Here is a 54,903-nt window from a genome sequence, read left to right as displayed (position 1 = left end):
GCGGCGGCGATCCTGGCGGTGGCGGACGCCAATGCCCAGGCGATCCAGAAGGTGGGCAACGCGATCCGCACCGAAGGCGGCATGGACGCGGTCAACCTGAAGGTGGCCGAGGAATACGTTGCCGCGTTCGGCAACCTGGCCAAGCAGGGCAATACGCTGATCGTGCCCGGGAATATGAGCGAGATGAGCAGCATGATTGCGTCAGCGCTGCAAATCGTGAAGGGACAGAAGGCCGGCGCCTGAACATGCAGGCGCGGGCGGGCGGCGTTACTCCTTGGCGCCGCCCTTCATGATGCGCGCCTTCTCGCGCTGCCAGTCGCGCTGCTTTTCGGTCTCGCGCTTGTCGAACTGCTTCTTGCCCTTGGCCAGGCCGATCTCGCATTTCACGCGTCCGCGCGTGTAGTGCAGGTTCAGCGGCACCAGCGTGTAGCCGCGCTGCTCGACCTTGCCGATCAGCTTCTTGATCTCGTCGGCCTTGAGCAGCAGCTTGCGCGTGCGCACCGGATCGGGCTTGACGTGGGTGGAGGCGCTCTGCAGCGGGCTGATATGGGCGCCGATCAGGAACATCTCGGCGTCGCGCACGACCACGTATCCTTCCTTGATCTGTACGCGGTTCGCGCGGATCGCCTTGACTTCCCAGCCTTCCAGCACGATCCCGGCCTCATATCGCTCTTCGATGAAGTAGTCGAAAAAGGCCTTCTTGTTGTCTGCGATGGTCATGCGTGCGGGTAGGGGAGCAATGGGTGAATGCAGGCCGGATCGCTGCAGTGCCGCATGGCGAAGTGCCGCCAGCGACCAGCGTCGGCTAAAATCGGGATTCTAGCAAACCAGCCCCGGCACCGGCTGATGTCCTGGCGCGATAGGCGCGGCATGGCCGGGAGCCAGATTTCCCAATACATGGCAGACGTCCATAAATCCGTGCTGCTCGGCTATTCCGCCGCGCAGATGTACGACCTGGTCACGCGCGTGGAGGACTATCCCAAGTTCCTGCCATGGTGCGGCGGCGTGGAGGTGTTCGAGCAGACTGAAACCACGCTCGATGCCAAGATCCATATCCATTTCAAGGGCATCCAGCAGTTCTTCCACACCCGCAATACGCAGGAGCGCCCGACCCGCATCGACATGACCTTCGCCGACGGCCCCTTCAAGACCTTCAACGGTGCGTGGCGCTTTACGCCGCTGCGCGAGGATGCCTGCAAGATCGAATTCCACCTGCATTATGAGTTTTCGAGCCTGCTGCTGGAAAAGCTCATCGGCCCGGTGTTCAGCATGATCGCGAATACCTTCGTCGATGCCTTCGTCAAGCGCGCCGAGGTGGTATATGGCGCCAGCTGAAGGTGCGGGCACGGTGCATGTCGCGGTGTGCTACGCGCGGCCCGATGCGGTATTCCTGAAGGAGATCGACGTGCCCGCGGGTACCACGATCGCAGCGGCCATCGTCGGCTCGGGGCTGCAGCAGGCGTGTCCCGAAGTGGATCCGTCGACCATGCGAGTGGGCATCTTCGGCAAGCTCAAGACGCCCGATACCGTGGTGCGCGAGGGCGACCGGGTGGAGGTGTACCGGCCGCTGACGGCCGACCCCAAGCAGGCGCGGCGCAAGCGCGTGCAGAAGCTACGCGAGGGCGGGGCGCGGGAAGGCCAGAAATGGCTGCGCGGCAATGGCTGAGCCGGGAGGCTTGCGCCGCTGACAGCAAAACGGGGCGTGACGCCCCGTTTTTGCTTCCGTTCAGCGGCAGTTCTTCTCGAGGCTGGCGCTGGTCTTGACCAGTTCGGCCTGGCGCTGATCGCTGTTCAGGTGCTGCAGCGAGCCGTCCGGACCCGCTACCGCCGCGCGCATCCCTTGCTGCAGGCCGGTGGCGTAGTTGCGCAGCTGGGCGCAGCGGGCCTCGCGTTCGGCGGCCTCGGTTTCCTTGCGCGCCTCTTCCGCCGCGGCTTTCAGGCGGGATTCGCGGCGCTTCTGGAAGGCCTCTTCGGCCGTCGGCGGCGGGGCGGCCTCCTTGGGCTTGCTTCCGGCCTTGGCCGGCGCTGGCGCGGCTGCGGGGGCATTGGCGCTTTCCGCGCTGGCCGCCGCTACCGGCTGGTACTCGCCGGCGAGGCGGCCGGGGGCGCGCAGCACCCTGGCGGCCGCGCCGGACGGCGGCACGTCGCTGTAGACCATGCGGCCGTTGGCATCGCGCCATTGCCAGTAGGCATGGGCGTTGGCAGAGGCGCTAACGGTGACGGCGGCGGCAAGCAGGCACAGCACGGACGATCGTTTCATGGCGAGGCGTCTCAAAGTGGCTGGTAAGGAACGGGTGCGGCTGGAAGGTTGCTGGGCCGCCGGCTGCGCGCGAGGCAATGCCGCGGCAGGCCTGCCGCGGGCGATGGCTTGGCGCCGAGGCATGGCGCCGGTTTGACCCTGGTACTTCCGTTCTGATGTGGCGCGTGTGACCCCCGCGCCATCGTCCGCTAGTCTACGCAGACTTGTCGTTGGCGTGCAAGCGCACCGACCACGCCACGCCGACCATCAGCAACACGATGGCGGCGATTTCCAGCGGCCGCGGCCAGCGGTGGTCGAAGACAAAGCCGTACGCCAGCGCGAACAGCGTCTCGAACACGATCATCTGGCCTGACAGTGTCAGCGGCAGGCGCCGGCTGGCGATATTCCACAGGTTGTTGCCGATCAGTGACGCGCCTAGCGCCACCCCGGCGTTGACCATCCAGAACCACCGCCAGTCGCGGCCGCTGTCGCCGGAAGTAAGGGCGTCGCCCGCCACCAGCCAGCCGATCACGGCCAGCACGGCAGATACCGCGCCGGTCGACAGCCCGTACAGCGCCGACCATTCATTGCCGCTGTAGTGCGGGTTGCGCTGCAGGTAGCGCGCGTTGTCGACCGCGTAGAGCGTCCAGCAGACCAGTGCGCCGGCGGCGCAGCAGACGCCGGCAATCTTCTGCCAGACCGGACGCACGGCGTCGCCAGCCGCGGCGGCATGTGCGCCCTGGCCGCCGCCGAACAGGTCGATGTTGATGCAGGCGATGCCCGCGGCCACCATTAGCAGCGGCCACAGCAGCCGCGACAGGGGCACCGCGCCGTGGTCGCGCCGGCCCATGATGGTGACCGTGATCGGCAGGATGCCGATGATCAGCGAGGTCGGTCCTACCCCGGCAAGCTGCACGCCGAAGGCCAGCAGCACGTAGTAGAGCAGGTTGCCGGTAAAGGCCTGGCGCAGCAGCGCGACGCAGTCGGCGCGGGTCAGCTTGCGGGCGATGCGCTTCATCAGCGGCAGGGTGGCAACCAGCGCCACCAGGCCATACGCCAGGTAGCGCCCGATCGCCAGCTCCCACGGCGAGAACACCGGCAGCAGCTTGGGCGCGATAAAGACCATGCCCCAGAACGCGCCCGCCAGCAGCCCGCACAATACGCCGATTCCCATGCTTTTCAACGCCCGGTTAAAAGGACGACGAGCATAGCAGACGCTCGCTGGAAAACCGGTTGCCGTGCATCAGTCAGCGCGCATTCCTGTATAATTCGCTTTTGCGCCTAGAGGATTTGCTATGCGTCTTGTCCAGAAAGCACTCACATTCGATGACGTGCTGCTCGTCCCGGCCTATTCGGCCGTCCTTCCCCGGGATGTTTCCCTCCGCACTCGCCTGTCCCGTTCGATCGAACTGAACATTCCGCTGGTGTCCGCTGCCATGGACACGGTGACGGAGGCCCGCCTGGCGATCTCCATGGCGCAAGCCGGTGGCATCGGTATCGTCCACAAGAACCTGAAGCCCGCCGACCAGGCCCGCGAAGTGTCGCGCGTCAAGCGCTACGAATCGGGCGTGCTGCGTGATCCGATCACCATTTCGCCGGAAATGAAGATCCGCGATGTGATCGCGCTGTCGCAGCAGCATGGCATTTCGGGCTTCCCGGTGCTGGAAGGCAAGACCGTCGTCGGCATCATCACCAACCGCGATCTGCGCTTCGAGGAAGAACTCGACGCCCCGGTGCGCGCCAAGATGACCCCGCGCGAGAAGCTGGTGACCGTGGCCGAAGGCGCGCCGCTGGAAGAAGCCAAGCGCCTGATGAACCGCCACCGCCTGGAGCGCGTGCTGGTGGTCAACCAGGCCTTCGAGCTGCGTGGCCTGATCACGGTGAAGGACATCCAGAAGGCGGTCGAGAACCCGCTGGCGAGCAAGGACGACCATGGCCAGCTGCGCGTAGGCGCCGCAGTCGGCGTGGGTCCGGACAACGACGAACGTGTCGAGTTGCTGGTCAAGGCCGGCGTCGACGTGATTGTGGTGGATACGGCGCACGGTCACAGCCAGGGCGTGCTGGACCGCGTGCGCTGGGTCAAGCAGAACTTCCCGCAAGTGCAGGTGATCGGCGGCAATATTGCCACCGGCGACGCCGCCCGCGCACTGCTCGAGCATGGCGCCGACGGCGTCAAGGTCGGCATCGGCCCCGGCTCGATCTGCACCACCCGTATCGTGGCTGGTGTCGGCGTGCCCCAGATCACCGCTGTGTCCAATGTGGCCGAGGCGCTCAAGGGCACCGGCGTGCCGCTGATCGCTGACGGCGGTATCCGCTACTCGGGTGACGTGGCCAAGGCCCTGGCGGCCGGCGCCCACACCGTGATGATGGGCGGCATGTTCTCCGGTACCGAAGAGGCGCCGGGCGAAGTGTTCCTGTACCAGGGCCGCTCGTTCAAGAGCTACCGCGGCATGGGTTCGGTGGGCGCGATGAAGGACGGCGCGGCTGACCGCTACTTCCAGGAAGACAATACCGCCAACGTCGACAAGCTGGTCCCCGAGGGGATTGAAGGCCGCGTGCCGTACAAGGGCTCGGTGATGGCCATCATCCACCAGCTGACCGGCGGCGTGCGTGCCTCGATGGGCTACTGCGGCAGCAAGTCGATCGCCGACTGGCACGAGAATGCCCAGTTCGTCCAGATCACGGCAGCCGGCATGCGTGAATCGCACGTGCACGACGTGCAGATCACCAAGGAAGCGCCGAACTACCATATCGACTGACGCGCAGCGGTTGCGCCCGCCGTCCGCCGCGGCGGCGGTGCGCTGACCGCGATCATCGGGACGAGGGCGTGCAAGGTCTGGTGCCAGGTGCGCAGCGCCGCCCTGGTCTGACCGGAATCCAACCCGGCCCCGACCATGGCCCCGGCCGCGCGCCACGCCGGCGTTGCCTTGACGCTAGCCGCATCACCGGCGGGGCCCAGACGAGGAGCGCCAATGAAGGTGTTGCTGCGAGCCGTGCTGTTTTTCGATGCCCTGGTGGATTTGCTGCTGGGCGTCCTGCTGTTGATGTCTCCGTTCACCACGCTGTACGCGGCGCTGCAATTGCCGCAACCGCAGCCCGCGCTGTTCGGGCAACTGCTGGGCGTGGCGCTGGTCGGCCTGTCGGTGCTGCTGTGGCAGGCCGCGTTCAACGGCCAGCTGACGGTACCGGTGGCACGCACGGCCGGCTATGTGAACCTGGCCAGCGCGATGCTGATCATTGCCTGGATGGTGTTCCTGGAGCTGCCGCTCGAAGGCGCCGGCAAGATCTGGCTGCCGACCATGGCCGTGGTGCTGCTGTTTTTCGCCGCAGTGCAGATTCCCGCGGCGAAACGCGTGCGCGTGCGCGAGCAGCAGCTGAAGATGGAACGCGCGCTGAAGGAACAGGAAACCAGGAAGGAACCCGGCGTCGCCCCCGCGGCGCGCCCAACGAATACCCCAGAATACCGGCGCGAGCCGGTCATCACGCCGCCGCCGGGCTATGGTCCCGGCACGGAAGTCGTGACCGAGCCCGCACCGGAAGACACGCCATCGGCCCATCATGCACGACAAAATCCTCATTCTTGATTTCGGCTCGCAGGTCACGCAGCTGATCGCCCGCCGCGTCCGCGAGGCGCACGTCTACTGCGAAATCCACCCGAACGACGTCTCCGACGACTTCGTGCGCGAATACGCGCCCAAGGCCGTCATCCTGTCGGGCAGCCACGCCAGCACCTACGAAGACCATCAGCTGCGCGCGCCGCAGGCCGTCTGGGACCTGGGCGTGCCGGTGCTGGGCATCTGCTACGGCATGCAGACCATGGCCGTGCAGCTTGGCGGCAAGGTCGAGTGGAGCGACCAGCGCGAGTTCGGCTATGCCGAGATGCGCGCCCACGGTCATACCGCGCTGCTCAAGGACATCGAGGATTTCCGCACGCCGGAAGGCCACGGCATGCTCAAGGTCTGGATGAGCCACGGCGACAAGGTTACCGGCCTGCCGCCGGGCTTCAAGCTGATGGCATCCACCCCGAGCTGCCCGATCGCCGGCATGGCCGACGAAGCGCGCGGCTACTATGCCGTGCAGTTCCACCCGGAGGTCACGCATACCGTCAAGGGCCGCCAGATGCTCGAGCGCTTCGTGCTCGGGATCGCCGGCTGCAAGGCTGACTGGGTCATGCGCGACCACATCGAAGAAGCCGTCGCCAGGATCCGCGAACAGGTCGGCGACGAAGAGGTGATCCTGGGCCTGTCGGGCGGTGTCGATTCGTCGGTGGCCGCGGCGCTGATCCACCGCGCCATCGGCGACCAGCTCACCTGCGTGTTCGTCGACCATGGCCTGCTGCGCCTGGACGAAGGCAAGATGGTGATGGAGATGTTCGCCGGACGCCTGCACGCCAAGGTCGTGCACATCGACGCGTCCGAGCAGTTCCTCGGCCACCTGGCGGGCGTGACCGACCCCGAGCAGAAGCGCAAGATCATCGGCCGCGAGTTCGTCGAGGTGTTCCAGGCCGAGGCGAAGAAGCTGAGCAAGGCCAAGTGGCTGGCGCAGGGCACGATCTACCCCGACGTGGTGGAATCGGGCGGCACCAAGACCAAGAAGGCCACCACCATCAAGAGCCACCACAACGTCGGCGGCCTGCCCGAAACGCTGGGCCTGAAGCTGCTCGAGCCGCTGCGCGACCTGTTCAAGGATGAAGTGCGCGAGCTGGGCGTCGAATTGGGGCTGCCGCCGGAAATGGTCTACCGCCATCCGTTCCCGGGCCCCGGCCTGGGCGTGCGCATCCTCGGTGAAGTCAAGCGCGACTACGCCGACCTGCTGCGCCGTGCCGATGCCATCTTCATCGAAGAGCTGCGCAAGACCATCGCCACCGAACAGGACGCCGCCGCGGGCCTGTGCGAGCCGGACCAGGTCGGCAAGAGCTGGTATGACCTGACCAGCCAGGCATTCGCCGTGTTCCTGCCGGTCAAGTCGGTGGGCGTGATGGGCGACGGCCGTACCTACGACTATGTCGTCGCGCTGCGCGCCGTGCAGACCACCGACTTCATGACGGCGCATTGGGCGCACCTGCCGTATGCGCTGCTGGGCCGCTGCTCGAACCGGATCATCAACGAAGTGCGCGGCCTGAACCGGGTGGTGTACGACGTGTCGGGCAAGCCGCCGGCGACGATCGAGTGGGAGTGAAACAGCTCTCCTGACCCCTGGACGGTAACGGCGCCAGCAACAACACGCTCGGCATTGTCGCACTACGGCTCCAAGGCCGCGTGGCGCTTATCACATGGTGGATGGCATGTCGCGTCGTGAACCTGGATTGCGGCCCTGTGCGACACGCCCGATCCGGACGTCAGGACGCCAGGACGACCCCTGATCCGCGGGACGTGCCTCATCTCGATTCCCGGCCAACCCTCATGATCGCGCTGGCTGTGTCGACCACGGCCGCCAGGGCAAGCATGGCGATGATCACCGTGCAAGCCTGGGGCAGATGGAACAGGGACAGCTCGAAATACAGCATCTGCCCAAGCCCGCCGGCACCGACAAAGCCAAGGATCGCCGCCGCGCGGATATTCGTTTCCCAGCGGTACAGGGTGTAGGCCAGGAACTGGGGCCATACACAGGGCAGCGTACCGTACACGAAGACCAGCGCGGCAGGGCTGCCCTTTTCCATCAGCGCGCGCGCGGGGGCGCGCGGTGCATTCTCGAGCGCCTCGGCGAACAGGCGACCGAGCACGCCCGTGGTATGCAGTGCCAGGGCGAGGGTGCCGGCAAACGGTCCAAGGCCGACTGCGAGCACGGTCAGGGCGGCCCATACCAGCTCGGGAACAGAGCGCAACAGATTCAGCAGCAAGCGCGACAACGCGCGCAGCGCATCGCCGTAGAGCCCGGAAGCCGGTAGTGCCAGGCTAAAACCCAGCACCGCCGCACACAGCGTGCCCACCGCGGAAACCGCGAGGGTTTCGAGCATGCTGCCAGCGGTTCTGGCCAGAAAGGCCGGGGACAGCTCCGGCGGGAAGAACTCCAGCAGGAAGCGCCCCATCTCGGCCGCGGCATCCGCGGAAAAGAGCTGGCTCAGATCGAGCGACAGGTACGCGAAGCTGCCCGAAGCCGCGGCGGCCACCGCGATCAGGGTGAGCAGGCAGCGTATGCAGAATTGGGCGGCCTTGGCCTTGTGCGCCATGATTCAGTCGATCAGCTTGCGCAGCCGTGCGCTGAGCGCATCCGCCAGCAGGACCAGCAGCAGGAACACTAGCAGGATGGTCGCGGCTTCCCCGCCGTTTAGTAGTTTCATGGCCTGGTCCATCAACTGTCCAAGCCCGCCGGCGCCAACGAAACCCATGACCACGGAAGCCCGGATGGCACATTCCCAACGGTAGACGGTGTACGAGACCAGCTCCTGCGCGGCATGGGGTATCAGCCCATAGAACAGTGCCGCGAGGCGCCCGCTGCCGCTGCCAAACAGGGCATCCACGGCGCGTTTATCGCTGGATTCGAGGATTTCCGCATAGACCTTTGCCAGCATGCCGCCATAGGTGATGGCCAGAGCGAACACGCCCGCCGCCGCCCCCAGGCCGAGGGCACGCACGAAGACCAGCGCCCACACCAGCTCCGGCACCCCGCGCAGCAGCAGCACCAGGGCGCGCACGCCAGCGCGCACCGCCATGCGCGGCTTGCGTCCCTGGCCGGGGCCGATGCGCGACACCGACAGGCTGCCCGTCATGGCCACGGCCAGGGGGGCTGCGACCACAAAGGCGAGCGCAATGCCCGCGGTGGCGATCGCCAGTGTTTCCAGCGTGGCCTTGACCACGAGCCCGAGGAATTCGCCCGAAACCTCGGGAGGGAGGAAGTTACGCACGAAGGCGCCCACCACCTTGAGGTTTCCGGTGTCGAACAGGGCTGACGGGCTGAACCGGGACAGCCGCAACAATGGCCACAGCAGAAGCAGCGCGAGCACCAGGCCGCTTGCGCGCCGCAGCGCCTGAGGATCGCGCGGGTGGGTGGTCATCGGCACGCCGACCTGGCCGGGGTACCGCCAGCGATGGCGGCGCTCGCGCCTGTCGCGATGCTCATCAGGTGCTGGCTGCCTTGCACCGGTGGCGATGTGCTTTCAGAGGCATATAGCTCGCGCAGCAGCGCGTCGGTCACGCGTTCGGCCGGCAAGTCGAAGGCGATCTCGCCCGCCTTCAGGCCGACGATGCGGGGAAACCAGCGCAGCGCCAGATCCACTGCGTGAAGGCTGGCGATCAGGTGCACCGCGCGTGTATCCGCTTCCTTGCGCAGCTCGCGCAGGGTGAGGTCCGCCAGCACCGGGTCCATCGCCGAGACCGGTTCGTCAGCCAGGATCAATTCCGGGCGCTGGTAAAGCACACGGGCGACGCCCACGCGCTGCAGTTGGCCGCCCGAGAGCTGGTCGCACCGGTCGAACAGGCGGTCGGCCAGCTCAAGGCGGGCGAGCTGTTCGCCGGCCCCATCGATGTCGGCCGGATAGACCAGCGACAGCAAGGATTTCCAGCCCGGCCAGATGCCCAGGCGGCCGGCAAGGATGGCGGTGATCACGCGCTGGCGTGGCGGCATCGGCGGCACCTGGTGCACCATGCCGATGCGGCAGCGCAATTGCCGCAGGCGTGCGGCGGACAGCGCCCAGGGGCTTTGCTCCAGCACCTCCACGCGGCCCTCGCTTGGCCGCAGCGACGTCGCCAGCAAGCGCAGCAAAGAGGTCTTGCCGGCTCCCGACGGGCCGATGACGGCGATGGGCTCGCCGCGGCTGGCCGCCAGCGTGACCTGGCTGAGCGCGCGCTGACCGTTGGCGTAACTGACGCTGGCGGCGTCCAGGCGGAAGCTCATCAGGCCTGCATCACTGGATGAGGCCCGCGGCGCGGGCTGCCGCCTCGATGCCGGCGTAGTTTTCGGGCCGGGTGGGAATGTACCTGGCGGTCCGCTGCAATGCCATGATCTCCCGGTGCTCGGGATTGGCCGGGTCAAGTCGCAGGAACGCTTCAGTCAGCTTCTTGCGCAAGGCCGGATCGAGCCCGCCGCGCACGGTCCAGTTGTAGTCGTAGTAGGGCGGTGTGACGGCAAATACCCTGACCTTGGCGGGGTTCACCTTATGCTGTTCCACCAGCTTGTCCCACACCGAGGCGTTGAGCACGCCTGCGTCGGCCTTGCCCGCCTGCACGAAAGCCACCGTCGCATCGTGGGCGCCCGAATAGGCGACTGTCTTGAAGGCCTTGTCCGGGTCGATGCCGGCCTGCAGCAGGAAGTGCCGCGGCATCAGGTGGCCGGAGGTCGAGGACGGCGCGCCGAAGGCGAAGGTGTGGCCCTTGAGGTCGGCCAGCGACTTGATCGCAGGGTTGGCCGTGATGAACTTGCTGGTGAACGCGGCATCTTCCTGGCGCTGGACGATGGGGATGGTGGCTCCCTTCGTGCGGATCTTGCTCTGCACATAGGTAAAGCCGCCCAGCCATGCCATGTCGATCTTGCCGGTGGCCAGCGATTCGACCACCGCAGCATAGTCCGTGACGGGCACGAACTTCACCTTCATGCCGGTTTCCTTCTCCAGGTAGCTGCCGAGCGGCGCGAACTTGCGCTGCAGTTCGGTGGGGGCTTCGTCGGGAATGGCCGAGACCTTCAGGACGTCCTGGGCACTGGCGAGGCCGGGAAAGCCAAGCAGGGTCAGCGCGGCAAGGTGCTTAAGCAATGGCAACACGGGCGGCTCCTTGCGTCATTTCTCCGATCACGGCAGCGTCTGCAAAGCCTTCCCGGCGAAAGATCTCCAGGATCTCGTCGACTGATTCCGGCGCGCATGACACCAGCAAGCCGCCGCTGGTCTGGGGATCGGTCAGCAGTGCCTGCTGGCTTGGCGTGACCGACCTGGACAGGTCCACCTCGGTGCCGTAGCTGACCCAGTTGCGCCCCGATGCGCCGGTCACCAGCCCTTCGGCGGCCATGCGCTCGACACGCGGCAGCAGCGGAATCCGCCCCATCTCCAGCCGGGCGCCGACGCCCGCGCCACGGCACAGCTCCAGCAGATGGCCGAGCAGGCCGAAGCCTGTCACGTCGGTCAGCGCGTGGACCCCCGGCAGTTCGGCCAGCAGTCGGCCGGGCGTGTTGAGCCTGGTGGTGCAGGCAATCAGTTCCTGATAGCCGGCCGCGTCGAGCTTGTCCTTCTTCACCGCGGCGGACAATATGCCCACGCCTAACGGCTTGCCGAGGATCAGCTTGTCGCCCGCCTCGGCGCCGCTGTTCTTCTTGACCCGATCCGGGTGCACCAGACCAAGGACCACCAGCCCGTAGATCGGCTCAAGGGAATCGATGGTGTGGCCGCCAGCGACCGGGATGCCCGCCTCGGCGCAGATCGATTCGCCGCCTTCGAGGATCTTGCCGATGACCTCGGGCGGCAGCTTCTCGATGGGCATGCCAACCAGCGCCAGCGCCATGATCGGGGTTCCGCCCATGGCATATACGTCGGAGATGGCGTTGGTGGCGGCGATACGCCCGAAATCGTACGGATCGTCCACCACCGGCATGAAGAAATCCGTGGTGGCGATCAGGGCCTGGCTGTCATTGAGCTTGTAGACCGCCGCGTCGTCGCAGGTTTCCTTGCCGACCAGCAGGGCTGCCGGAGCAGGAAAGCCGACCGAGTTCCTGAGGATTTCGGAAAGTACACCGGGGGCGATCTTGCACCCGCACCCGCCGCCGTGGGAGAAGGCGGTGAGCTTGATCTTTGCGTTGTCTGGCTGATCCACAGGGGAACTCCGCGTCATTCTGGTTTCAAGGCGTCGGCGACAAGTTTACTCACTTCCAACCGTTCCCGCGCCGGCGCAAACAGCGGTGCGCGAACAGCGCATTGCTGCCGCAGGCGGTTCAGGTACACGGCATCCTGGCTGGCGCGTTCCAGCACCAGCGCCAGTTGCGTGGCATCGCCCAGCGGAAAATAGCCTTCGTAGTCCCGGCCCAGCATGCCGACGTTGCCCGGGATGCGGCTGGCCAGCACCGGCACGCCGCTGGCGATAGCCTCGATGACCACGTTGGCGCCGCCTTCCATGACGCTGGAGATCACCATGGCCTGCGCTTGTCGGATGCGCTGCAAGGTTTCCTCATGGGGCAGGTTCCTGAGCCAGACATAGCGCCGCACGCCGGGCCAGGCTTGTGCTTCCAGCGCCAGGGCCGCCCGCTCATATGCGTCATCCAGCGCGCCACCGATGTGGATCAGGCGCACCCGCGAATCGTCGGGAAGCAGCGAGAGGGCGCGCATGGGCGTCAGCGGGTCTTTTTCCGCCCGCATGTGGCCGACGAGCACGACGTCGAAGTGATCCTGGTCGGGTGCCGCGGGCGCGCATGCCAAGGCAGACTGGTAGATCACCCGGCACTTGGCGCGATGGGTGGCCTCCAGTTCGGCGAGCCCTTCGTCCTGCAGCACCACCAGGTGGGTGGCGAGGTCGAGCGAGCGCCGGGCCGATGCATCGGTGCGGATGTCCCGGTACAGATCGGTGCCGGTCAGCACGACGATCAGCGGACGATCCGGACAAGCCTCGGCGAACCTGGCGATGGACTCTGCCGAGCGTCGGGCGTGCAGGGCGATCAGGCAGTCGGGCAGGGCGCCGCCCCGGCTGGCCGTCGACCACTCGGCGGCCAGCGTGACATCGTAGTCTTCCTGCAGGAACCGGAACCAGCGATTGGCGGTTTGCCAGTTGCCATTGTTGGCTTTGCGCAGCGCCGGGCTGATAATCGCGACGGTGGCCTTGGGAGGACGCATGACGATAGGTTCTGAGGGGGCGGCAGCAAGAAGGATAAACAAGTCCGGGCTGGATGCGGCGTTTGCGGATGCGCACCGGCGCACCTGGGGCGTGCTTCAGGACCTATCGACGTCCCAATGGCAGGTTCCCTATGATGCGGGAATCAATCCGCCCTTGTGGGAGTATGGCCATATTGCCTGGTTCACGGAGCATTGGATACTGCGGGAGCCGCGTGCCGGCCAGGACGGCCGCTGGAGGGCCAGCCTCCCGTCCATGCTGCCGGACGCCGACTGTCTCTTCGATTCCATGCGCGTCGCCCACCGGGATCGTTGGCATCTTGCGCTGCCCCGGCTTCCCGAGATCCGCGACTACGCAGCCGCCGTGCTGGAGCACGCGCGCGCCAGGCTCGCCGCATCTGACGATACCGACGCGGCGCTGTATTTTTTCCGCCTCGCCTTATTCCACGAAGACATGCACGCCGAGGCGCTGACCTACATGCGCCAGACGCTCGACTATCCGCTGCATGCGCCGCGCGACATGCCTGCCATTGCGCCGGGTGCCGGCTCGGCAACCGCAGGCGGCGACACGTTCCTGATGGGGGTGCCCGCCCGGGATGACGGGTTCGTCTTCGACAACGAGAAGTGGGCCCACCCGGTTCACATCGCCCCGTTCCATATCGATCGCGCTTGCGTCAGCAATGCCGCATTTGCGGAATTCGTGGCCGCCGGCGGCTACCGCGACCCTCAATGGTGGTCCGACGACGGACTCGCATGGCTGCAACAAAGCAAGCTGGTGCATCCGGTGCGCTGGCGCCGGACACCCGGCGCCAGCGCACCGGGGCAATGGGCGTTGCGCTGGTTCGGCCAGTGGGTGCCGCTGCCGCCCGAACAGCCGGTGTGCCATGTCAATGCCTACGAGGCGGAAGCCTATTGCCGCTGGGCCGGCAGGCGCCTGCCCACGGAAGCCGAATGGGAGTATGCGGCAATCCATGACCTGATCCGCTGGGGCGGGGCCGTGTGGGAATGGATGGCTGATCCTTTCGCGCCATATCCGGGTTTCTCGCCCGACCCCTACCAGGAATATTCCGCCCCCTGGTTTCACACGCATCGCTCGGTTCGCGGCGGTTCGTTCGTCACCCATGCCCGCATGCAGCATCCCCGCTACCGGAACTTCTACCTGCCGCACCGCAGCGACCTCTTCGTCGGATTCCGCTGCTGCGGTTGAGGGGTAGCGCGCCTGCTTTCCATGGCGGAGGTGCCAGCGCTGGCACTGGCCGCGGCGCGCACGCGGCGCCAATGGGTTTGTTGAAGGAGTGTTGTGGTGCTAGGCTGAAGGCGAACCTTGCCGCCCCCAGGCGGAGACACCGATGGTCGAAGCTTCCGAACTGAAGTCGGGCATGGTCATCATGCTTGAGGGGGAACTTCATAGCGTTGCCAGCGCCGGGTACCACGCCGGCAGTGGCCAGCAGGGAAGCGCAGTTTTCGCCAAGTTCAAGAACCTGAAGACTGGTCACATCAAGGAGTTGCGGTTACGCCCGAGCGACAAGCTCGAAGAAGTCGCGCTCGATCACCAGGAGATGGAATATCTGTACACCGATGGTGGCGCCTTTTATTTCATGAATCCCGTCACCTTCGAGCAGATCAGTTTTCCCGCGGACACCATCGGGGCATATCAAAAATTTCTTCGCCCCAGTATGCGAATCCCGGTGCAGCTTTATGAGGGCGAGCCGGTCACCATCGCATTTCCCCCTGCGGTCGAGTTAACCATCGTGTCCACGCCACCGGGCCTGCACGAGCATGAAACTTCTACCTTCAAGACTGCGACGCTGGACAACGGCATGGAAGTTCTCGTTCCTCAGTTCATCAAGGAAGGGGACACGGTGCGAATCGAGGCTGCTTCGGGAAAATATCTGGAGCGGGTAAGGCGCGGGACGCGAAAATCGTGATTCCCGTGCGCCATCGCTCCCTGCGCGCGCCGCGCCGCTTACAGTCCCGCCGGGGACGGGCCGGCAGCGGCGGCAGTACCGTATCCGGCACCTGTTCTTCACTTTGAGCCTCGTGTCTGCATATTATGCAAGTATGCGAATGTCATGCATGACGCATGACCATCGTGGTCGCTCAGGAGTCGATCATGCACAAGCCACCCAAAGTGGATTTGGGCGGGACGCGGCGAAGCGGATCACCGCATCGGTCGCACACCAATCGCGCCATGCCCAGCGTCCTGGATCCGATCGAACCGGAAGAAGTGTGGGAAGACGTCGAGCGGGCCGTCGAGCAGATCGTCGAACGGGTGGTGGAGCCGGTCGATTTTCCTCGTGGCCACCATCCGGATGAAGACGATGCGCCGGAGGAAGGCCAGAATGAGATCACCCGTGCTGTAGAGAATATTCCCTCGGACAGCCCGGCAGACAGGGCGGACCATAGCGCAGTACGGGAAGAGCACCCGCCGATGCCGCCAAGCATCGATGACATCGTGGACCAGGATCTGCTCCCCGACCGCAAGTACGGTGCGCGGCAGGCCAGGAAGGCGGGCAAGCGATAACCCTCTACGGCGACAACAGGTTTTCGTGGCGCAAGCGCGGGCGGCCGATCTTGACCTAGACTAAAAAAGTGCCCTTCGCGCGCTTGGCGGGCGCTTTGGCGCAATGCAGCTTCACGGTTGGCCGCTTGCGGGCGAATGACAATGGCACGGGCAACACACTGTCATCTGCTGCCTGAATGCATGTGGATTGATATTCACGAAGGGGACATCATGTTGCAAGCCAGTGAAATGCAGCAACGCTTTAGTCATCTGCAGCAAACCATCAGCGACACATCACGGACTTGTCATGCCGATGCGGGAATTCCACAGGACTTGATGAACTGGGTGGATGAACTCGACAAGGAATGCAAATCGGCATCGAAGGTCATGTCGTCCAAGGATGAGGACCGGATCCGGCAGTGGGTCGATGACCTCGAACGGATCGGCGATCGTGCAGACCGCGCTTGCCAGCAGGCCGGCGGTCTCGATGAGAAGGTCAAGGATGCAGTCAGTTCGATGCATTCCGAGCTCGCTGACCTGAAGCGCCAACTGCACTAACAAGCCTGACAGCCCCGGTCCAACCCGCCGGGGCTGATCGCATTGCGCGACAGGTGTCGCGCCCGTTACCCCGGCGGTGGCTCCACCCGCTGCTCCGCCTGGCTTTCCAGCCATTCGCGCCATACGGCGAGCAGCACGGCGAGGATCACAGGCCCGACGAACAGGCCTATCAGGCCAAATGCCGCGAGTCCGCCCAAGACACCGAACATCACCAGCAGGAACGGAACCTTGGTGGCCCCGCTGATGACCAGCGGACGAACGACGTTATCGACCCAGCTCACGGCCGTAGCGCCCCACAGCAGGAGCCCGATCCCGGCCACGGTGTGGCCGGTGATGAGCAGCCATGCGCCAATGGGAACCCAGATCGCAAGCGCCCCAAAGGGAATCAGGGCAAAGATGGCAGTGGCAATGCCCCAGAACACTGGCGCGTTGACGCCTGCCGCCCAGTAGCCGATCCCGGCAAATGACCCCTGGGCGACTGCGGCGAGGAAGAGGCCGAACACCACGGCCCGCGCCGTGTCGCCCATTGCAATGACGTACCCGTGCGCGCGCGGCCCTAGAACCCCTTGCAGGACCAGGCGCAACTGCGCGAGCAATTGCTCGCCGTCGCGAAAGAAGAAGAATGCCGTGAGCAGTGTCAGGCCGATGAGCCCCGCGTTGAGTCCCACCCCGCCGGCCAGCCTTGCAAGGGCGCCGCCCCACCGTTCGATCAGCGCCGCGACCTGGGCACGCAGGGCTGCGCGGTCGCCCAACAGCACTGACAACCATTCCTGCAACCATTCGCCGACCCATGGCACGCGTGCGAGCGAATCCGGCAGTGCGACGCCCGCGTTCAGGATATCCGCCGCCTCGCGGTAGGCGGCGACCATCTCGGCACGCAGGAGGATGGTGAGACCGATGAGCGGCACGCCCAGCAACGCGGCAAGTACCAGCGTGGAGATCAGCGCAGCCCAGGTTCGCTGCCGGCGCAGCACGCGGCGCAGCCACGCGTTGAGCGGCCAGGTGACATAGGTGAGGATTCCGGCCCAGGCAAGCGGCACAAGGAACGGCCGCACTATGACGAAGGAAAGGGCGAGCAGCCCGCCGAGCAGGCACACCAGGAGAGTCCGGCGTACCCATACGGCTGCTTGGAAATCGGTCATGGAAGGGCACGTAGGCACGGCATCCGGGGCGATGCACGTTGCCACTATGCTAACCGCGACGTATCTCGCCGCAAAGGAGGCAATGGCAGCATCGCGCACATGGCCAAGAAATCGGCGCTTGGTGCGGGCTGCCTTTGTATGCTGGAAAGCAGCGTGGAGACGTATCTCTGGATGGCAATGCCATGAACGCGATGAACGACAATGCAGCCCTGGCCGGCCGGATCCTGGAGGTCGCCCTGATGCTCGGCGAACGCAGCGGCTGGGACGCCCTGCATCTGTATGACGTCGCCGACGACATGGGCATCGGCCTGGACGAGATTCACCGGCATTACCAGCAGAAGGACGACCTGGCCGAAGCCTGGTTCGAGCGCGCCGACCTTGCACTGGTGCGCGTGTCCGCGCGCGAAGGCTGGGGCGCGCTGTCCCACCGCGAGCGGCTGGAGCAGGCCATCCTTGCCTGGCTGGGGGCGCTGGCGCCGCACCGGCAACTCACTGCCCAGATGCTGCGCTACAAGCTGCAGCCGGAGCACGTGCATCTGCAGGTGCAGGGCCTGCTGCATATCAGCCGCACCGTGCAATGGCTGCGGGAAGCTGCACGCCTGCCAGAAGCCGGCTGGCGCCGCGAAGTGGGGGAGGTCGTGCTGACCGGCATTTTCCTCTCCACCTTCGGCCGCTGGCTGTGCGACGGTTCACCGGGCGCCGGCCGTACGCGGGCCTGGCTCGATCGGCAACTGCGATGCGCCGAGCGCCTGGTCCGGCGCCGGCCTGGCGACACCGGAGCCCGGCCCGGATGGACACGATCACCCACGCCTTGATGGGTGCGCAGGTTGCGCTGGCCGTCCCCATGGGCGAGGCTTCCGGCCGGCGCCTCGGCACTTGCGAGCGACTGCTGCTTGGCGCCGCCGCCGGAGCCTTTCCGGATATCGATTTCCTGGGCTTCCTGGTCGATCCGCTGCGTTTCCTGGCCCACTGGCATCAGGGACCGACGCATTCACTGCTGCTGCTTCCAGCCTGGGGCGCATTGCTTGCCGGATTGTTCTGCCTGGCGACGCGCCGGCGCCAGGCCTGGCGCGAAGCGCTCGGCGTCAGTTGCCTTGGCGTGGCCAGCCACATCGCGCTGGACCTGATCACCGTCTATGGCACCCGTATCTTCTATCCCGGCTCCGAACGGCGTTTCAGCCTCGGCACCACCTTCCTGGTCGATCCGCTGCTGAGCGGTATCGTCGTGTCCGGCCTGGGCCTGGCACTGTGCCGGCCACCTCGGCGGCGTGCACGGGCAGCGCTGGCGGGCCTGGGGCTGCTGTGCGCCTATGTTGGCGTCCAGGGTGTCCTCAGGCACCGTGCGCTGGAACTCGGCAATGAATCGTTGCATGCCGCCGGCATCCAGGCGCAGGGCGTGGACGCGCTCCCCCAGCCGTTTTCTCCGTTCAACTGGAAACTGATCGCCCGCGCAGAGACGGACTACCATGTCGCGCACGTCAACCTGGCCGGGCATCCTGCCTGGGTGCCGCCATGGCAGGTGCTGGGGCGCCTGCCCGCCATGGCCAGGGCGTATGTGCCGCCCGCGCGCATGGCCTGGACACAGCGGCCGCGGCTGCCGCAGGCGCGCGCGGAGCGGGCGCTCGCATGGCAGCTCTGGGCGCGCCCGGACTTTGCCGATTTCAGGCGATTCGCAGTCTATCCGGCCCTTTCCGCCATCACGGCGATGCGGGCAACACCGCTGCCGCCGGGTGAAGCGGCCGCCTGCGTCTGGTTCACCGACCTGCGCTATGACCTGCCTGCCGTGGAAGACATCTTCCGCTATGGCTATTGCCGGGCCAGTGGGCAGGCGCCATGGCGGCTATACCGGCTTGCCTATTTCAGCCAGGACCAGCGCCAGCGCCTCGACTAGCATGGCGCTACCGGCAACGCCGTCCGGACTGATTGGCATGGCCAGCGAAGGCGCGGTGTCCTTTCGAAACGGCCAGCATCTGGTCCGCTATCCGGCATTTGCAGTCGCATGCAGCCTGCCGGTCGAAGTCCATGAGACCGGGGCGGAACTACTCGATCGTGTTTTTGCGGGCGGGGTCGTTAGCAAGCCCCTGAACGTTCGACGGGGCTATGGCCGGATCTCGGCGTGTTTGCCGCGAGGTCCTCTCTGTCGGGGGACATACACTAATACCATCGTCCTACCCACGTGCCAAAAGGAGCAGGACATGCAGTTTCTCTGGCCGCAGATGCTCTGGCTGCTGCTCTCGCTCCCCTTGCTGGCAGCCGCTTACCTGTACCTGATTGCGCGGCGCAAGAAGATTGCCTTCTTGTATGCCAGCCTTGCGCTGCCGCGTGCCGTGCTGGGCCGCAACCGACTGCGGCGTCACATCCCGCCGCTGCTTTTCCTGCTTGCGCTGGGCGCGGCCCTGCTGGCTTGTGCCCGTCCTACGGCGACCGTCACGCTGCCGTCCGACACCATCACCCTGGTACTGGCCATGGACACCTCCCTCAGCATGGAGGCGACCGACGTCGCGCCCACCCGGATCAGCGCGGCCCAGCAGGCCGCGCGGGATCTGATCGTCGGGCTGCCGGCTAGCGTGCGCCTGGGCATTGTGTCTTTTGCCGCCACGGCGACCGTGGTGCTGCCTCCCACCGACAACCGGCAGTACATGCTCGACGCGATCGATCGCTTCCAGCTCCAGCGAGGCACGGCGACAGGCAGCGGACTGATCCAGGCGCTGGCGGTGTTGTTCCCCGACGATGGCATCGACCTGGAAGCGATCCTCTTCAGTGGCGAGTCGCTCGCACCCGGGCCAGGTGGCAGATCGCTGGCCGAGGCCGCCGCGGCCGACGCCGTCCGCAAGCGCGATCAGGAGCAGCCTGCGGCGCAACCCGGCTCTTACCGGCACGGTGCGGTGATCCTGCTCAGCGATGGCCGCCGCACCACCGGCCCGGACCCTCTGGACGCCGCGCGCATGGCCGCCCAGCGCGGCGTGCGCGTCTATACGGTGGGTTTCGGTACGCCGCAGGATGCGGTTTCGGCGGTGTCTGGCCTGTCTTTCTACATGCAGCTGGACGAACCCACCTTGCGCGCGGTCGCGACGCTCACTGACGGCGAGTACTTCCAGGCTGGCTCGGCCGCGGACCTGACGCAGGTATACCGCCGGCTGAGCGCCCGTTTCGCGCTCGAGCGCAGGGAAATCGAGGTCAGCGCCTTGCTGGCGGCGGCCTCGGCCCTGCTGCTGGTGGCGGCGTGCGGGCTGTCGCTGCTGTGGTTCCGGCGGTGAACTGAAGCGCCGGCGACCTGGTCGCGTTCAGCTGGACAGCGGCCGCTGTCCGGGGGGCGTGGCCGACCCCGGGGGCCTGGTCCTGATTCCGCTTTCGCCGTTGCTGCCGCGCCGTTCCAGGCGCAACGCTCCCTGCCTTGTTGTTGTCTTCGAATGTATCGATTCAAGCCCTGGATACATGGGGATACGTTGGCGCGCTTCGCTCGCCATAGTCGAGATACATGCCTGTCATTCAATGCTGCCTATGCGGAGGATTCGTGTCGGTATGGTGTCTTCATCCACGACCCGGGAGTCGACCGCTGAGGGGAACAGTCTTCCCTCTCTTCTCTCGGCCCATACGTTGTTCATACGTGCCCGGCCCGGGGGAATTCCCACATTTCCAACTTTGGCAGAGGAACAACAGATGAAATCGACTCGCATGCTGGCTGCGGCCATGCTCTTCGTCGGCAGCGGCCTGGCGGTGCAGGCGGCTCACGCCCACACGGCAGGCGTCCATCGCACGGATCTTGTTCGGCACGATCTCAGCGCGCCAGATCGCGAAGGCATCCAGGTCCGGGTTGACTTCGATCCCGGCGCGTTCGCGCCGATGCATTCGCATCCGGGCGAGGAGATCGCGTATGTCCTGCAGGGAACGCTGGAATACCAGCTTGGCAGCAACCCGCCCGTCACGCTCAAGGCTGGGGAGGCCCTCTTCATCCCGGCGGGGACCCTCCACTCGGCGAGGAATGTTGGCAGCGGCACGGCATCGGAGCTGGCAACCTACATAGTGAAGAAGGGTGCGCCGCTGGTGGTGCCCGCCAAATGAGTACGTCCCGTGGCCCGGCAACGAAAACCAGAGAAAGCGGGCACCAGGCGCTCGATGTTCAACGCCAACTCTCCAGGCAATCAATCATGACTACCAACTTCACCCGCCGCTTTGCAATGGCTATCGCTCTGACTACCGCGCCACGCCGTACCGGGCCGCGGGCTGGTCACGCGACAGATTGGGGCCGAGCGCAGCGCGTGCGGCCTCGAGCGCCTTCCAGTCGGCGTCGTCAGGCAATGATGGCACGGTAATCACTTCACCCAGGTCAAGGCCGGCCAGCGCGGCATCGACCAGATCGTCGCCGCTCATCACGATGGCTTGCGGCAGGTTCTCGACCGGCTGGCCCGCGATGTCCCAGAACTCGGTTCGCGTTGCGCCGGGAAGCACGGCCTGCACGCGCACGCCCTTGCCGGCAAGCTCATGCTGCAACGACTGGGTAAAGGCCAGCACGAACGCTTTCGAGCCGCCATAGACGCCGTTCAGGATCTCGGGCGCCACCGCGACGATCGACGCGATATTGATGATGGTGCCTTCGCCGCGTGCCACGAATGCCGGCGCAGCGGCATAAGTCAGGCGAGTCAGGGCCGTGACGTTGAGCTCGATCATCGCCTGCATCTTGTCGACGTCCGACACCAGCAATGGTGCCGCGGCGCCAATGCCGGCGTTGTTGACCAGCGTGGTGATGCTGGCATCGCTGCGCAACAGCGCTTCGATGCGCCGGACATCGGCAGCCTGGCCAAGGTCCGCGGTCACGATCTCGACCGAGCGGCCGGTGTCGTCGCTGATGCGGCGGGCCAACGCTTCGAGCCGGGAGCGATTGCGCGCCACCAGGATCAGGTCGTGGCCGCGGCGCGCGAGGCGATCCGCATAGATCGCGCCGATGCCGGAAGATGCGCCGGTGATAAGGGCGGTTCCGGCGTGGATGTGGGTCGTCATGTCAATGCTCCGGGGTTCAGGGGGGGAAGCCGCCGGACTGGCCGGCTGCGTGAGCTGAAGAGTAGGGGCACAAGCGCATGGCGCCAATGTCGTAGATGCAACGTTTTCTGCCATCGCCGCCCGGAGAGCCCGGATATGTACCGGATTGTGGCGCTTGCCGCGGCAGATACAGTGAGATACACGGAGAATCGCCGGCACCCATACAATGGCGACGGCACAGACTGGTGGTTCACCTGATTTTTCTGAGGGGATAAAGATGGATGCACACGTCGACCATATCCTGGTTGTCGATGACGACCGGGAAATCCGGGAACTGGTATCGACCTACCTGACCAAGAATGGCCTGCGTGTGACCGTGGCGCAGGATGGCAGGCAGATGCGGTCGATCCTGGAGGCCAATGCCGTTGACCTGATCGTGCTGGACGTGATGATGCCGGGCGACGATGGCCTGGTGCTTTGTCGTGAACTGCGAGCCGGCAAGCACAAGACCACGCCGATCCTGATGCTGACCGCGCGCAGCGACGAGACCGACCGCATCCTCGGCCTCGAAATGGGTGCCGACGACTACCTCCCCAAGCCTTTCGCGGCGCGCGAGCTGCTGGCTCGCATCAAGGCGGTGCTGCGCAGGACGCGCATGCTGCCGCCCAACCTGCAGATCACGGAAGCGGGCCAGTTGCTGGCGTTCGGCGACTGGCAGCTGGACACCACGGCGCGGCACCTGATCGACCGCGATGGCATCATCGTGGCGCTGAGTGGCGCGGAGTACCGCTTGTTGCGCGTGTTCGTCGACCATCCGCAGCGCGTGCTCAACCGCGACCAGCTGCTCAGCCTCACGCAAGGCCGCGAGGCGGAGATGTTCGAGCGGTCGGTCGACTTGCTGGTCAGCCGCCTGCGCCAGCATCTCAAGGACGATGCACGCGAGCCCCGCTACATCAAGACCGTGCGCAGCGAGGGCTACGTGTTCTCGATGCCGGTCGAGATCCGGGAGGCCCGGCAGTGAAATTCCGAGCCTTGCCGTGGCCCCGCACGCTGGGCTCGCGCCTGTTCCTGATCCTGCTGGCCGGGCTCGTGGTGGCCCATGGCTTGTCTTTCGGCGTGCTGTTTGCGGAGCGCTACATCAGCGCGCGTCAGGTGATGCTCGGCACGCTGGAAACCGACGTGTCGACGTCGATCGCCATCCTCGACCGTTTACCCGCAGCGGAGCGGCCGCAGTGGCTACGGTACGTGAATCGCGGCAATTACCAGTATGTGTTGGGGCCGGGTCTGCCGGGCATGCCGGAGATGAGCGAGCAGGCCCAGGAGATCGCGGACCGCATTACCGAGGCGAGCGGCGGCCGTTTCCCCGTCAGGGTCGAATCGATCCCGGGGCAAGGCAAACGCCTGCAGGCGCACCTGACCCTCAGCGATGGCAGCCCGCTGACCATCGATGTGCATCCGAAGCCGCCCCAGATCGCGCAATGGCTGCCCTATGTGCTGGTGCTGCAGCTGCTGCTGCTGGTGCTGTGCTGCTGGCTGGCCGTACGGCTGTCGCTGCGCCCGGTGGTGGCGCTGGCCAATGCCGCCGACGCGCTCGACCCGAACGCCGCGAGCGAGCCGCTGGCCGAGTCCGGTCCGACGGAGCTGGTGCGTGCCGCGCGCGCGTTCAACGCCATGCGGGAGCGCATCGCCCGCTTTGTCGAGGAACGCGTGCAGATCCTGGCGGCGATCTCGCACGACCTGCAGACGCCGATCACGCGCATGAAGCTGCGCGCCGAGATGGCGGAGGACTCGGAAGACAAGCGCAAGCTGGTGCACGATCTCACCGAGATCGAGACGCTGGTCAAGGAGGGACTGGCCTATGCGCGCGCCATGCATGACGATGGCGAGAAGGCATCGCGGATCGACGTCGGGTCTTTCATCGAGAGCCTGGTCTACGATTACCAGGACACCGGCAAGGCCGTCACGATCCTGCAGAACATCGGCGGCGCCATCATGACGCGCCCGCATGCCCTGCGCCGCATCCTGACCAACCTGACCGACAACGCCATCAAGTTCGGCGGGGCGGCGGAGCTGAGCGTGCGGCGCGACGGGGGCGCGGTGGTGATCGGCGTGCTCGATCGCGGCCCCGGCATCCCGGCGGAGAAGCTCGAATCCGTGATGCAGCCGTTTGTCCGGCTGGAGGCGTCGCGCAACCGCGAAACCGGCGGCACCGGCCTGGGCCTGGCCATCGCGCAGCAGCTGGCGCTGGCGATCGGGGGTTCGCTGACGCTGCGCAACCGGGAAGGGGGTGGGCTGGAGGCGCAGCTCAGGCTTGGCTGAGGGAACTAGCCTCGCTCGGGCCGCGCGGATTGTCCTGCGAAGCGCCGAGGTCGCTGCCAGCCGCCGCCCGGCGCGCACGCCGCACGCGCTGGTCATCGGGACCGCGCCACAACCATCTGGAGAAGCAAACCATGAACGTCCAATACATCGAGGATCTCGCCGCGGGCCAGAAATACGGTTCAGGGCGGCTGACCGTCGAGCCAGAGCGGATCAAGTCCTTTGCTGCCGAGTTCGACCCGCAGCCTTTCCATCTCGATGAAGCCGCTGCCGGCGACACGCTGTTCCGCGGCCTGGCCGCCAGCGGCTGGCACACGGCGGCGCTGACCATGCGCCTGCTGGTCGACGGCGAGTTCCGGCCGGCGGGCGGCATCATCGGCGCCGGCTTCGAGGAGCTGCGCTGGCCAAGGCCGGTACGGCCCGGCGATACGTTGCACATCGCGAGCGAAATACTGGAGGTGCGGATCTCGAAGTCGCGCCCCGACCAGGGCATCGTGAAAGTGCGCACCACCACCTTCAACCAGGATGAGGAGCCAGTGCAGATCCTCACCGGCAACCTGATCGTGCAACGGCGCCCTGCAGCAGATGTGCAGGCGTAGGCGTGCAGGCGTAGGCGTCCTGAAGGCTTCGGGGGAATGAATTAACGACGTAATGAAAAAGCCCCCGGCATCAGCGTCGTGACGGACCGTCGTTACGGCCGCTAGTGAGAAGCCGAACTCGCTCCGCCGCCAGCGGCCTCATTCTCCCGCAGCCTTTGCAGGGATTTGGTCAACCTGGCGCCATGTCCGCTGTCGGCGGCCAGCAGCAGTGCTTCGATGCAGGATTCGAGACCAGCAAGCCCGGCATCTCCCGGCCTTCCGGCTTTCATCTCCTGAAACTCCTTGCTGATGCGCTTGGCCAGCTTGCGGACAAACTCGGGGTCAAGATCGCCTTGCACCGCAGCATGCCGGATGTGCTCGATCAATCTCGCCAGGCCCTCGGACGTGGTTTCGCTGGCATATGGCATTTCCTGTGTCATTGTCATTGGCGACTCCATGGGGCAAGTCGGATCATTCTAGGTCGCCGATGTTCGGGGGGAGTGCGTCTTTCGCGAATACCGGAGCCAGAATCGCGTCGCTATGCGCAATACGCCAGCTAGAATCTGGAAAGGTTTCCCCTTGGCACGGAATCATGAAACGCGAATCCAGCTCCATGCAGAACGGGTTGCCGGGTGCTCGGGGGGCGGGGCGCCCGGGCGACCTGGCGGATGAGGCGAGCTTGTCCAATGGCAATGAGTTCTACATCAACCGCGAGCTCAGCCAGCTGGAGTTCTTCGGCCGCGTCCTGCAGCAGGCAGCCGATCCCGCCATTCCGCTGCTCGAGCGGCTGCGTGCCCTGTGCACCTTCAGCAGCAACCTGGATGAGTTCTATGAAATTCGCGTAGCGGGCCTGAGGGAGCAGTGCGCGCTTCAGTCGCCGGTTGGCGGCCCGGACGGGCTTACGCCGCAGGTCGTCTATGCCACGGTCAACCAGCGGGTGCGCGAACTGATAGATCAGCAGTATCGCCTGTTCAATGAGGTGTTGATTCCGGCCATGGCGGAGCAGCAGATTTGCTTCCTGCGGCGGCCATCGTGGAATGCCGAGCAGAAGGCATGGATTCGCGAATTCTTCTTCGCCGAGCTGATGCCGGTCCTGACACCCATCGCGCTCGATCCCGCGCATCCGTTCCCACGCGTGCTCAACAAGAGCCTGAACTTTGCGGTTGAGCTCGAGGGCAAGGATGCGTTCGGCCGCAACTCCGGCAATGCAATCGTGCAGGCGCCACGAGCGCTGCCACGTGTCATCGCTCTGCCCGCTGACATTTCGGGGTGCGAGCATGGCTTTGTCTTTCTCTCGTCTATCCTGCATGCCCATGTCGGCGAACTGTTCAGTGGCATGTCGGTACGGGGCTGCTATCAGTTCCGTGTGACCCGGAACAGTGAATTGTTCGTGGACGAGGAGGAGATCAAGAACCTGCGCGAGGCGCTGCAAGGCGAACTGCCGCACCGCCATCTTGGCGACGCGGTCCGGCTGGAAGTCGCGGACAACTGCACGCCGGCAATGACGACCTTCCTGCAGGAACAGTTCGGGCTGGCACCAGGTGAAGTGTTTTCGGTAAACGGGCCGGTCAACCTGGTTCGCCTGATGCAGGTGCCGGATCAGGTCGACAGGCCGGAACTGAAGTACATGCCTTTCCGGCCAGGCTTGCCAAAGATCCTGCTGGAACATTCCGATGTCTTTCGCGCCATGCGCGATGGCGACATCCTGCTGCACCATCCATTCCAGTCATTTGCACCGGTCGTCGATTTCGTCAGGCAGGCGGCACGGGATCCCGATGTCGTGGCAATCAGTCAGACCGTGTATCGAGCCGGACACGACTCGGTCCTGTTGTCGGCACTCATCGAGGCTGCGCGCAACGGCAAGGAGGTCACCGCCGTGGTGGAGTTGCTGGCCCGCTTCGATGAAGAGGCGAACATCGGCTGGGCGGCGCAACTGGAGGCGGTTGGCGCGCATGTCATCTATGGAGTCGTCGGTTTCAAGGCCCATGCAAAGATGGTCATGGTGCTGCGGCGGGAGGGTGGAAAGCTCAGGCGCTATGTCCACCTCGGCACGGGGAACTATCACCACGAGACATCGCGCACTTATACGGATTTTGGGTTGCTGACATGCGATGAATCGTTGACGCAGGACGTGGCACAGGTCTTCAGCCAGCTGACCGGCCGCGGGCAGACGCAGAGCATGACCCATATCTGGCAATCGCCGTTTACGTTGAAGAAGCAGTTGCTGGCGGCGATCCGAGGCGAAGCCGAGCACGCCAGGGCCGGGCGCAAGGGACGGATTATCGCCAAGATGAATGCGCTGCTGGAGCCGGAGCTGATCCAGGCGCTATACGATGCCTCGCGTGAAGGCGTGCGTATCGACCTGATCGTCAGGGGCGCCTGTGCGCTGCGGCCAGGCGTGGCTGGCCTGTCGGAACACATCGCAGTGAAATCGGTCATGGGCCGATTTCTTGAGCACTCGCGCATCTTCTATTTTCACAACGGCGGGGCAGAGAAGGTCATGCTGTCCAGCGGGGAATGGATGGAACGAAGCCTGTCCCGGCGGATCGAGATCTGTTTTCCCATCCTGGATCCCCGGCTGAAGGAACGTGTCATTTCTGAAGGCCTGAAGGCGTACCTTTCCGACCGGCGCGACACATGGGTGATGACGCCTGGCGGTACCTATCAGCGCCAGCTTGCGCGTGACGGCGAGGCAGCGCAGAACATATTGCTGTCCGCACTGACGTGAGTGCATCGGCAATGGGAGCGCAACGTCGCCGCCGCCGACAGAGTCCCCCACCAGATAGGCCGGCTGTTCGGTCAGGATATTGGCGGTGTTGCTCAGTTGCCCGTCGTTGATATCGCCCATGACAACCACTGCCGTGTTGTTCCCCTTCATGGGGTTGGTCAGGATGAAGCGTAGCGCAGCCGCTTCGGCGGTACGGCGGATGGGATCTCGCTTCTGTGACATCGCCAAATTCCAGGCGGTTGTCTATGCTTGGGCATGAGCCAGCCACGATTGCTGCCCGATCCTCAGCGCGGATGCCCCGCTGCGCATGGTGAGTGCGGCGGGCGCGGCACAAGGCAAGGAGGAGCGTGATGGCCCAGGGATTCGACGCGATCATCATCGGCACCGGACAAGCCGGCCCCGCGCTTGCCGCGCGGCTGTCGGGCGCGGGCATGAAAGTGGCAGTCATCGAGCGCGCGCATTTTGGCGGCACCTGCGTGAACACCGGCTGCATTCCTACCAAGACCCTGATCGCAAGCGCGTATGCGGCTCACCTTGCGCGGCGGGCGAGCGACTATGGCGTGACGATTGGCGGGCCGGTCGCTGTCGACATGAGGCAGGTGAAGGCGCGCAAGGATGAAATCCGCGGACGTTCCGCCAGTGGCGTGGAACAGTGGATGCGCGGCCTGGCCAACGGCGTGGTCTACCAGGGGCACGCCCGCTTTGAAAGCGCGCACGGCGTGCGCGTCAATGGCGAATTGCTGCAAGCCGATCGCATCTTTATCAACGTCGGCGGCCGGGCCCTCGTTCCGCCGATGCCCGGGCTCGACACGGTGGCGTACCTGACCAATTCGGGCATGATGGACGTGGACTACCTGCCGGAGCATCTGGTCGTCATTGGCGGCAGCTACATCGGCCTGGAGTTTGCGCAGATGTACCGGCGCTTTGGCGCCAGGGTGACCGTGGTGGAAAAAGGCCCGCGCCTGATCCAGCGCGAAGACGAAGACGTGTCGGAGGCGGTACGGGAGATCCTGGAGCGCGAGGGGGTGGAAATCCGCCTCGATGCCAACTGCCTGACCGCTCGCCGGGGGGCAGAGGGCATCTCCGTCGGGCTCGATTGCGCGACTGGTTCGCGCGATGTGCACGGCTCGCACCTGCTGCTGGCGGTGGGGAGGGTGCCCAACACGGAAGACCTCGGACTGGACAAGGCAGGCGTCGAAACCGACGAGCGCGGCTATATCAAGGTGGATGAGCAGTTGCGCACCAGCGTCCCGGGCATCTGGGCGCTGGGTGACTGCAACGGCCGCGGGGCGTTTACGCATACGTCGTATCACGACCACGAGATCGTCGCCGCCAACCTGCTCGACAATGATCCCCGCACGGTTGCGGACCGCATCACGGCCTATGCCTTGTTTACCGATCCCCCGCTCGGGCGCGCCGGCATGACGGAAACGCAGGCCCGCCAGACCGGACGCAAGGTGCTGGTCGGCAGGCGCCCCATGAGCCGCGTCGGGCGCGCCGTGGAAAAGGGCGAAAGCCAGGGCTTCATGAAGGTGGTGGTCGACGCCGAGACCCGCTTGATCCTGGGTGCGGCAATCCTGGGCCTGAACGGCGACGAGGTGATTCACTCGCTGCTCGACGTGATGTATGCCGGGGCGCCCTATACCACCATCAGCCGCGCCATGCACATCCATCCGACCGTGTCCGAGCTGGTGCCGACGATGCTGCAGGAGCTGGCATAAGAGGAATGCGTGGATGGAAGCCGGCGTCAGCCGAAAGTGAAGGCATAGGCCTGCGCACCGGGATCCAGGAAGCGGATTTCGAAGGTGTGCTCGCCCACCTTGCCGGACTGGCGCACCAGCTGATATAGCCGCGTCTGCGTGACCGCGCCGTTGCCGGCGGCATCGATGTCGGCGCCGTGGCTGTCGCCAGGCGGCTTGCCGTCGATCGTCACCAGGAAACGCACCGCCCGGCCGTCGGGCGCCGGACCCAGCACCAGGTGAAGGTCGCGTGCATGGAAGCGATAGGCGACGCTGCCATCGGCCTTGTCGAGGGTGGCCCGCTCGGCGCCTACGGTCCATTGGCCGGCCAGGCCCCACTGGTTGAGCCGGAGCTTGCCGACGCTGTACCGCTGCGGAGCATCCTGCCGCATGCCACCCGGTGAGGCGAAGTTGGCGGCTTGCAGATAGCCCAGGTAGGTTTCGCCGGAGCGGAGGTTGGACAGGTCTGGTGCGGCCTGGGCGCCCTCGGCTAGCGGAGCGACGACATCGCGCGCCGTGGACGGCCGGCCGGCTTCTGCCAGCAGCGCCTGGATCACGCGCTCCGAGTTGGCGTAGTCACCCTCGCCGAACTGGTGGTGGCGGATATTGCCGTGGGCATCGACAAAATACGCGGCGGGCCAGTAGCTGTTCTGGAAGGCGCGCCAGATGCGGTAGTCGCTGTCGACGGCGACAGGGAAGCCGATGCGAAAGTTCCTGACCGCGCGCTGCACGTTGTCCGTTGACTTCTCGAAAGCGAACTCGGGCGTGTGCACGCCGATCACCGTCAGGCCCTGGTCCTTGTACTTGTCCGCCCACGCGCGCAAATAGGGCAGGGTGCGGATGCAGTTGATGCAGGAGTATGTCCAGAAGTAGACCAGCGTGACGTTGCCCCGCAAGTGATCGCGCGCGAGCGGTGCCGAGTTGATCCATTGCACGGCGCCGTCGAGTGCCGGCATGCGGCCCTCCACCGGCAGGCGGCTCGGCATGGCCACCGGCGTGTCATTGGCGGCCAGCAGCATGCCGGTGCCGGGCTGCGCCGCAGGGCGCGCCTTGTGCAGCACGTCGACCAGCGCCTGTTCGATCCGCACCGGTCCGCTCGCGGACAGGCGGGCCAGCAGGCCGGTTTCGGCGCCCAACCCGATGGCAAGCACGCCGCCAAGCACGCCGGCGCCCAGCCCTCGGCGCACCCATTCGCTGGCACCCATCGACCGCTTCATGGCAGCAAACACGTGTGCGCCGATGCCGAGCGCGGCCGCCAGCGAGGTGGCCGCGCCCGCGGCATAGGCGGCGAGCGCCAGGGAGGTCGAGACGCTCGCACCCTGTAGCGCCGCACCGGTCAGCACAATGCCGAGGATTGGCCCCGCGCAGGGTACCCATAGCATCCCGGTGGCGATGCCGAGCAGCAGCGATCCCCATGGCGAAGGTGGCCCCGCCAGGGCCGAGGCAGCCGCGCCGTTGCCGGCCAGGCGGTTGCCAAGCGCCACCAGGGGCCGGGCCAGCATATCCGCCACTCCTGGCAGGAGCAGGGAGAGCCCGAACAGCGCCAGCAGCGACAGGGCGGCCACGCGCCCATAGGCGTTGGCTTGCACAGCCCAGGTGCCGCCGGCCGACGCCAGCGTGGCGACGGCGGCAAAGGTCAGCGCCATGCCGGCCAGCATCGGCAGCTTGCCGCGCAGGAACGGCTGGCCGGTGCGGCTTAGCACGAACGGCAGGACCGGCAGTATGCAGGGGCTCAGGATGGTCAGTACACCCCCGAGGTAGGCGAGTATCAGCAGGCTCATGATCAGTGTGCTCTCACAGGGCTTGGCTTCCCCGTATCAGACACCGTCTGCGTAGCCGGATTGTGTCGTGGATCGGCGCTTGTGTACCGGATTGTCGAGCCTGTGCCGCCAGATACATTGCCATACAAAAGCCCGCCGCGGCCCGCACCGGGCGGGGCGAAAGCGGCCCGCCCGGTCTGCGCTGAGCGTCGAGAGTGCCGTACTGGCCCGCTCTGGCTGTCAGGGACGGGTCGGGCGACGTACCGACTTTGTACGCCTTTGTATCAAGACGACGTCCCGACACGTCCGGCGACAAAAGTGCCGTCCACCCGTTAAGGGCCAGATACATCGGTCGCCTTCAATGCAATCCGTGGCGCGGCGGTGAACTGCAACGCAAGCAATCCCGGTGAGCCGCAACCCCGATGACCATTTCCTGGGAGCTGATCATGACCGCCAATACTGTCAATATTGCCAAGCGTCTTGTCTTCGCCGTCGCCCTGCTGGCCGCTGCCGCTGGCGCACAGGCCGCGTCGTCAGGCATCGGTGCGCGCGACCCGTACACCGACGGCGCCCGTGCCGTGCATGATGCGCGCGATCCGTTCAACGAGGGCGCACGCTCGGTACAGTCGCCGCGCAGCCCATACAGCGACGGCGCTCGCTATGTCGATCCGTTCGCGGACGGCGCACGTTCGCTGGCCGGCATGGATCGCACCGGCGTATCGGCGGAGCCGTCGCGCAGCGCCGACCCGTATCTGGACGGTGCCTACGCCTGACGCCATGCAACCTGAGTGGCCGGGGCCGCATACGGCGCTTACCGAGCCGATCCGCCGCGCGCCGGCGGAGGCCGGAGCGGACGGGCCCCAGGTGCACCCGCTTCCATCACAATCCTGCAGGGCCAGCATCATGCGCACGACGTTATCCCGCCTCGTACCGATAGGGCTGCTGATCGCGGCAGCCGGCATTGTTGCCTTCGGCCAGCGAGGCTTCGCCCCGACCGTTGGCGACCAGGGCCGCGCGCCCGAGTTCGCAGGGATCCATCAGTGGCTGAACTCGCCGCCGCTGACCATGGAGGGCCTGCGCGGCAAAGTCGTGCTGGTCGACTTCTGGACCTATGCCTGCGGCAACTGCATCAACACGCTGCCATACGTGAAGCAGTGGCACGACAAGTACAAGGATCAGGGCCTGGTCGTGGTGGGCGTCCACACGCCGGAATTCCCGTTCGAGAAATCGACCGCCAACGTGCAGGCGGCGATCCGGCGCTTCGATATCCGCTATCCGGTTGCCCAGGACAATGCGTACGCCACGTGGTCAGCCTTTAGCAACCAGTACTGGCCCGCCCTCTACCTGATCGATGCCAATGGCCGCATCGTGTACAAGCACTATGGCGAGGGCAGCTACGCCGAAACCGAAGCCGCCATCCGCAAGCTGCTGGAGGAACGCAAGTAGGCGCCTCGCGCTGGCTCTCACGGACGCGGCGAAGGCCGCGCCAGTGGATGACAACAGGCCGCGCTGGTTGAGGGCCACATCGGCGGGCGCCTGAAAGGCAAGTGCTTCTGCACGATTCGCGCGCGGGGGATAGATCCACTCTCCTGAACCAACTCTCAAGTAACAGGCCGACTCCGCTGCGGCGTGGCGCGCCCGATCGAAACAGCGAGCTCTCGTTTGCGCCACAAGGTTTTTTTGCCGACTGCTACCCGACGGCCCACTCGCGTCGCTTGCACATCGGCGAGCAATCCATTATCTTTACTACGACTACTATAATCGTAGTTTAATGCGCGGAACGCCAGGGACCTGATCTCTGTAACGAAGCACCGGTTCGAACTGGAGGAACTGGTTGGATGCATCCCGGCACTACCGGACTTCTCACCCAGGTTCCAATCAAGGAAATAGACATGAAACCCAAACGCCTTCTTTTGTCCCTCATGGCCGCCACGACGATGGCATTCTGTGGCGCCGCAGCCGCGCATGGAACCAGTGAGACGGTGAAGGAGAACTTCGCCCGAGCCATCACCAACATCCCCGGCAAGTCACTCGTCGCGGTAGAGGTGCTTTATCCGCCGGGGGCCGCCTCCGCGCCGCATTTCCACGCCAGGTCGGCGTTCATCTATGCCTATGTCGTCTCGGGCAGCATTGCGAGCAAGGTTGACGATGGGCCGGAACGCATCTACAAGGCGGGCGAGAGCTTCCATGAAGAGCCAGGATCGCACCACGCAGTCAGCCGCAACGCGAGCCAGTCAAAGCCGGCCAAACTGCTGGCCGTGTTTGTGGTGGACAGCGATGACAAGGAACTGACGACGTTGGAAAGGAGCGCGAAATGAGGCTCGACTATACAAAAGCGTCGCCGGGCGGCGTGAAGGCGTTCGGCAGTGTCTACGGATACATCATGCAATCAGGGCTGGATGCGGTTCTCGTGGAGCTGGTCTACCTGCGCGTCAGCCAGATCAATGGCTGCGCATACTGCCTGGACATGCACACGCGCGAGCTGGGGAAGAAGGGCGTATCGGGAGCAAAGCTCGCGCTGGTGCAAGTCTGGCAGGAGGCGGGCGCTCTCTTCAGTGAACGCGAGAAGGCTGCACTTGCCTGGGCTGAGTCTGTGACCCGCGTCTCCGAAACGCACGTCCCGGATGAGGCCTTCGACGCGGCCGCGGCAGTCTTCAGCGAAAAGGAGCTCGCCGACCTGACGATGGCGATCAGCCTGATGAATGCATTCAACCGGCTCGCGATCAGTTTCCGCCGCCAGCCGCAAGTGTGATGCTTGGGCGAGGACCAGGCGGCCATCATTGGACAGGGTCAGCTCGCCGCCCTGTTCATGACTACAAGCCTGGCTGGCCAGGGCACTCTTTACTCGCCCGTGGATTCGCCGAACAACTCCTGCGTGAGCGCCCGCAGCCAGCGATTGCCCGGATCGTCATGCTGACAGCGATGCCAGTGTTGCCGGAGATCGAAAGCGGGAATCGGAAACGGCGGCTTGAGCACCTGTACGTCGGCAATGCGCGCGAACAGTTCGCCTACTGGCAGCGGCACCGTGACGACGAGATCGGTCGATGCAATCACGAGCGGGATGCTGAGGAAATGCGGAGAACGCAGCAGCTCGCGCCGCACAATGTCGTGCTGGCGCAGATACGCCTCGACCAGCTCCTGGCTACGGCTTTCGCTCTGGATCACGGCATGGGACAGCGTCCGGAACTGTGCCGCCGTCAGGCGCCCCCGTGCGATCGGATGGTCCTTGCGCGCCAGGCATACGAACCCGTGCCGGAACAGGCGCTGCTGGAACACGTCCGAGCCGCCGAGATCCGGATAGTAGCCGATGGCCAGGTCGATCCTGCCGCGTTCGAGCTGGTCCATGATGTCCGTGTGCCGGCCCGAGACCGTGCGCACGTCCACATGAGGCGCCTCCTGCATGAGCCGCGCCAGCAGGCGCGGCAGGAAGGCAGCTTCACCCACGTCCGACAGGGCCAGCGTAAACGTCCTGCGCGCCTGCGCCGGCTCGAAGCGCGGCGCCGTCAACAGGTGCTCACGCACCTGCGATAACACCCCCTGCACGACCGGCGCCAGCGCCACCGCGCGCGGCGACGGCTGCATGCCCGTGCGGACCTTCAGGAACAGCGGATCGCCGAGCTGGTCGCGCATCCGCTGCAACGCATGCGACATCGCCGGCTGGCTCACGCCGATTTCCTCGGCCGCCCGGCCCAGGTGTCCGTGCCGCCACAGCGCGTCAAACACCCGCAGCAGGTTCATGTCGAAGTTATCCATTTCGTTCATGACCATCATTCCTGTCATTTGATTGCCGAATGATAAGCAAGGAACGAGACTTCCGTCATCCGGATTGGCCCGCAGCGCGACAAGGCCGACCGGAGCAGGACCCAACACAGAACATGTCGCGCATCCAAGGAGACACATGTACCCGCCCCCTATCAGCATTGCGTCGGTCATCGACGCACGGCCGCTTGGCGCCTACCGGCTTCGCATCTTTATCGTCTGCTTCCTCGTCGTGCTGATGGACGGCTTCGATACCCAGGCCATCGGCTTTGCGGCCAAGGCCATGTCTTCATCCCTCGATATTCCCATCGCGCTGTTCGGGCAGGTCTTCTCCGCGGGCCTGCTGGGGGCCATGCTTGGCGCCTTCCTGCTCGGCCCGCTGGCTGACCGCTTTGGCCGCCGCTGGCTGCTGGCCACCTCGATCCTGATCTTCTCGGTCTTCTCTCTGCTCACGCCGCATGCGCCCACGCTGCCGGAACTGCTGTTGGTGCGGTTCCTCGCAGGCCTCGGCCTTGGCGGCGCCATTCCGAACCTGCTGGCGCTGTCTGCCGAATACACGCCGCGGCCCATGCGCGGCATGATGACCGGCGTGCTCTATGCCGGCTTCCCGCTGGGCGGTGCCGTGGGTGCGCTCGCCAGTTCGCACATCGTGCCGCACTACGGCTGGCCGGCACTGTTCTATCTCGGTGGCGTGCTGCCGCTGGGCCTTGCGCTGCTGGTGATCGTGGGCCTGCCCGAATCGCTGCCGTTCCTGCTCCGGCGCAAGGACGGCCAGGGTGCGGTGCGCGCCATCGCCGCGCGCATTGCGGGTCGTGCGCCCGGGTCCGATCGCCATGTCACCTATGTCGATGCCGAGGAACGCGTGCGTGGCCTGCCTTTCCGGCAGCTGCTCTCAGGGGGGCGGCTCGTTGCCACGCTGCTGCTGTGGGCCGGTTTCTTCATGTGCTTCGTGCTGCTGATCGTGCTGGTGCTGTGGACGCCTGCGCTGCTGCGCGGCGAGGGCGTCGCAGAGCACGATGCCGCGCTCGTGGTCGCCTTGATCAATCTCGGCAGTGTGGCGGGCACTGCCGCCGGCGGCCGCCTCGTGGACCGTTTCGGTCCGTACCTGACGCTGCCGATGCTGTTCATGCTCGGTGCGTTGAGCGTGTCGCCGCTCGGTTATGTCACGCAATCGCTGACCTCGCTTGCCATCGCCGCCACGCTGTCCGGCTTCTTCATGGGCGCCGGCAGTTCCGGGCTGCTGAGCCTGGCCGTGCTGAGCTACCCGAGCGGGATGCGTGCCACCGGCGTGGGCTGGGCCATGGCGCTTGGCCGTATGGGCCAGGTTACCGGACCGCTCATCGTCGGTGCCTTGCTTGCGAGCGGCTTCAGCATCAAGACCATTTTCCTGTGCAGCGCCGTTCCGGCCGCCATCGCCGCCGCCGCGATCTTCACGTTGCGGCTAGTGCGCGCCGCGGCGACGACACAAGGCGACACGGCCGCGGGCGCCGCGCTGCCCGCGGCGCTGGACGGCCAATAGCCGCCGGCTTCATCTATCGCAATCGTTGTACGCGACGTCGGTCACGCAGCCTCGTGGCGGATGTCGCCCGGACCTATAAGGAGTGTCATGCGTACTACCATTCAGTCAGCCCCGGTGCTCGTCGTCGGCGGCGGCATCGGAGGCCTTGCGGCGGCGCTCGCGCTGGCGCGCGAGGGCTGCCATGTCAAAGTGCTGGAGCAGGCCAGCGTCATCGGCGAAATCGGCGCTGGCGTGCAGTTCGGCCCCAATGCCTTTGCCGCCTTTGATGCGCTTGGCGTGGGCGAGCGCGCGCGCAGCCATGCCGTCTACACCGATCACATGATGATGATCGATGCGATCGACGGCAAGACCGTTGCCGATATTCCCGTCGGCGAAGCCTTTCGCAAGCGCTTTGGCAATCCGTATGCGGTCACGCACCGTGCTGACGTCCACAACTCGCTGCTGGAGGGCGTGCGCGAGACCGACCGGATTGAATTTGTCACCGCGACGCGCATCGTCGAGGTGCGGCAGTCAGCGGACGGCGTCACCGCCTTCGACGAGCAGGGAAACAGCTACCATGGCTGTGCCCTGATTGGCGCCGACGGCGTGAAGTCCGCCATCCGTCAGCAACTGGTCGGCGATCCGCCGCGCGTATCGGGGCACGTGGTGTACCGCGCGGTGATCGATGCGGGGCAGTTCCCGCGTGACATGCAATGGAACGCACCGGTGCTCTGGGTGGGGCCGAACTGCCATGTCGTGCATTACCCGGTCCGCGCCGGCGAGCAGTACAACCTCGTGGTGACGTTCCACAGCCGCAAGCAGGAGACCTGGGGCGTCAGCGAGGGCAGCCAGGAGGAGGTGCTTTCGTACTTCCAGGGCATCGATGCCCGTCCGCTTGGCCTGCTTTCGCTGCCGCCGACCTGGCGGCGCTGGGCCACGGCGGACCGCGAGCCTGTCGGGCAATGGACGCACGGCCGGATCACGCTGCTCGGTGACGCCGCGCATCCGCTGCTGCAGTACCTCGCGCAGGGTGCATGCATGGCCGTGGAGGACGCCGTCACGCTCGGTGCCGCGGTCCGCGCCTGCGACGGAGATCTGCCGCGCGCCTTTTCCTTGTATCAGGACGCCCGCATCACCCGCACCGCTCGCGTGGTGCTGTCCACCCGCGAGTTTGGCCGCCTGTGCCATGCATCCGGCGTCGAGCGCCTGGTGCGCAATTCCCTGTGGAAGAGCCACTCGCCGGAGCGCTTCTACGACTCGCTGGAGTGGCTCTACGGCTGGAAGGCAGAGACCTGCCTGTCCGCCTGACGGCCACGTCCCGCATCCCCGATTTCGAACTGGATCTCGACCTTGCAGATCCGACTCCTGGAGTCCCGCATGTCCTTTGTCATCCCCCCCATTCCCGCCGTCACGATTCCCGTGGCCGGTGGCAATGGACAGTTTCCCGTGCGCCGCATCTACTGTGTCGGCCGCAACTACGCCGCGCACGTGCGCGAGATGGGCATGGACCCGAGCCGCGAGCCGCCGTTCTTCTTCTGCAAGCCCACCGATGCGATTGTGGCGGCACCGGCGGGTGCCGGTGCGCAGATTTCCTATCCGCCGGCGACCGGACAGTTTCACTTTGAGATCGAACTCGTGGCCGCGATCGGCCGCGCGGGACGGAACATACCGGTCGAGCAGGCCCATGAGCACATCTGGGGCTATGCGGTCGGCATCGACATGACGCGGCGCGACCTGCAGATCGCGGCGCGCGATCGCGGCCGCCCCTGGGAACCCGGCAAGGGTTTCGACCAGTCCGCGCCGGTCTCGCTGCTGCATCCTGCCAGCGAAACCGGCCATCCCGCCACCGGAGAGATCTGGCTGCAGGTCGATGGGCAGGACCGCCAGCGCAGCGACCTGGACAAGCTGATCTGGTCGGTGCCGGAGATCATCGCAAACCTGTCGACGCTCTTTGCACTGCAGCCCGGCGATCTCGTCTTCACCGGCACGCCCGAAGGTGTCGGGCCGGTGCGCAGCGGCGAGGTCATGCGTGGCGGCGTCGCCGGGTTGACCGATGTCGAAGTGCGGGTAGCCTGAAGGCGGGTCAACCATGGATCTGTACAACTTCTTCAACAGTTCCGCGGCGTATCGCGTGCGCATCGCCATGGCGCTGAAGAACGTCCGCTGGAACCACATCGGCGTGAACCTGCGCGCCGGAGAGCAGGACCGCCCTGAGTATCTTGCACGCAATCCGAACCGGCTGGTTCCGACGCTGCACGACGGCGGGCAGACCGTCACGCAATCGCTGGCAATCATCGACCATCTCGATCGCAAGTGGCCGGTGCCGCGGCTGATTCCCGCCGACGGTCCGGCCCGTACACGGGTGCTGGAGGTGGCCCTGACCATCGCCTGCGACATGCACCCGTTGAACAATCTGCGCGTGCAGAAATACCTTGGCGTCTGCCTTGGCTTTGCCGACGCTGACAAAGCCGAATGGGTCGCACACTGGCTCACCGCCGGATTCAGCGCCTTGGAGCCCTGGCTGTCCGCGGACGGCGGCTGGTGCGTCGGCGACGCGCCTACCCTGGCCGACTGCTGCCTGGTGCCGCAGGTCGCCAACGCGCTGCGTGCGGGTTTCAGCCTGGAACCTTTCCCCCGCGTGCGGCGGGCTTACGAGCACTGCATGCGCCACGAGGCCTTCCGCGTCGCGGCGCCGAGTGCCCAACCCGATTACGTAGCCGCCCACTGATATCGATGCAGGAGGCATCCGAGCATGACCACCAATTCCACCCCCGACCTGCCGACCCGGCGCGATGCGTTCTACCGCGAACTGGAACCGCATGCGATGGCCGCCCTCTGGACCCGGCTGCGCAAGCTGATCCCCTCGGAACCCACGCCGGCTGGCGTGGCGCACCGCTGGCCGTATGCCGCGGCCCGTCCGTACCTGATGGAATCGGCGACGCTGATTTCGGCCGAGGAAGCCGAACGGCGCGTGCTGCTGATGGAGAACCCGGGCCTGCCAGGCACCTCATGCATCACCAGCACGATGTATGCCGGCCTTCAGCTGATCCTGCCCGGTGAGGTCGCACCCGCGCACCGCCATAGCCAGTCGGCACTGCGCTTCATCGTCGAAGGATCGGGCGCCTACACGGCGGTGGACGGCGAGAAGACCTATATGGAAGCTGGCGATTTTGTCATCACGCCGGCATGGACCTGGCACCATCATGGCCACGAGGGCAGCGCCCCCATGGTCTGGGTGGATGGCCTGGACATTCCCATCGTGTCGTTCTTCAACGGAGGCTTCCGCGAGGAGTTCGATTCCGACGAGGCACCGGTCACGCGCCCCGCCGGCGATGCGCTTGCCCGCTACGGCACAGGCCTGATGCCGGTAGGCTACCAGCCGTCCACGTTGAATTCGCCGGTCTTCAACTATCCTTATGCGCGCACGCGCGAGGCCCTGTTCGCGTTGCCACACGCCGGCGCGCCCGATCCGCACGCCGGCTATCTCATGCGCTACACCAATCCGGTGGACGGCGGCTGGGCCATGCCGACCATTGCCACCATGATCCGGCTGCTCCCATCCGGCTTTGCGACATTGCCGTACCGCTCGACCGACAGCGCCGTCTTCATCTGTGTGGAAGGCCGTGGCCATGTGATGATCGGCGACCGGCGGCTGGAGTTGGCGCCGCACGATCTCGTCGTGGTGCCGGGCTGGAGCCAGTACACGCTGCATGCCAGCGAGGACCTTGTGCTGTTCTCGTACTCGGATCGCGTCGCGCAGGAGAAGCTCGGCCTGTTCCGCGAGCAGCGCTTCTGAGGGGGGACGGCATCATGACCACCGTCGTTTGCTATGGGGACTTTGTCGACAGCATCGCTGCGGCCCTGCAGTTCGTCAGTCACCATCACCCTCCCGACTATATCCGGCACCTCGCCGCCGCCTACGAGCGCGAGGCCAGCGAGCCGGCGAAACAGGCCATTGCACAGATCCTGGTCAACTCACGGATGTGCGCGGAGGGCAGGCGCCCGATCTGTCAGGATACGGGCATCGTCAATATCTTCATACGCGTCGGCATGGGCGTCCGGCTCGACGGATTTCCGTCGTGCATCGTTGAAGCGGCCAATGCGGGCGTGCGCCGTGCCTACCTCGACCCGGACAATACGCTGCGCGCCAGTATCGTCGAAGACCCGCTGTTCACGCGGCGCAATACCGGCGACAACACCCCGGCGGTCGTCCACGTCGAACTGGTGCCAGGCAACACCATTGTGGTCGATGTGATGGCAAAGGGCGGGGGCAGCGAGAACAAAAGCAAGTTCGCTGTCCTGATGCCCAGCGATTCCGTCGCTGACTGGATCGTCGGCATGGTTCCGTCAATGGGGGCCGGCTGGTGTCCGCCGGGCATGCTTGGCATCGGCGTCGGCGGCACGGTGGAGAAGGCCATGCTGCTGGCCAAGCAGAGCCTGACGGCGCCGCTCGACATGCTCGACCTGAAGGCACGCGGCCCGCGGAATGCGTTGGAAGCGCTGCGTATCGACATCCATGACCGCATCAATGCGCTTGGCATCGGGGCACAGGGCCTCGGCGGACTGACCACCGTGCTCGATGTCAAGATCGCGACCTATCCCACGCATGCGGCAAGCATGCCTGTTGCCGTCGTGCCGAACTGCGCGGCAACGCGGCATGCCCGCTTCGAGCTCGATGGCAGCGGCCCAGTCATGCTGACGGCACCGTCGCCCGACCTCTGGCCGGATTTGCCATTGCCCGGCAGCACGGCGAGCCGACGGGTCGACCTGGATACGCTGACCCGGGCGGAAACCGCCACCTGGCGCGCCGGCGAGACCCTGCTTCTGTCGGGACGCATGCTGACCGGACGCGATGCCGCACACAAGCGCATCGACGACATGCTGTTGCGTGGCGAGCCCTTGCCGGTGGATTTCCGCGATCGCATGATCTACTACGTCGGGCCCGTCGATCCCGTGCGTGACGAGGTGGTGGGCCCCTGCGGCCCGACCACGTCAACACGGATGGACAAGTTTGCGGACCGTATGCTCGTATCCACGGGCCTGCTCGGCATGATCGGCAAGGCCGAGCGCGGGCCGGCCGCGATCAGCGCGATCGTGAGGAACGGTTGTGTTTATCTGGCGGCGACCGGGGGCGCCGCCTACCTGATCTCCAAGGCGGTCCGATCCTCACGCGTGCTTGCGTTTGCCGATCTCGGCATGGAAGCCATCTACGAGTTCGATGTGGAGAATCTGCCGGTGGTCGTCGCCGTGGATAGCAGCGGCAACAACGCCCACGATAGCGGACCGCGCAGGTGGCGAATCGCCGCGGCCTGATCCCGACCGCGATAGGAGTTGCCGGCCCGCGTCGGCGTGGCCAAGGCGGCGGCCGCAACAGTTCCAACCTTGCCGGCGCGCGTGCAGCGGCAGGCCCATGAGCCTGAATGTCCTGGCTGGACCTGCCCTGACTCTCAATGGCGGTGGGAGCTTGATGATGCCTTCACGTCTGGCACCGTGACTGCCACGGACTCGGTTGCGAGGATCTTGTGGGTGGGGTCGGCAAGCTCCAGGCGGATCTTGTGGTCCCCGGGAGTAAGACCGACCACGATGATCGGATCAAGACTGGTATGTGCCCATGTACCGCGCCAATCGTCGATGGTCACGTGAAGATGGCCGATTCGCGGAGATACCTTGACGGCGCCTTGGCCGAAGACCGGCATCACACGAAAGTTCTCCGTCCTGAATTGAATGATCACCACGCCGCGCGCCAATGGTTCGGCTAGCGGAGGGTAGGCGACGAGCCTCGGCGCCGCTTCAGACTCGAGCGGAAGAATCGCAGGGGGCTGCCCGGCATCCGGTCGCTGCTGGGCCAATGCGGGAACGCATACGGTGAACGATACGATTGTTGCAAACAGCCTGAACGAATTTAGCATGATGTTCCTTTGAGCGCGCCAATCTTGCACCGGGCCGGCGCTTCGTGCAGGTTCTTGCGCACGAAGCGCCGGCCGGCCAGCCCGACTACGCAAGCAGCGTTACGACGTCAATGTTGCCGCGTGTGGCCTTTGAATATGGGCACGTCTGGTGCGCTGTCGCAATCAGCGCCTCCGCCAGCTCACGGTCGAGGCCCGGCAGGTTCACGTGAAGCCGAGCCTGCAGCAAATAGCCGTCGTCATTCATGCCCAGATCAATCTCCGCGTCAATGGCAGTGTCTTGGGGTAGGGCGATTCCCTTCGTCTGCGCAGCCTTGCCAAGGGCACCGATAAAGCACGCCGACCAGCCGGCCGCGAGCAACTGCTCAGGGTTCGTTCCGGTGCCGGTGCCCAGAGGAGACAGTTTGATGTCCAGGTGACCATCAGAGCTGCGTGCTGCTCCGTCCCGTCCACCCGTCGTACGGGTCTTTCCAGTGTAAATAACCTTTTCCAGTCGAGACATTACGATGCTCCAAGATTTGCGTTCAGAAGAAAGCGCAGAAGCGGAAGTAGGGCTCCTGCTGCTTCGGAAGGCATTAGATTCGATCAATGTATCTGGCGTGTAACTTCCAGTCGGGAAAGCGTATGTCTGGGTATCCGGGCCGCTATGGAGATACAAACGAATACAAAGCCTGTCTGCCGCATGGAAACGATGTGTCCTTGCCTTGCGGTGCCCGGGTTGTCCAATGGCTGTCGGATCGTGCGGCAAACCGGCGCGGAGAAAGGCCTGCGGCCACGCGCTCAAATCCGCGCAGGAGCAGTTGAGGTCCGCCCATTCGTTCGTGGTAGCAAGCCTGTAAGACCTCCCGTGGGATAGTTCCCAAACAGGGCAGCCTCGCCGCCAGCGTCACGTTACGGCGCCGCTATGCCTGGCCGTGCGCGGCGCTGGCAAACATCGACATGTGCCGCGTGATATGGTCCAGCAGTTCGAGCGCAGCCGCCGGCAACGGCCGGCCGGCCTTCACCAGCAGCCTGGCCTGGGTGCCCATGAACAGCGGATGATCGATCGGCACGACGGCGAGGGTGCCTGCCGCGATCTCACGGTAAGCGGCAAACTCTCCGATCAGCGTCATGAAATTGCCGTAGCCGACGAACTGCTTCAGGGCCGTCAGTGAGTTGCTGACGAGCGTTGCCCGAATCGAGATGTTCTCGGCAAACTCGACCATGCTCAGTGCATGCCCGACGCCGAACGATGCCGGCATGACCGCGAGCGGGTAAGCCTGCAGGTCCTGGATGCTGGCCGCGCCGCCGCGCAGCGCCAGCGGATGATCAGGGCGGACCAGCAGCACCACTGGCTGCGTGGCGCTCGCGCGGTACTCGATGCGCGGATGGGGTGGCGGATTGTAAGCCAGGCCGATATGTGCGCGGCTTTCGGCGACTTCCTGCAGCACGCCGTCCACTGCCAGGATGTCCATGCGGATATCGAGCCTGGGATACCGTGCGCAGAACCGTGCGAGGACTTCGTTGACCAGGAAATCCACGTAGCCTTCGCTCAGGACCAGCCGGACCTCCCCTTGCTGCAGCCCCTTCAGTGAGTGCAACTGGTCTTCGAGTTTTTCCTGGTGCGAGCGGTAGCCCCGCCAGAACTCGATCAGGTGCGCGGCCGCCGCGGTCGGCCTGAGGCCACGCGGCTCGCGCTCGAACAGCGTCGCGCCAAGTTCTTCCTCGAGCAACCTGATCTGCCGGGTGATCACGGACGGCGAGGTATTGAGGCTGTCCGCGGCCCCGCGGATGGTGCCGTGCGCCAGGACTTCGCGGAAATACCGCAAACGCTGCTGGTTGATCTCTCGCATCTCAAAACGCTCGCCTTCGCTATCCGACCGGTAACGATACATGAACCCGGATGCCCTTGCGCGGCGATTGCCGCGCGTTGACGGAGGAGGCCACCTGTTGCCCAAAAGGGAACGGAGCGTGGACTTAGTTGCTCTTTGCCGGCGCCTTGCCGGCTGCCAGACTCAACGCCACAGAAGATCCAAACGACATGCAACCCCCACTGGAGACAGGCAGCATGCTAGCAATCCCCACTTCGAGCGCCGTCGACGACGCTTCCGCGCTATACAGAAAGATTAACTGGCGCCTGCTGCCCTTTTTGCTGATCTGTTACCTGTTTGCCTACCTGGACCGGGTCAATGTCGGCTTTGCCAAGCTGCAGATGCAGAGTGACCTGGGTTTCTCCGATGCGGCATACGGCGTGGGCGCCGGTATCTTCTTTATTGGCTATGTACTCTTCGAACTGCCCAGCAACCTGATGCTCCCGCGGGTCGGCGCGCGCAAGACGTTCAGCCGCATCCTCGTCCTATGGGGCATCACCTCCGCCTGCATGCTGTTCGTGCGCAATGTGCCGATGTTCTATGCGATGCGCTTCCTGCTTGGCGTGTTCGAAGCGGGCTTCGCCCCCGGCATGATCTATTACCTGTCATGCTGGTACGGCCCGCAACGCATGGCCCGCGCCATCGCGATCGTATTCCTGGCGGGCCCGATCGGGGGCATCGTCGGCGGCCCGGTCTCGGCGTGGCTGATGACCACGCTCGCAGGGCAGGCCGGCCTCGCAGGCTGGCAGTGGATGTTCCTGGTCGAGGGCTTGCCTTGCATCCTGCTCGGCGTGCTGGCGTTGTCGCTGGTGCCGGACCGGCCGGCACAGGCTGCCTGGCTCAGCGATCAGGAACGGCGCCTGCTTGAAGCCGAACTGAGTCCTGCTGCGGCGCACAAGCATTCCTTCAAGGCGGTGGCGAAGGATGTACGGGTCTACGTGCTCGCCCTCGCTTACTTCTGCATCATCGCGACCATCTACGCCATCAGCTTCTGGCTTCCGACCCTCATCAAGGCACAGGGCGTCGAAGATACCGTGCAACTTGGCTGGTATTCGGCCATCCCCTACGTGGCTGCCGCCTTTGGCATGGTCTACATGGGCCGCAGGTCGGATCGCCTGGGAGAACGGCATTTCCACTGCGCGGTACCGGCGCTGGGTGCGGCCGTGCTGCTGGCCGCGTCGTTCGCAACGGATGGGCACCTGCTCGTGACGCTGGCCCTGCTGACACTGGCCACGATGGGACTGTGGATGGCCTACACGGTGTTCTGGGCGATGCCTGCCGAGTACATCAAGGGCCCGGCGGCGGCGGGCGGCATTGCGCTGATCAACACCATTGGCTTGTCGGGCGGCTTCTGGGGGCCAGCCGTCATCGGCTGGACCAAGACCGCGACCGGCAGCCTCTATCTCGGCGTATTGCTAATGGCCTCGCTGCCGTTGCTCGCCGCCATCATCGTCCTTGCCAACAAGCTGCCGGCGAAACGCCGAGCCAGCACGGCATGGCATTAACATAGCCATCACGTCCGGCAGCACCGGACAGAAAAGGAGTAGCAATGCGCTTGCATCTTTCAACCTGGTCTGAAATCGAGCAGTACCTGGCGCGCAGCCGCACTATCGTCGTCCCGATCGGCTCGAACGAGCAGCATGGGCCGACCGGGCTGCTGGGCACGGACTGGCTGTGCCCGGAGATCATCGCCAATGAAGCGGAGAAGGGCGCCGATATCCTGGTGGCGCCGACGTTCAATATCGGCATGGCGCAGCATCACCTTGCCTTCCCGGGAACCATTTCGCTGCGCCCGTCGACCTTTATCGCCGCGATCGGGGATTGGGTCCGCTCGCTGGCGGGGCATGGCTTCGAGAAGATCCTGTTCCTGAACGGCCACGGCGGCAACGTGGCGTCGATCGAGGCGGCGTTCTCCGAGCTCTACGCTGAAGCCAGCTTCGCCAGGCGCCGCGCGGGATATGCGCTGAAGCTCTGCAACTGGTGGGACCTGGAGGGTGTCGGCGAGCTGGCGCGTGAGCAGTTCCCGGCCGGCCATGGCTCGCACGCCACGCCGTCCGAAATCGCCATCACCCAGTGGGCATTTCCAGACTCTGTGAAGGTTGCCGACTATGCGCCGAAGATTGCACCGTTGGGCCCGATCCGGGAGGCGCTGGACTTCCGCGGGCGCTATCCGGATGGCCGCATCGGCTCCGATCCGGGACTGGCGACGCCGGAGAAAGGCGCCGCGCTGGTCAGGCTGGCGGCGCAGAGCCTCGCGCGCGAACTGGAAGCGTTCAGCCGCGAGCCCATGCCCGCCTGATCCGCGCACGGCGATGGCCGCAGCCATGTATCGCCGATCATCGAGGAATTCGTGCGAGCAGGGGCGTCCCGGGTGCGCATCAGCTCCCGCCCAGCAGGTCGTGCGCATCGACGATCGCATAGGCGATCTCCGGATGCTGCTCCATGCTGCGCCGGATGGCTGCGGGAATAGACTGGCGGATCTTGCGGCACAGCCCCGGTTGTTCCTGCACCTGGATATTGATGCCGCGCACGGTCTTGACCCCGCGCGCGCTGGGCGTGATGGACAGCACAATGTTCAGCTGGGCCTGCATCAGGCCCTCCATGCGGCGCAATTCGGCCAGGCTGGTCAGGTTCTCGAGCCGTTCGACCAGGCGCTTTTCTTCGACGCGGGTGAGCCGCAGCACGCGCAGGTCGGCGTCGGGGTCACTCAACAGCGCTTCACGCCCGCAGATGCAGGCGCCAGGCGGGCACTCCGTGCGAAGGGGGAACGGCGCGTTCATGGGGGCGCGGCGGTGGCTCCGCCGGATTCCGGGGCGATGGCAGGATATGTTAAATCAGGTTGCCTGCTGGCGGGCGACGCACGCGTCGCCCTTGCCATCACGCCGGCCCTAAGCGAAAACCCTTAGCCCTCTGGTATACTTATTCGTTGTCCGAACCGCGTCCGGAGCGGCCGGACGCAGCCTGCGACAGGCCGCAGGGCGGATACTCCGGCAGTGCCCGGAGCCCTGCACGGGAAACCCGGTGCCCCCCGCCCACGCTGCCGGCGATTGCCACGATCGTGCGCCGCCTGGGGCGGCATCGGTCCCGCCGATCGATCCGCCATGACTGGCCCCTGGCCGAGCCCAACCATACCAAGACACCCGGCCAGCCCGAAGGCTGCCGATAATCCGCTGCCGTTAATCCGTTTACGGTCCCAGAGAGACCCCACGCATGACATACGCCGTCAAGGAAATCTTCTATACGCTGCAGGGCGAGGGCGCCAACGCCGGCCGCGCCGCGGTGTTCTGCCGCTTCGCCGGCTGCAACCTGTGGAGCGGCCGTGAAGAGGATCGCGCCAGCGCGGTATGCCAGTTCTGCGACACGGATTTCGTCGGCACCGATGGCACCCGCGGCGGCAAGTACCGTACCGCCGGGGAACTGGCCGCGGTGGTCGCCTCGGAATGGCCACAGGGCGCGGGCGGCAAGCCGCTGGTGGTGTGCACCGGGGGCGAGCCGTTGCTGCAGCTCGATGCGCCGCTGATCGATGCGCTGCATGCGCAGGGCTTCGAGATCGCCATCGAGACCAACGGCACCATCGCCGTGCCGCCCGGCATCGACTGGGTTTGCGTGAGTCCCAAGATGGGTTCCGAGCTGGTGGTCAGGCGCGGCGACGAGCTCAAGGTCGTGATCCCGCAGGCGGGCCAGGACTTTGCCGCATACGAGCAGCTTGATTTCGAGCATTTCCTGGTGCAGCCCATGGACGGCCCGCTGCAGCGCGAGAATACGGCCGCCGCGGTGGACTTCTGCCAGCGCCATCCGCGCTGGCGGCTGTCGCTGCAGACCCACAAGCTGCTGGGGATCCGCTGAGTACGGGGCCGGAGTTTTGCCCAACCCGCGGCAAACGTACACAATAGAGGCTTCGGGCGCACGCGCGGCGCCCGTCCAACGCAGGTGGCCTTGACCACGGAAAGGGCGCCGCTACACATGAGCAAACAAGTTTCCATTACCCGCCGGCTGGAGTTCGACTCCGGCCACCGCATCCCGAACCACTGCGGCCAGTGCCGCAATATCCACGGCCACCGCTACCGGCTCGACCTGACGCTGTCGGGCGAGGTGCTGCATCGCGAGGGCGCCTCGGATGACGGCATGATCCTGGACTTCGGCGATATCAAGGCGCTCGCCAACGAGCACCTGGTCAACAAGTGGGACCATGCCTTCCTGATCTATCGCGGCGACACCGCGCTGCTGAACTTCCTGCAATCGATGGAAGGGCACAAGACCGTGGTGCTGGATGCCATTCCCACCGTCGAGAACCTGGCCCAGGTCGCCTTCGACATCCTGGCGCCGGTGTTCAAGGACTGTTTCGGCCACCACCTGCAGCTGACCAGGCTGGTGCTGTTCGAAACCCCCAATTGCTGGGCCGAAGTCAGCGCCCCGGCAGTGCTGCCGGCGAAAGACTGAGCCAGCCGATGCCAGAGACGCCGCCGCTGCCGCTGCGCGCCCCGCGCGCGCTGCCGGACGATCCGGCCGAGGCCGCCGCGCGCGATGCCCGCTACATGCGCGCCGCGCTGGAAGAAGCGCGCCTGGCCGAGGCCGCCGGCGAAGTCCCGGTCGGCGCGGTGGTGGTCTGGAACGACACCATCATCGCGCGCGGCCACAACCTGCCGATCCGCGCGGTCGATCCTTCCGCGCATGCCGAGATGCAGGCACTGCGCGCCGCCGCGCAGGTGGTCGGCAACTACCGCATGCCGGAGTGCGAGCTGTATGTGACGCTGGAACCGTGCGCGATGTGCAGTGGCGCGATCCTGCACGCGCGGCTGCGCCACGTGGTGTTCGGCGCCACCGATCCCAAGACCGGTGCCGCGGGCAGCGTGCTCAACCTGTTCGAGCACGCCCAGCTCAACCACCAGACCACCATCGCGGGCGGCGTGCTGGCCGACACCTGCGGGCAGATGCTGAAGGATTTCTTCGGCGCCCGCCGGCGCGCACAAAAGGCCGCGCGAGATGCTGCCGGAACTGAAGCGGGCTGCATCTGCCCAACCCCTCCCGACCAGAACAACGCCAACGACGCCAACAACGCCAACAACGCCAACGACGCATGAGTACGCCGAACAACAGGCCGCCGCATACCGAAGTCCGACTGATCGCCTCGTCCGGCTATCCGCACGACGTCGCCGTCGCCGCGCGCGGCGTTGCCTGGCTCAAGCAGCACGGCTACCACACCACCAACCCGGACGTACTGGCCCGGCGCTACCTGCGCTTCGGCGGCACCGACGCCGAGCGGCTGGCCGACCTGCATGCCATCGGCACCGGCGCGCCGCATGAGCTGACGCTGGCGGTGCGCGGCGGCTACGGTATTGCCCGGCTGCTGGCGCAAGTCGACTTTGCCCGCATTGCCGAACAGGCGCGTGCCAGCGCCACGCCCATCGTCGGCCACAGCGACTTCACTGCCTTCCAGCTCGCTTACCTCGCTGCGACCGGCGGCATCAGTTTCTCCGGACCGATGCTGCTGGCGGACTTTGGCGCGGACCGCGTCGAGCCGTATATGTGGGAGCACTTCGAGGGCATCCTGCGCGATCCGGCCTATCAGGTCGACGTGGCGGCGCCCCAGTCCGGCGCGCAGCCGTTCAGCGGCGAAGTGTCCGGCACGCTGTGGGGCGGCAACCTGGCGATGCTGTGCAGCCTGCTCGGCACGCCCTACATGCCTCGGGTCGAGGGCGGGGTGCTGTTCCTGGAAGACATCAACGAGCCGCCGTACCGGGTCGAACGGATGCTGGTCCAGCTGCAGCAGGCCGGCGTGCTCGGCACCCAGCGCGCCATCGTGCTGGGCGACTTCTCCAACTATCGCGTCACCGACTACGACAACGGCTACGACATGGAGGCCGTGGTGGCCTACCTGCGCGACCAGCTGCCAGTGCCGGTGCTGACCGGCCTGCCGTTCGGCCATTGCGCGCGCAAGCTGACGCTGCCGGTCGGTGCGCAGGTGCGGCTGGCCGCACGTGCCGACGGGTTCTCGATGGCGTTTTCCGGCTATCCGGTGCTGCCGCCGGTGGCCTGAGCGCAGCGCGCGAAGCGTGGCCGCCACGTGCTGGCCGCCATGCCGCCATGCCGCCATGCCGCCATCAAGCCACCATCACGCTGCCATCCGGGTGCAAGGAATGCATCAGGATGGTAGAATATGCGGTTATTTCCTGACTTCCTGCCGGGTTCTCGCAAGAACCGGGCGCGGCCCGTGCCGCATCGCCAGCCATGGCTCCGGAATGCTCCGGACGGCGCGATGCTTCCCGGCAAGGCCGGCCCCTGAACGGCATGGGGTGCACCCCGGTGCTACAACCTGCGCAATGCGGCCCGTGCCGCGGCGCCACATTCTCCAGACAAGGTTCCAGACGTGCTTTCTACCGCAAACATCACCATGCAGTTCGGCCCCAAGCCGTTGTTCGAGAATATCTCGGTCAAGTTCGGCGAGGGCAACCGCTACGGCCTGATCGGCGCGAACGGCTGCGGCAAGTCCACCTTCATGAAGATCCTGGGCAGCGACCTCGAGCCGTCGTCCGGCAACGTCATGCTGGAGCCGGGCATCCGCCTGGGCAAGCTGCGCCAGGACCAGTTCGCCTATGAAGACATGCGCGTGCTGGACGTGGTGATGATGGGCCACACCGAGATGTGGGCCGCCGCGCAGGAGCGCGACGCCATCTACGCCAACCCGGAAGCGACCGACGAAGACTACATGAAGGCCGCCGAGCTGGAGGCCAAGTACGCCGAATACGACGGCTACACCGCCGAGGCGCGCGCCGGCGAACTGCTGCTGGGCGTGGGCATTCCCACCGCGCAGCACCAGGGCCCGATGAGCGACGTCGCGCCGGGCTGGAAGCTGCGCGTGCTGCTGGCGCAGGCACTGTTCTCGAACCCGGACGTGCTGCTGCTGGACGAGCCGACCAACAACCTGGACATCAACACGATCCGCTGGCTGGAGACCGTGCTCAACGAGCGCAACTCCACCATGATCATCATCTCCCACGATCGCCACTTCCTGAACTCGGTCTGCACCCATATGGCCGACATGGACTACGGCACGCTCAAGGTCTACCCGGGCAACTACGACGACTACATGGAAGCGTCGATGCAGGCCCGCGAGCGCCAGATGGCCGCCAACGCGCGCGCCAAGGAGCGCATCAGCGAACTACAGGACTTTGTGCGCCGCTTCTCGGCCAACAAGTCCAAGGCACGCCAGGCCACCTCGCGCGCCAAGCAGATCGAGAAGATCAAGGTCGAGGACATCAAGCCGTCGTCGCGCCAGAACCCGTTCATCCGCTTCGAGTTCGAGAAGAAGCTGCACAACCTGGCGGTCGAGGTGGAAGGCGTCACCAAGAGCTACGACCGCAAGATCATCAATAACCTGTCGATGGCCATCCAGGCCGGCGAGCGCGTGGCAATCATCGGCGAGAACGGCGCGGGCAAGACCACGCTGCTGCGCAGCCTGCTGAACGGCGCGGTGCAGACCGGCGTGCAGCGCGGCGTCGAAGTGGACCGCGGCGAGATCAAGTGGGCGGAAAACGCCAACGTGGGCTACATGCCGCAGGACACCTACGAGGAATTCCCCGCGGACCGCGACGTGATGGACTGGATGAGCCAGTGGACGCAGGCCGGCGATGACGAGACGTCGCTGCGCGGCACGCTGGGCCGCCTGCTGTTCTCGGCCGACGATATCAAGAAGAACGTCAAGGTGCTGTCCGGGGGCGAGAAGGGCCGCATGATCTGGGGCAAGCTGATGCTGGGCCGCCATAACGTGCTGGCGCTGGACGAGCCGACCAACCACATGGACATGGAATCGATCGAGTCGATGCAGATCGCGCTGGACAAGTTCCAGGGCACGCTGATCTTCGTGTCGCACGACCGCGAGTTCGTCAGCGGCCTGGCCACGCGCGTGATCGAAGTGCGCACCGACGGTACGCTGACCGACTACCTGGGTACGTATGACGAGTACCTGCAGTCGCAGGGAATCGACGGCTGAGCTAGCCTCATGCCCATGGAAAAGGCCGCCTTCCGAGGCGGCCTTTTTGTTATCTGGTGCGCCGGTGGGCGCTCATCCGGCTGCTGCCCGTAGGTCTTGCGCGATGGTGTCCAGTTCACGCAGGATCGCATGCGCCGTGATTTCGCCCTTGGCCCTGAGCAGCGCCGCGTGCAGCGGCTCGCGCAGGATCAGCAGCGCAGGCAAGTCCTGCGCCTTTTCCACCTTGACCTGCAGCATGTAGCCGCGCAGGCCCAGGTGCTGGCCGATGACTTCGGTATAGAAGTGGTAGAGGTGCTGGAACGCGTCGATCTCGGCGGCAGAGTGCGTCGGCTGTACCGGGTCAAGGGTCGCCTCCGGCTCGGCTGCAGGCGCGTGCCGCATCGCGTACACCGAGAACAGGTTGGTATCCGCCGCGGCGGCCGAAGCGCGTGCAGGGGCATCCCCAACGGCAGCCGACATCGCCGGTGCCGCCTCCTGCACTGGCTCGACCAGCCCCTGGGCGGCCAGCATGTCCAGGGCATCGGGCCCGACGCCCATGCCTGCCACCTGCGCCAGCAGGTCTTCCCCGCGGCGCTCGCCGTTGACCATCAACAGCAGCGCGCGCAGCTTGTGGTCCAGCTTGCGCGCGCGCGTCCTGATCTCGTCCTGTCCCGCATCCGTCTTGCGGTAGATCGGATCGACCATGTGTCTCGCTCCCTTGTTATGCCGGCCGTCCGTGCGAGCATCCCGTTTTGTGGGTGCGGCCGATTATCGCCATTTGACAAGTAGCGGCCGGCGCGGGGGCTGCCAGGGCTGGAAACATAGTCTCCAAACCGCTCTACAATGTGCGTGCACCATAAAAGTAACAAAAAATTGCGGTTGCTCATCCGTCAAACTCAGCACCAACCGAGAACTGTGGCCATGCAACAACGAGACAAACTGTTTATCAACGGCAAGTGGGTCGCCCCCCACGGTACCGGCACCATCGACGTCATCCATTCCAGCACCGAAGCAGTGATGGGGACCATTCCCGAAGGCTCGCCGCGCGACGCCGAAGACGCCATCCAGGCCGCGCGCGCTGCCTTTGACGGCTGGGCGGCGACGCCCGCGTCGGTGCGCGCCGGCTATATCGCCAAGGTCGCCGAAGGACTGAAGGCGCGCAGCGAAGAACTGGCGCAGATGATCGCCGGCGAAGTCGGCATGCCGATCAAGCTGGCGCGCGCGATCCAGGTGGGCGGCCCGGTCTACAACTGGGGACAGACCGCGAAGCTGCTCGATACCTTCCGCTTCGAGGAAGAAGTGGGCAATTCGCTGGTGGTGCGCGAGCCGGTGGGCGTGGTGGCGGCGATCACGCCGTGGAACTACCCGCTCAACCAGATCACGCTGAAGGTCGCGCCGGCGCTGGCCGCGGGTTGCACCGTAGTGCTCAAGCCGTCGGAAGTGGCGCCGCTGAACGCCTTCGTGCTGGCCGAGGTGATCGAGGCCGCCGGCCTGCCGCCGGGGGTGTTCAACCTGGTGACCGGCTTTGGCCCGGTGGTGGGCGAGGTGCTGGCGAGCCATCCGGAGGTCGACATGGTGTCGTTCACCGGTTCGACCCGGGCCGGCAAGCGCGTGTCCGAGCTGGCGTCGCAGACGGTCAAGCGCGTGGCACTGGAACTGGGCGGCAAGTCGGCCTCGGTGGTGCTCGACGATGCCGACCTGCCGGCGGCGGTCAAGGGCACGATCAGCGCCTGCTTCCTGAATTCGGGCCAGACCTGCTCGGCGCATACCCGCATGCTGGTGCCGCGTGCCCGCTACGACGAAGTGAAGGCGATCGCGCAGAAGGTCGTGGCCGGCTTTACCGTCGGCGATCCGCTGCAGGAAACCACCAGGCTCGGACCGCTGATCTCAGCGGTGCAGAAGGAGCGCGTCACCGGCTATATCCGCCGCGGGCTGGAAGAGGGCGCTGAACTGGTGGCCGGCGGCCCCGAGGCGCCGGAAGGACTGGACCAGGGCTTCTTCGTCAAGCCGACCGTGCTCGGCAATGTCGAGCCGCGCGCCACCGTGGCGCAGGAGGAGATCTTCGGGCCGGTGCTGTCGATCATCTGCTATGACACCGAGGAAGACGCGGTGCGCATCGCCAACGACAGCATCTATGGGCTGGGCGGCGGCGTCTGGTCCGGCGACGAGGCGCGCGCGATCCGCGTGGCGCGGCGCATCCGCACCGGCCAGGTCGACATCAACGGCGGGCCGTTCAACATGGCCGCGCCGTTCGGCGGCTACAAGCAGTCGGGCAACGGGCGCGAGGCCGGCAAGTACGGGCTGGAGGAATTCCTCGAATACAAGTCCCTGCAAATGAAGAAACCGGCCGCCTGAGGCCTGCGCGACATGGGAAAATGCCCGGCTGGTCCGGGCATTTTTTGCATCGCCGCCGACGAAGCGGCGGCAGTCGCCGGGACTGCACAACGACAAGGATAAGAGGGGAGCAACGATGCGCTGGTTCGGTCATCTGGCCAGGCTTGTGGGATGGCTGCTGGTGCTGGCGATAGCCGGCACGGCGGGGGCCTTCATCTGGTATCGCCAGGCGGCGCAGCCGCCTGCATCGGGTACCGTTGCGCTGCCAGGCCTGCACGGCCAGGTCACCATCGTGCGCGACGGCAA

57 protein-coding genes (2 of these 57 cut by a window edge) are annotated in these 54,903 nt (G+C 65.7%); 38 read left to right on the top strand and 19 right to left on the bottom strand.

The features are described from left to right. Positions 1-243 carry the final stretch of an SPFH domain-containing protein gene (locus J8I34_RS01845; protein ID WP_029045868.1) on the top strand. The gene continues 690 nt to the left of window position 1, outside the view, so 243 of the gene's 933 nt are visible here — the last part of the coding sequence; its start codon lies off the left edge, out of view; the stop codon is at positions 241-243. Between the two features lie 24 nt (positions 244-267). Here the strand turns inward: J8I34_RS01845 and smpB are convergent, their stop codons facing one another. After that, positions 268-720 carry an SsrA-binding protein SmpB gene (smpB, locus tag J8I34_RS01840; protein WP_029045869.1) on the bottom strand — a complete coding sequence of 151 codons (453 nt, stop codon included), beginning with the start codon at positions 718-720 and terminating at the stop codon, positions 268-270. A 177-nt stretch (positions 721-897) separates the two neighbouring features. Between smpB and J8I34_RS01835 the strand changes: the two genes are divergently transcribed. Then, positions 898-1,335 carry a type II toxin-antitoxin system RatA family toxin gene (locus J8I34_RS01835; RefSeq protein WP_029045870.1) on the top strand — a complete coding sequence of 146 codons (438 nt, stop codon included), beginning with the start codon at positions 898-900 and terminating at the stop codon, positions 1,333-1,335. Further along, positions 1,322-1,666, top strand: a complete 345-nt coding sequence (locus tag J8I34_RS01830) for an RnfH family protein (protein ID WP_029045871.1) — start codon at positions 1,322-1,324, stop codon at positions 1,664-1,666. Before J8I34_RS01835 ends, J8I34_RS01830 begins: the two co-directional genes overlap by 14 nt. Before the next feature lie 60 nt (positions 1,667-1,726). Here the strand turns inward: J8I34_RS01830 and J8I34_RS01825 are convergent, their stop codons facing one another. Both J8I34_RS01825 and J8I34_RS01820 read right to left on the bottom strand, forming a co-directional pair. Then, positions 1,727-2,260 (bottom strand): DUF4124 domain-containing protein, encoded by a 534-nt coding sequence (locus J8I34_RS01825; protein ID WP_209775281.1) that lies wholly within the window; start codon positions 2,258-2,260, stop codon positions 1,727-1,729. Between the two features lie 193 nt (positions 2,261-2,453). Then, on the bottom strand, positions 2,454-3,413 hold the full coding sequence (locus tag J8I34_RS01820; RefSeq protein WP_209805206.1) for a DMT family transporter: 960 nt from the start codon (positions 3,411-3,413) through the stop codon (positions 2,454-2,456). A gap of 121 nt (positions 3,414-3,534) precedes the next feature. Here J8I34_RS01820 and guaB point away from each other — a divergent pair, with 121 nt between their 5' ends. From guaB to guaA, 3 genes are all read left to right on the top strand, one after another. Then, positions 3,535-4,998, top strand: a complete 1,464-nt coding sequence (gene guaB / locus J8I34_RS01815) for an IMP dehydrogenase (protein ID WP_029045874.1) — start codon at positions 3,535-3,537, stop codon at positions 4,996-4,998. Positions 4,999-5,211: 213 nt separating this feature from the next. Beyond that, positions 5,212-5,823 carry a hypothetical protein gene (locus tag J8I34_RS01810; RefSeq protein ID WP_029045875.1) on the top strand — a complete coding sequence of 204 codons (612 nt, stop codon included), beginning with the start codon at positions 5,212-5,214 and terminating at the stop codon, positions 5,821-5,823. Continuing rightward, on the top strand, positions 5,798-7,417 hold the full coding sequence (guaA, locus tag J8I34_RS01805; protein WP_029045876.1) for a glutamine-hydrolyzing GMP synthase: 1,620 nt from the start codon (positions 5,798-5,800) through the stop codon (positions 7,415-7,417). Before J8I34_RS01810 ends, guaA begins: the two co-directional genes overlap by 26 nt. Positions 7,418-7,616: 199 nt before the next feature. On the opposite strand, the gene phnE is transcribed toward guaA, so the two are convergent. From phnE to senB, 6 genes are read right to left on the bottom strand one after another with little or no spacing between them, the layout of a single operon-like run. Then, positions 7,617-8,408 (bottom strand): phosphonate ABC transporter, permease protein PhnE, encoded by a 792-nt coding sequence (gene phnE, locus J8I34_RS01800; protein ID WP_209805205.1) that lies wholly within the window; start codon positions 8,406-8,408, stop codon positions 7,617-7,619. 3 nt (positions 8,409-8,411) lie between these two features. Next, complete coding sequence (locus J8I34_RS01795; RefSeq protein ID WP_029045878.1) at positions 8,412-9,233, bottom strand: PhnE/PtxC family ABC transporter permease; 822 nt, start codon at positions 9,231-9,233, stop codon at positions 8,412-8,414. Beyond that, positions 9,230-10,072 carry a phosphonate ABC transporter ATP-binding protein gene (locus J8I34_RS01790; protein WP_029045879.1) on the bottom strand — a complete coding sequence of 281 codons (843 nt, stop codon included), beginning with the start codon at positions 10,070-10,072 and terminating at the stop codon, positions 9,230-9,232. The genes J8I34_RS01795 and J8I34_RS01790 overlap by 4 nt, the downstream gene beginning before the upstream one ends. Before the next feature lie 10 nt (positions 10,073-10,082). Continuing rightward, positions 10,083-10,934 carry a putative selenate ABC transporter substrate-binding protein gene (locus tag J8I34_RS01785; RefSeq protein WP_209805204.1) on the bottom strand — a complete coding sequence of 284 codons (852 nt, stop codon included), beginning with the start codon at positions 10,932-10,934 and terminating at the stop codon, positions 10,083-10,085. Then, a complete protein-coding gene (gene selD / locus J8I34_RS01780) occupies positions 10,918-11,991 on the bottom strand; it encodes a selenide, water dikinase SelD (RefSeq protein ID WP_209805203.1) in 1,074 nt (357 codons plus the stop codon). Before selD ends, J8I34_RS01785 begins: the two co-directional genes overlap by 17 nt. Continuing rightward, on the bottom strand, positions 11,988-12,983 hold the full coding sequence (senB, locus tag J8I34_RS01775; protein ID WP_209805202.1) for a selenoneine biosynthesis selenosugar synthase SenB: 996 nt from the start codon (positions 12,981-12,983) through the stop codon (positions 11,988-11,990). The genes selD and senB overlap by 4 nt, the downstream gene beginning before the upstream one ends. Between senB and senA the strand changes: the two genes are divergently transcribed. The 4 genes from senA to J8I34_RS01755 all read left to right on the top strand — a co-directional run bounded on the left by senA (position 12,982) and on the right by J8I34_RS01755 (position 16,041). Then, positions 12,982-14,187 carry a selenoneine synthase SenA gene (gene senA / locus J8I34_RS01770; RefSeq protein ID WP_209805201.1) on the top strand — a complete coding sequence of 402 codons (1,206 nt, stop codon included), beginning with the start codon at positions 12,982-12,984 and terminating at the stop codon, positions 14,185-14,187. The genes senB and senA overlap by 2 nt on opposite strands. Before the next feature lie 142 nt (positions 14,188-14,329). Continuing rightward, positions 14,330-14,908 carry an elongation factor P gene (locus tag J8I34_RS01765; RefSeq protein ID WP_209775286.1) on the top strand — a complete coding sequence of 193 codons (579 nt, stop codon included), beginning with the start codon at positions 14,330-14,332 and terminating at the stop codon, positions 14,906-14,908. 155 nt (positions 14,909-15,063) lie between these two features. Beyond that, entirely contained in the window at positions 15,064-15,504 is a 441-nt protein-coding gene (locus J8I34_RS01760; protein ID WP_035876998.1) for a hypothetical protein, read from the top strand. 210 nt (positions 15,505-15,714) lie between these two features. Beyond that, positions 15,715-16,041: a hypothetical protein gene (locus J8I34_RS01755; RefSeq protein WP_029045885.1), complete on the top strand. Its 327-nt coding sequence runs from the start codon at positions 15,715-15,717 to the stop codon at positions 16,039-16,041. A gap of 65 nt (positions 16,042-16,106) precedes the next feature. Here the strand turns inward: J8I34_RS01755 and J8I34_RS01750 are convergent, their stop codons facing one another. Next, positions 16,107-17,183, bottom strand: a complete 1,077-nt coding sequence (locus J8I34_RS01750; RefSeq protein WP_029045886.1) for an AI-2E family transporter — start codon at positions 17,181-17,183, stop codon at positions 16,107-16,109. A gap of 182 nt (positions 17,184-17,365) precedes the next feature. Here J8I34_RS01750 and J8I34_RS01745 point away from each other — a divergent pair, with 182 nt between their 5' ends. From J8I34_RS01745 to J8I34_RS01730, 4 genes are all read left to right on the top strand, one after another. Beyond that, on the top strand, positions 17,366-17,998 hold the full coding sequence (locus tag J8I34_RS01745) for a TetR/AcrR family transcriptional regulator (protein ID WP_232232330.1): 633 nt from the start codon (positions 17,366-17,368) through the stop codon (positions 17,996-17,998). Beyond that, the gene (locus J8I34_RS01740; protein WP_209805200.1) at positions 17,974-19,074 is read left to right on the top strand and encodes a metal-dependent hydrolase; all 1,101 of its coding nucleotides are present in this window, start codon (positions 17,974-17,976) and stop codon (positions 19,072-19,074) included. The genes J8I34_RS01745 and J8I34_RS01740 overlap by 25 nt, the downstream gene beginning before the upstream one ends. A gap of 304 nt (positions 19,075-19,378) precedes the next feature. Further along, positions 19,379-20,440 carry a VWA domain-containing protein gene (locus J8I34_RS01735; protein WP_029045888.1) on the top strand — a complete coding sequence of 354 codons (1,062 nt, stop codon included), beginning with the start codon at positions 19,379-19,381 and terminating at the stop codon, positions 20,438-20,440. A gap of 403 nt (positions 20,441-20,843) precedes the next feature. Beyond that, the gene (locus J8I34_RS01730; RefSeq protein WP_029045889.1) at positions 20,844-21,245 is read left to right on the top strand and encodes a cupin domain-containing protein; all 402 of its coding nucleotides are present in this window, start codon (positions 20,844-20,846) and stop codon (positions 21,243-21,245) included. A 132-nt stretch (positions 21,246-21,377) separates the two neighbouring features. Here J8I34_RS01730 and J8I34_RS01725 read toward each other — a convergent pair whose 3' ends face one another. Beyond that, positions 21,378-22,181 (bottom strand): SDR family NAD(P)-dependent oxidoreductase, encoded by an 804-nt coding sequence (locus J8I34_RS01725; protein ID WP_029045890.1) that lies wholly within the window; start codon positions 22,179-22,181, stop codon positions 21,378-21,380. A gap of 256 nt (positions 22,182-22,437) precedes the next feature. On the opposite strand from J8I34_RS01725, the gene J8I34_RS01720 reads away from it, so the two are divergent. From J8I34_RS01720 to J8I34_RS01710, 3 genes are all read left to right on the top strand, one after another. Further along, positions 22,438-23,181 carry a response regulator gene (locus J8I34_RS01720; RefSeq protein WP_029045891.1) on the top strand — a complete coding sequence of 248 codons (744 nt, stop codon included), beginning with the start codon at positions 22,438-22,440 and terminating at the stop codon, positions 23,179-23,181. Further along, positions 23,178-24,479, top strand: coding sequence for an ATP-binding protein (locus J8I34_RS01715; RefSeq protein ID WP_029045892.1), 1,302 nt, complete (start codon positions 23,178-23,180; stop codon positions 24,477-24,479). The genes J8I34_RS01720 and J8I34_RS01715 overlap by 4 nt, the downstream gene beginning before the upstream one ends. Positions 24,480-24,610: 131 nt before the next feature. Next, positions 24,611-25,075, top strand: a complete 465-nt coding sequence (locus J8I34_RS01710; RefSeq protein WP_209774331.1) for a MaoC family dehydratase — start codon at positions 24,611-24,613, stop codon at positions 25,073-25,075. A 101-nt stretch (positions 25,076-25,176) separates the two neighbouring features. Here J8I34_RS01710 and J8I34_RS01705 read toward each other — a convergent pair whose 3' ends face one another. After that, positions 25,177-25,500, bottom strand: a complete 324-nt coding sequence (locus J8I34_RS01705) for a hypothetical protein (protein ID WP_232232333.1) — start codon at positions 25,498-25,500, stop codon at positions 25,177-25,179. Between the two features lie 146 nt (positions 25,501-25,646). Here J8I34_RS01705 and ppk1 point away from each other — a divergent pair, with 146 nt between their 5' ends. Both ppk1 and J8I34_RS01695 read left to right on the top strand, forming a co-directional pair. After that, a complete protein-coding gene (gene ppk1 / locus J8I34_RS01700; protein ID WP_029045895.1) occupies positions 25,647-27,782 on the top strand; it encodes a polyphosphate kinase 1 in 2,136 nt (711 codons plus the stop codon). A gap of 350 nt (positions 27,783-28,132) precedes the next feature. Beyond that, positions 28,133-29,503, top strand: coding sequence for an FAD-containing oxidoreductase (locus J8I34_RS01695; RefSeq protein ID WP_209805199.1), 1,371 nt, complete (start codon positions 28,133-28,135; stop codon positions 29,501-29,503). Between the two features lie 26 nt (positions 29,504-29,529). Here J8I34_RS01695 and J8I34_RS01690 read toward each other — a convergent pair whose 3' ends face one another. Further along, a complete protein-coding gene (locus J8I34_RS01690) occupies positions 29,530-31,302 on the bottom strand; it encodes a cytochrome c biogenesis protein DipZ (RefSeq protein WP_209805198.1) in 1,773 nt (590 codons plus the stop codon). Positions 31,303-31,727: 425 nt separating this feature from the next. Here J8I34_RS01690 and J8I34_RS01685 point away from each other — a divergent pair, with 425 nt between their 5' ends. From J8I34_RS01685 to J8I34_RS01670, 4 genes are all read left to right on the top strand, one after another. Next, positions 31,728-32,054 (top strand): hypothetical protein, encoded by a 327-nt coding sequence (locus J8I34_RS01685; protein WP_035877041.1) that lies wholly within the window; start codon positions 31,728-31,730, stop codon positions 32,052-32,054. 130 nt (positions 32,055-32,184) lie between these two features. Further along, complete coding sequence (locus J8I34_RS01680) at positions 32,185-32,727, top strand: thioredoxin family protein (RefSeq protein WP_209774335.1); 543 nt, start codon at positions 32,185-32,187, stop codon at positions 32,725-32,727. Between the two features lie 446 nt (positions 32,728-33,173). Further along, positions 33,174-33,599 (top strand): cupin domain-containing protein, encoded by a 426-nt coding sequence (locus tag J8I34_RS01675; protein WP_209805197.1) that lies wholly within the window; start codon positions 33,174-33,176, stop codon positions 33,597-33,599. Next, a complete protein-coding gene (locus tag J8I34_RS01670) occupies positions 33,596-34,033 on the top strand; it encodes a carboxymuconolactone decarboxylase family protein (RefSeq protein ID WP_029045901.1) in 438 nt (145 codons plus the stop codon). The genes J8I34_RS01675 and J8I34_RS01670 overlap by 4 nt, the downstream gene beginning before the upstream one ends. A gap of 89 nt (positions 34,034-34,122) precedes the next feature. Here the strand turns inward: J8I34_RS01670 and J8I34_RS01665 are convergent, their stop codons facing one another. After that, on the bottom strand, positions 34,123-35,034 hold the full coding sequence (locus J8I34_RS01665) for a LysR family transcriptional regulator (RefSeq protein ID WP_029045902.1): 912 nt from the start codon (positions 35,032-35,034) through the stop codon (positions 34,123-34,125). Between the two features lie 145 nt (positions 35,035-35,179). Here J8I34_RS01665 and J8I34_RS01660 point away from each other — a divergent pair, with 145 nt between their 5' ends. The 6 genes from J8I34_RS01660 (at position 35,180) to J8I34_RS01635 (ending at position 41,851) form a co-directional block, all read left to right on the top strand. Next, positions 35,180-36,559: an MFS transporter gene (locus tag J8I34_RS01660; RefSeq protein WP_051320380.1), complete on the top strand. Its 1,380-nt coding sequence runs from the start codon at positions 35,180-35,182 to the stop codon at positions 36,557-36,559. Between the two features lie 87 nt (positions 36,560-36,646). After that, on the top strand, positions 36,647-37,846 hold the full coding sequence (locus J8I34_RS01655) for a 3-hydroxybenzoate 6-monooxygenase (RefSeq protein ID WP_035877004.1): 1,200 nt from the start codon (positions 36,647-36,649) through the stop codon (positions 37,844-37,846). 69 nt (positions 37,847-37,915) lie between these two features. After that, positions 37,916-38,614: a fumarylacetoacetate hydrolase family protein gene (locus J8I34_RS01650; protein ID WP_029045904.1), complete on the top strand. Its 699-nt coding sequence runs from the start codon at positions 37,916-37,918 to the stop codon at positions 38,612-38,614. A 13-nt stretch (positions 38,615-38,627) separates the two neighbouring features. Continuing rightward, positions 38,628-39,266 (top strand): maleylacetoacetate isomerase, encoded by a 639-nt coding sequence (gene maiA, locus J8I34_RS01645; RefSeq protein ID WP_029045905.1) that lies wholly within the window; start codon positions 38,628-38,630, stop codon positions 39,264-39,266. A gap of 24 nt (positions 39,267-39,290) precedes the next feature. Further along, entirely contained in the window at positions 39,291-40,334 is a 1,044-nt protein-coding gene (gene gtdA / locus J8I34_RS01640; protein ID WP_029045906.1) for a gentisate 1,2-dioxygenase, read from the top strand. Positions 40,335-40,348: 14 nt separating this feature from the next. Beyond that, positions 40,349-41,851 carry a fumarate hydratase gene (locus J8I34_RS01635; RefSeq protein WP_029045907.1) on the top strand — a complete coding sequence of 501 codons (1,503 nt, stop codon included), beginning with the start codon at positions 40,349-40,351 and terminating at the stop codon, positions 41,849-41,851. A gap of 134 nt (positions 41,852-41,985) precedes the next feature. On the opposite strand, the gene J8I34_RS01630 is transcribed toward J8I34_RS01635, so the two are convergent. The 3 genes from J8I34_RS01630 to J8I34_RS01620 form a co-directional block, all read right to left on the bottom strand. Next, entirely contained in the window at positions 41,986-42,447 is a 462-nt protein-coding gene (locus tag J8I34_RS01630; RefSeq protein WP_029045908.1) for a DUF6130 family protein, read from the bottom strand. 85 nt (positions 42,448-42,532) lie between these two features. Continuing rightward, positions 42,533-42,946, bottom strand: a complete 414-nt coding sequence (locus J8I34_RS01625) for an organic hydroperoxide resistance protein (RefSeq protein WP_029045909.1) — start codon at positions 42,944-42,946, stop codon at positions 42,533-42,535. 400 nt (positions 42,947-43,346) lie between these two features. Further along, positions 43,347-44,276, bottom strand: coding sequence for a LysR family transcriptional regulator (locus J8I34_RS01620; RefSeq protein ID WP_209805196.1), 930 nt, complete (start codon positions 44,274-44,276; stop codon positions 43,347-43,349). 215 nt (positions 44,277-44,491) lie between these two features. Here J8I34_RS01620 and J8I34_RS01615 point away from each other — a divergent pair, with 215 nt between their 5' ends. Both J8I34_RS01615 and J8I34_RS01610 read left to right on the top strand, forming a co-directional pair. Further along, positions 44,492-45,799, top strand: a complete 1,308-nt coding sequence (locus J8I34_RS01615) for an MFS transporter (RefSeq protein ID WP_029045911.1) — start codon at positions 44,492-44,494, stop codon at positions 45,797-45,799. A gap of 44 nt (positions 45,800-45,843) precedes the next feature. Continuing rightward, the gene (locus J8I34_RS01610) at positions 45,844-46,593 is read left to right on the top strand and encodes a creatininase family protein (protein ID WP_209805195.1); all 750 of its coding nucleotides are present in this window, start codon (positions 45,844-45,846) and stop codon (positions 46,591-46,593) included. Between the two features lie 79 nt (positions 46,594-46,672). Here the strand turns inward: J8I34_RS01610 and J8I34_RS01605 are convergent, their stop codons facing one another. Further along, positions 46,673-47,074, bottom strand: coding sequence for a hypothetical protein (locus tag J8I34_RS01605; RefSeq protein WP_209774351.1), 402 nt, complete (start codon positions 47,072-47,074; stop codon positions 46,673-46,675). A 430-nt stretch (positions 47,075-47,504) separates the two neighbouring features. Between J8I34_RS01605 and queE the strand changes: the two genes are divergently transcribed. From queE to J8I34_RS01580, 5 genes are all read left to right on the top strand, one after another. Beyond that, complete coding sequence (queE, locus tag J8I34_RS01600; RefSeq protein WP_029045914.1) at positions 47,505-48,140, top strand: 7-carboxy-7-deazaguanine synthase; 636 nt, start codon at positions 47,505-47,507, stop codon at positions 48,138-48,140. Positions 48,141-48,257: 117 nt separating this feature from the next. Further along, entirely contained in the window at positions 48,258-48,734 is a 477-nt protein-coding gene (locus J8I34_RS01595; protein ID WP_209774353.1) for a 6-pyruvoyl trahydropterin synthase family protein, read from the top strand. 8 nt (positions 48,735-48,742) lie between these two features. Continuing rightward, positions 48,743-49,375: a tRNA adenosine(34) deaminase TadA gene (tadA, locus tag J8I34_RS01590; RefSeq protein ID WP_245175717.1), complete on the top strand. Its 633-nt coding sequence runs from the start codon at positions 48,743-48,745 to the stop codon at positions 49,373-49,375. Continuing rightward, on the top strand, positions 49,372-50,331 hold the full coding sequence (gene ldcA / locus J8I34_RS01585; RefSeq protein ID WP_209774355.1) for a muramoyltetrapeptide carboxypeptidase: 960 nt from the start codon (positions 49,372-49,374) through the stop codon (positions 50,329-50,331). The genes tadA and ldcA overlap by 4 nt, the downstream gene beginning before the upstream one ends. Positions 50,332-50,661: 330 nt before the next feature. After that, positions 50,662-52,284: an ABC-F family ATPase gene (locus tag J8I34_RS01580; protein ID WP_209805194.1), complete on the top strand. Its 1,623-nt coding sequence runs from the start codon at positions 50,662-50,664 to the stop codon at positions 52,282-52,284. 72 nt (positions 52,285-52,356) lie between these two features. Here the strand turns inward: J8I34_RS01580 and J8I34_RS01575 are convergent, their stop codons facing one another. Further along, positions 52,357-52,968 carry a hypothetical protein gene (locus J8I34_RS01575; RefSeq protein WP_209805193.1) on the bottom strand — a complete coding sequence of 204 codons (612 nt, stop codon included), beginning with the start codon at positions 52,966-52,968 and terminating at the stop codon, positions 52,357-52,359. Between the two features lie 216 nt (positions 52,969-53,184). Here J8I34_RS01575 and J8I34_RS01570 point away from each other — a divergent pair, with 216 nt between their 5' ends. Continuing rightward, the gene (locus tag J8I34_RS01570; protein ID WP_209805192.1) at positions 53,185-54,618 is read left to right on the top strand and encodes an aldehyde dehydrogenase family protein; all 1,434 of its coding nucleotides are present in this window, start codon (positions 53,185-53,187) and stop codon (positions 54,616-54,618) included. A 115-nt stretch (positions 54,619-54,733) separates the two neighbouring features. Further along, positions 54,734-54,903, top strand: the start of a protein-coding gene (locus J8I34_RS01565) for a penicillin acylase family protein (RefSeq protein WP_209805191.1). The gene runs 2,278 nt beyond the window's last position; 170 of the gene's 2,448 nt are visible here — the first part of the coding sequence; the start codon lies at positions 54,734-54,736; its stop codon lies off the right edge, out of view.

It is taken from the genome of Cupriavidus phytohabitans, from assembly GCF_017815025.1.
Classification (GTDB): Bacteria; Pseudomonadota; Gammaproteobacteria; order Burkholderiales; family Burkholderiaceae; genus Cupriavidus.
The sequence above is the reverse complement of the archived record's forward strand: the minus strand, read 5'-3'. Positions and strand labels throughout refer to the sequence as shown.

Excerpts from the sequence above, each read along its gene's own strand:
- smpB (WP_029045869.1), bottom strand. The coding sequence starts at position 720 with ATGACCATCGCAGACAACAAGAAGGCCTTTTTCGACTACTTCATCGAA.
- J8I34_RS01835 (WP_029045870.1), top strand. The coding sequence starts at position 898 with ATGGCAGACGTCCATAAATCCGTGCTGCTCGGCTATTCCGCCGCGCAG.
- J8I34_RS01830 (WP_029045871.1), top strand. The coding sequence starts at position 1,322 with ATGGCGCCAGCTGAAGGTGCGGGCACGGTGCATGTCGCGGTGTGCTAC.
- J8I34_RS01825 (WP_209775281.1), bottom strand. The coding sequence starts at position 2,260 with ATGAAACGATCGTCCGTGCTGTGCCTGCTTGCCGCCGCCGTCACCGTT.
- J8I34_RS01820 (WP_209805206.1), bottom strand. The coding sequence starts at position 3,413 with ATGGGAATCGGCGTATTGTGCGGGCTGCTGGCGGGCGCGTTCTGGGGC.
- guaB (WP_029045874.1), top strand. The coding sequence starts at position 3,535 with ATGCGTCTTGTCCAGAAAGCACTCACATTCGATGACGTGCTGCTCGTC.
- J8I34_RS01810 (WP_029045875.1), top strand. The coding sequence starts at position 5,212 with ATGAAGGTGTTGCTGCGAGCCGTGCTGTTTTTCGATGCCCTGGTGGAT.
- guaA (WP_029045876.1), top strand. The coding sequence starts at position 5,798 with ATGCACGACAAAATCCTCATTCTTGATTTCGGCTCGCAGGTCACGCAG.
- phnE (WP_209805205.1), bottom strand. The coding sequence starts at position 8,408 with ATGGCGCACAAGGCCAAGGCCGCCCAATTCTGCATACGCTGCCTGCTC.
- J8I34_RS01795 (WP_029045878.1), bottom strand. The coding sequence starts at position 9,233 with ATGACCACCCACCCGCGCGATCCTCAGGCGCTGCGGCGCGCAAGCGGC.
- J8I34_RS01790 (WP_029045879.1), bottom strand. The coding sequence starts at position 10,072 with ATGAGCTTCCGCCTGGACGCCGCCAGCGTCAGTTACGCCAACGGTCAG.
- selD (WP_209805203.1), bottom strand. The coding sequence starts at position 11,991 with ATGACGCGGAGTTCCCCTGTGGATCAGCCAGACAACGCAAAGATCAAG.
- senA (WP_209805201.1), top strand. The coding sequence starts at position 12,982 with ATGACGATAGGTTCTGAGGGGGCGGCAGCAAGAAGGATAAACAAGTCC.
- senB (WP_209805202.1), bottom strand. The coding sequence starts at position 12,983 with ATGCGTCCTCCCAAGGCCACCGTCGCGATTATCAGCCCGGCGCTGCGC.
- J8I34_RS01765 (WP_209775286.1), top strand. The coding sequence starts at position 14,330 with ATGGTCGAAGCTTCCGAACTGAAGTCGGGCATGGTCATCATGCTTGAG.
- J8I34_RS01760 (WP_035876998.1), top strand. The coding sequence starts at position 15,064 with ATGACCATCGTGGTCGCTCAGGAGTCGATCATGCACAAGCCACCCAAA.
- J8I34_RS01755 (WP_029045885.1), top strand. The coding sequence starts at position 15,715 with ATGTTGCAAGCCAGTGAAATGCAGCAACGCTTTAGTCATCTGCAGCAA.
- J8I34_RS01750 (WP_029045886.1), bottom strand. The coding sequence starts at position 17,183 with ATGACCGATTTCCAAGCAGCCGTATGGGTACGCCGGACTCTCCTGGTG.
- J8I34_RS01745 (WP_232232330.1), top strand. The coding sequence starts at position 17,366 with ATGAACGCGATGAACGACAATGCAGCCCTGGCCGGCCGGATCCTGGAG.
- J8I34_RS01740 (WP_209805200.1), top strand. The coding sequence starts at position 17,974 with ATGGACACGATCACCCACGCCTTGATGGGTGCGCAGGTTGCGCTGGCC.
- J8I34_RS01735 (WP_029045888.1), top strand. The coding sequence starts at position 19,379 with ATGCAGTTTCTCTGGCCGCAGATGCTCTGGCTGCTGCTCTCGCTCCCC.
- J8I34_RS01730 (WP_029045889.1), top strand. The coding sequence starts at position 20,844 with ATGAAATCGACTCGCATGCTGGCTGCGGCCATGCTCTTCGTCGGCAGC.
- J8I34_RS01725 (WP_029045890.1), bottom strand. The coding sequence starts at position 22,181 with ATGACGACCCACATCCACGCCGGAACCGCCCTTATCACCGGCGCATCT.
- J8I34_RS01720 (WP_029045891.1), top strand. The coding sequence starts at position 22,438 with ATGGATGCACACGTCGACCATATCCTGGTTGTCGATGACGACCGGGAA.
- J8I34_RS01710 (WP_209774331.1), top strand. The coding sequence starts at position 24,611 with ATGAACGTCCAATACATCGAGGATCTCGCCGCGGGCCAGAAATACGGT.
- J8I34_RS01705 (WP_232232333.1), bottom strand. The coding sequence starts at position 25,500 with ATGACAATGACACAGGAAATGCCATATGCCAGCGAAACCACGTCCGAG.
- ppk1 (WP_029045895.1), top strand. The coding sequence starts at position 25,647 with ATGAAACGCGAATCCAGCTCCATGCAGAACGGGTTGCCGGGTGCTCGG.
- J8I34_RS01695 (WP_209805199.1), top strand. The coding sequence starts at position 28,133 with ATGGCCCAGGGATTCGACGCGATCATCATCGGCACCGGACAAGCCGGC.
- J8I34_RS01690 (WP_209805198.1), bottom strand. The coding sequence starts at position 31,302 with ATGAGCCTGCTGATACTCGCCTACCTCGGGGGTGTACTGACCATCCTG.
- J8I34_RS01685 (WP_035877041.1), top strand. The coding sequence starts at position 31,728 with ATGACCGCCAATACTGTCAATATTGCCAAGCGTCTTGTCTTCGCCGTC.
- J8I34_RS01680 (WP_209774335.1), top strand. The coding sequence starts at position 32,185 with ATGCGCACGACGTTATCCCGCCTCGTACCGATAGGGCTGCTGATCGCG.
- J8I34_RS01675 (WP_209805197.1), top strand. The coding sequence starts at position 33,174 with ATGAAACCCAAACGCCTTCTTTTGTCCCTCATGGCCGCCACGACGATG.
- J8I34_RS01670 (WP_029045901.1), top strand. The coding sequence starts at position 33,596 with ATGAGGCTCGACTATACAAAAGCGTCGCCGGGCGGCGTGAAGGCGTTC.
- J8I34_RS01665 (WP_029045902.1), bottom strand. The coding sequence starts at position 35,034 with ATGGATAACTTCGACATGAACCTGCTGCGGGTGTTTGACGCGCTGTGG.
- J8I34_RS01660 (WP_051320380.1), top strand. The coding sequence starts at position 35,180 with ATGTACCCGCCCCCTATCAGCATTGCGTCGGTCATCGACGCACGGCCG.
- J8I34_RS01655 (WP_035877004.1), top strand. The coding sequence starts at position 36,647 with ATGCGTACTACCATTCAGTCAGCCCCGGTGCTCGTCGTCGGCGGCGGC.
- J8I34_RS01650 (WP_029045904.1), top strand. The coding sequence starts at position 37,916 with ATGTCCTTTGTCATCCCCCCCATTCCCGCCGTCACGATTCCCGTGGCC.
- maiA (WP_029045905.1), top strand. The coding sequence starts at position 38,628 with ATGGATCTGTACAACTTCTTCAACAGTTCCGCGGCGTATCGCGTGCGC.
- gtdA (WP_029045906.1), top strand. The coding sequence starts at position 39,291 with ATGACCACCAATTCCACCCCCGACCTGCCGACCCGGCGCGATGCGTTC.
- J8I34_RS01635 (WP_029045907.1), top strand. The coding sequence starts at position 40,349 with ATGACCACCGTCGTTTGCTATGGGGACTTTGTCGACAGCATCGCTGCG.
- J8I34_RS01630 (WP_029045908.1), bottom strand. The coding sequence starts at position 42,447 with ATGCTAAATTCGTTCAGGCTGTTTGCAACAATCGTATCGTTCACCGTA.
- J8I34_RS01625 (WP_029045909.1), bottom strand. The coding sequence starts at position 42,946 with ATGTCTCGACTGGAAAAGGTTATTTACACTGGAAAGACCCGTACGACG.
- J8I34_RS01620 (WP_209805196.1), bottom strand. The coding sequence starts at position 44,276 with ATGCGAGAGATCAACCAGCAGCGTTTGCGGTATTTCCGCGAAGTCCTG.
- J8I34_RS01615 (WP_029045911.1), top strand. The coding sequence starts at position 44,492 with ATGCTAGCAATCCCCACTTCGAGCGCCGTCGACGACGCTTCCGCGCTA.
- J8I34_RS01610 (WP_209805195.1), top strand. The coding sequence starts at position 45,844 with ATGCGCTTGCATCTTTCAACCTGGTCTGAAATCGAGCAGTACCTGGCG.
- J8I34_RS01605 (WP_209774351.1), bottom strand. The coding sequence starts at position 47,074 with ATGAACGCGCCGTTCCCCCTTCGCACGGAGTGCCCGCCTGGCGCCTGC.
- queE (WP_029045914.1), top strand. The coding sequence starts at position 47,505 with ATGACATACGCCGTCAAGGAAATCTTCTATACGCTGCAGGGCGAGGGC.
- J8I34_RS01595 (WP_209774353.1), top strand. The coding sequence starts at position 48,258 with ATGAGCAAACAAGTTTCCATTACCCGCCGGCTGGAGTTCGACTCCGGC.
- tadA (WP_245175717.1), top strand. The coding sequence starts at position 48,743 with ATGCCAGAGACGCCGCCGCTGCCGCTGCGCGCCCCGCGCGCGCTGCCG.
- ldcA (WP_209774355.1), top strand. The coding sequence starts at position 49,372 with ATGAGTACGCCGAACAACAGGCCGCCGCATACCGAAGTCCGACTGATC.
- J8I34_RS01575 (WP_209805193.1), bottom strand. The coding sequence starts at position 52,968 with ATGGTCGATCCGATCTACCGCAAGACGGATGCGGGACAGGACGAGATC.
- J8I34_RS01570 (WP_209805192.1), top strand. The coding sequence starts at position 53,185 with ATGCAACAACGAGACAAACTGTTTATCAACGGCAAGTGGGTCGCCCCC.